At 68.8% G+C, this 57,671-nt stretch carries 51 protein-coding genes, 1 tRNA gene and 2 pseudogenes (2 of these 54 cut by a window edge); 32 read left to right on the top strand and 22 right to left on the bottom strand.

The features are described from left to right. The 4 genes from ACZ56V_RS14905 to ACZ56V_RS14890 all read left to right on the top strand — a co-directional run. Positions 1-275: the 3' end of a cystathionine gamma-lyase gene (locus tag ACZ56V_RS14905; RefSeq protein ID WP_467378710.1), read on the top strand. It extends 904 nt beyond the left edge of the window; the window shows 275 of its 1,179 coding nt (coding positions 905-1,179); the start codon falls outside the window, past its left edge; the stop codon is at positions 273-275. Positions 276-470: 195 nt separating this feature from the next. Beyond that, complete coding sequence (locus ACZ56V_RS14900) at positions 471-1,376, top strand: LysR family transcriptional regulator (RefSeq protein WP_468942416.1); 906 nt, start codon at positions 471-473, stop codon at positions 1,374-1,376. Positions 1,377-1,446: 70 nt separating this feature from the next. Next, a complete protein-coding gene (locus ACZ56V_RS14895; RefSeq protein ID WP_398911363.1) occupies positions 1,447-1,929 on the top strand; it encodes an NUDIX hydrolase in 483 nt (160 codons plus the stop codon). Between the two features lie 78 nt (positions 1,930-2,007). Then, a complete protein-coding gene (locus ACZ56V_RS14890; protein ID WP_398911365.1) occupies positions 2,008-2,874 on the top strand; it encodes a GNAT family N-acetyltransferase in 867 nt (288 codons plus the stop codon). A gap of 37 nt (positions 2,875-2,911) precedes the next feature. Here the strand turns inward: ACZ56V_RS14890 and ACZ56V_RS14885 are convergent, their stop codons facing one another. After that, positions 2,912-3,331 (bottom strand): heme-binding protein, encoded by a 420-nt coding sequence (locus ACZ56V_RS14885; protein WP_398911367.1) that lies wholly within the window; start codon positions 3,329-3,331, stop codon positions 2,912-2,914. Positions 3,332-3,450: 119 nt separating this feature from the next. After that, the gene (locus ACZ56V_RS14880) at positions 3,451-4,662 is read right to left on the bottom strand and encodes an MFS transporter (protein ID WP_468942412.1); all 1,212 of its coding nucleotides are present in this window, start codon (positions 4,660-4,662) and stop codon (positions 3,451-3,453) included. Between the two features lie 140 nt (positions 4,663-4,802). Here ACZ56V_RS14880 and ACZ56V_RS14875 point away from each other — a divergent pair, with 140 nt between their 5' ends. Next, entirely contained in the window at positions 4,803-5,267 is a 465-nt protein-coding gene (locus ACZ56V_RS14875) for a MarR family winged helix-turn-helix transcriptional regulator (RefSeq protein ID WP_468942409.1), read from the top strand. A gap of 20 nt (positions 5,268-5,287) precedes the next feature. Next, a complete protein-coding gene (locus tag ACZ56V_RS14870) occupies positions 5,288-5,740 on the top strand; it encodes a GNAT family N-acetyltransferase (RefSeq protein WP_467378720.1) in 453 nt (150 codons plus the stop codon). Between the two features lie 82 nt (positions 5,741-5,822). Here ACZ56V_RS14870 and ACZ56V_RS14865 read toward each other — a convergent pair whose 3' ends face one another. Together ACZ56V_RS14865 and dnaB are read right to left on the bottom strand one after the other, a co-directional pair. Continuing rightward, positions 5,823-7,208 (bottom strand): serine hydrolase domain-containing protein, encoded by a 1,386-nt coding sequence (locus tag ACZ56V_RS14865; RefSeq protein WP_398911372.1) that lies wholly within the window; start codon positions 7,206-7,208, stop codon positions 5,823-5,825. Between the two features lie 93 nt (positions 7,209-7,301). After that, positions 7,302-8,777, bottom strand: a complete 1,476-nt coding sequence (gene dnaB / locus ACZ56V_RS14860) for a replicative DNA helicase (protein ID WP_468942405.1) — start codon at positions 8,775-8,777, stop codon at positions 7,302-7,304. Between the two features lie 459 nt (positions 8,778-9,236). On the opposite strand from dnaB, the gene ACZ56V_RS14855 reads away from it, so the two are divergent. Further along, positions 9,237-10,574, top strand: a complete 1,338-nt coding sequence (locus tag ACZ56V_RS14855) for an MATE family efflux transporter (protein WP_468942402.1) — start codon at positions 9,237-9,239, stop codon at positions 10,572-10,574. 142 nt (positions 10,575-10,716) lie between these two features. Here the strand turns inward: ACZ56V_RS14855 and rplI are convergent, their stop codons facing one another. The 4 genes from rplI to rpsF all read right to left on the bottom strand — a co-directional run bounded on the left by rplI (position 10,717) and on the right by rpsF (position 12,432). Then, the gene (gene rplI, locus ACZ56V_RS14850; protein WP_052836805.1) at positions 10,717-11,163 is read right to left on the bottom strand and encodes a 50S ribosomal protein L9; all 447 of its coding nucleotides are present in this window, start codon (positions 11,161-11,163) and stop codon (positions 10,717-10,719) included. An 18-nt stretch (positions 11,164-11,181) separates the two neighbouring features. After that, the gene (rpsR, locus tag ACZ56V_RS14845; protein ID WP_003949403.1) at positions 11,182-11,418 is read right to left on the bottom strand and encodes a 30S ribosomal protein S18; all 237 of its coding nucleotides are present in this window, start codon (positions 11,416-11,418) and stop codon (positions 11,182-11,184) included. 46 nt (positions 11,419-11,464) lie between these two features. Further along, positions 11,465-12,061: a single-stranded DNA-binding protein gene (locus ACZ56V_RS14840; protein ID WP_052836804.1), complete on the bottom strand. Its 597-nt coding sequence runs from the start codon at positions 12,059-12,061 to the stop codon at positions 11,465-11,467. An 80-nt stretch (positions 12,062-12,141) separates the two neighbouring features. Next, positions 12,142-12,432 carry a 30S ribosomal protein S6 gene (gene rpsF / locus ACZ56V_RS14835; protein WP_077798159.1) on the bottom strand — a complete coding sequence of 97 codons (291 nt, stop codon included), beginning with the start codon at positions 12,430-12,432 and terminating at the stop codon, positions 12,142-12,144. Between the two features lie 276 nt (positions 12,433-12,708). Here rpsF and ACZ56V_RS14830 point away from each other — a divergent pair, with 276 nt between their 5' ends. From ACZ56V_RS14830 to ACZ56V_RS14820, 3 genes are all read left to right on the top strand, one after another. After that, positions 12,709-13,014, top strand: coding sequence for a hypothetical protein (locus tag ACZ56V_RS14830; RefSeq protein WP_115743109.1), 306 nt, complete (start codon positions 12,709-12,711; stop codon positions 13,012-13,014). A gap of 137 nt (positions 13,015-13,151) precedes the next feature. Next, on the top strand, positions 13,152-14,273 hold the full coding sequence (gene femX, locus ACZ56V_RS14825; RefSeq protein ID WP_468942397.1) for a peptidoglycan bridge formation glycyltransferase FemX: 1,122 nt from the start codon (positions 13,152-13,154) through the stop codon (positions 14,271-14,273). Positions 14,274-14,334: 61 nt separating this feature from the next. Next, entirely contained in the window at positions 14,335-15,366 is a 1,032-nt protein-coding gene (locus tag ACZ56V_RS14820) for an alanine racemase (protein ID WP_104633781.1), read from the top strand. A 75-nt stretch (positions 15,367-15,441) separates the two neighbouring features. On the opposite strand, the gene ACZ56V_RS14815 is transcribed toward ACZ56V_RS14820, so the two are convergent. Together ACZ56V_RS14815 and ACZ56V_RS14810 are read right to left on the bottom strand one after the other, a co-directional pair. After that, positions 15,442-16,950, bottom strand: a complete 1,509-nt coding sequence (locus tag ACZ56V_RS14815; protein ID WP_398911752.1) for a glycosyltransferase family 87 protein — start codon at positions 16,948-16,950, stop codon at positions 15,442-15,444. Positions 16,951-17,075: 125 nt separating this feature from the next. Continuing rightward, positions 17,076-19,460: a transglycosylase domain-containing protein gene (locus ACZ56V_RS14810; protein WP_398911378.1), complete on the bottom strand. Its 2,385-nt coding sequence runs from the start codon at positions 19,458-19,460 to the stop codon at positions 17,076-17,078. Between the two features lie 664 nt (positions 19,461-20,124). Here ACZ56V_RS14810 and ACZ56V_RS14805 point away from each other — a divergent pair. The 4 genes from ACZ56V_RS14805 to ACZ56V_RS14790 all read left to right on the top strand — a co-directional run bounded on the left by ACZ56V_RS14805 (position 20,125) and on the right by ACZ56V_RS14790 (position 23,923). Beyond that, positions 20,125-20,802 (top strand): PadR family transcriptional regulator, encoded by a 678-nt coding sequence (locus ACZ56V_RS14805; protein ID WP_356366758.1) that lies wholly within the window; start codon positions 20,125-20,127, stop codon positions 20,800-20,802. 44 nt (positions 20,803-20,846) lie between these two features. After that, positions 20,847-21,929, top strand: a complete 1,083-nt coding sequence (locus ACZ56V_RS14800) for an inositol-3-phosphate synthase (RefSeq protein WP_356366760.1) — start codon at positions 20,847-20,849, stop codon at positions 21,927-21,929. Positions 21,930-22,008: 79 nt separating this feature from the next. Next, the gene (locus tag ACZ56V_RS14795; RefSeq protein ID WP_468942392.1) at positions 22,009-23,286 is read left to right on the top strand and encodes an MFS transporter; all 1,278 of its coding nucleotides are present in this window, start codon (positions 22,009-22,011) and stop codon (positions 23,284-23,286) included. 106 nt (positions 23,287-23,392) lie between these two features. Next, a complete protein-coding gene (locus tag ACZ56V_RS14790) occupies positions 23,393-23,923 on the top strand; it encodes an LppU/SCO3897 family protein (protein WP_398911382.1) in 531 nt (176 codons plus the stop codon). A 74-nt stretch (positions 23,924-23,997) separates the two neighbouring features. Here ACZ56V_RS14790 and ACZ56V_RS14785 read toward each other — a convergent pair whose 3' ends face one another. Continuing rightward, on the bottom strand, positions 23,998-25,443 hold the full coding sequence (locus tag ACZ56V_RS14785) for a CCA tRNA nucleotidyltransferase (protein WP_398911384.1): 1,446 nt from the start codon (positions 25,441-25,443) through the stop codon (positions 23,998-24,000). Positions 25,444-25,668: 225 nt separating this feature from the next. On the opposite strand from ACZ56V_RS14785, the gene ACZ56V_RS14780 reads away from it, so the two are divergent. From ACZ56V_RS14780 to trxA, 7 genes are all read left to right on the top strand, one after another. Then, on the top strand, positions 25,669-28,083 hold the full coding sequence (locus tag ACZ56V_RS14780; protein ID WP_468942388.1) for a DUF6049 family protein: 2,415 nt from the start codon (positions 25,669-25,671) through the stop codon (positions 28,081-28,083). A 44-nt stretch (positions 28,084-28,127) separates the two neighbouring features. Continuing rightward, the gene (gene murJ / locus ACZ56V_RS14775) at positions 28,128-30,563 is read left to right on the top strand and encodes a murein biosynthesis integral membrane protein MurJ (protein WP_468942385.1); all 2,436 of its coding nucleotides are present in this window, start codon (positions 28,128-28,130) and stop codon (positions 30,561-30,563) included. A gap of 139 nt (positions 30,564-30,702) precedes the next feature. After that, on the top strand, positions 30,703-32,421 hold the full coding sequence (locus ACZ56V_RS14770; protein ID WP_398911390.1) for a protein kinase family protein: 1,719 nt from the start codon (positions 30,703-30,705) through the stop codon (positions 32,419-32,421). A 30-nt stretch (positions 32,422-32,451) separates the two neighbouring features. Continuing rightward, on the top strand, positions 32,452-33,177 hold the full coding sequence (gene sigM, locus ACZ56V_RS14765; protein ID WP_468942381.1) for an RNA polymerase sigma factor SigM: 726 nt from the start codon (positions 32,452-32,454) through the stop codon (positions 33,175-33,177). Beyond that, positions 33,174-34,043 carry an anti-sigma factor family protein gene (locus ACZ56V_RS14760; RefSeq protein WP_467378737.1) on the top strand — a complete coding sequence of 290 codons (870 nt, stop codon included), beginning with the start codon at positions 33,174-33,176 and terminating at the stop codon, positions 34,041-34,043. The genes sigM and ACZ56V_RS14760 overlap by 4 nt, the downstream gene beginning before the upstream one ends. Before the next feature lie 159 nt (positions 34,044-34,202). Next, complete coding sequence (gene trxB / locus ACZ56V_RS14755; protein ID WP_104633793.1) at positions 34,203-35,171, top strand: thioredoxin-disulfide reductase; 969 nt, start codon at positions 34,203-34,205, stop codon at positions 35,169-35,171. Positions 35,172-35,210: 39 nt separating this feature from the next. Further along, positions 35,211-35,543: a thioredoxin gene (gene trxA, locus ACZ56V_RS14750; protein ID WP_003975042.1), complete on the top strand. Its 333-nt coding sequence runs from the start codon at positions 35,211-35,213 to the stop codon at positions 35,541-35,543. 90 nt (positions 35,544-35,633) lie between these two features. Here trxA and ACZ56V_RS14745 read toward each other — a convergent pair whose 3' ends face one another. The 9 genes from ACZ56V_RS14745 to rpmH all read right to left on the bottom strand — a co-directional run bounded on the left by ACZ56V_RS14745 (position 35,634) and on the right by rpmH (position 42,628). After that, positions 35,634-36,251, bottom strand: coding sequence for a GNAT family N-acetyltransferase (locus ACZ56V_RS14745; protein ID WP_467378739.1), 618 nt, complete (start codon positions 36,249-36,251; stop codon positions 35,634-35,636). 343 nt (positions 36,252-36,594) lie between these two features. Beyond that, the gene (locus ACZ56V_RS14740; protein ID WP_468942377.1) at positions 36,595-37,701 is read right to left on the bottom strand and encodes a ParB/RepB/Spo0J family partition protein; all 1,107 of its coding nucleotides are present in this window, start codon (positions 37,699-37,701) and stop codon (positions 36,595-36,597) included. Continuing rightward, entirely contained in the window at positions 37,698-38,771 is a 1,074-nt protein-coding gene (locus ACZ56V_RS14735) for a ParA family protein (RefSeq protein ID WP_161379662.1), read from the bottom strand. Before ACZ56V_RS14735 ends, ACZ56V_RS14740 begins: the two co-directional genes overlap by 4 nt. A gap of 284 nt (positions 38,772-39,055) precedes the next feature. Further along, positions 39,056-39,775, bottom strand: coding sequence for a 16S rRNA (guanine(527)-N(7))-methyltransferase RsmG (gene rsmG / locus ACZ56V_RS14730; protein WP_052836785.1), 720 nt, complete (start codon positions 39,773-39,775; stop codon positions 39,056-39,058). Between the two features lie 124 nt (positions 39,776-39,899). Then, complete coding sequence (locus ACZ56V_RS14725; protein ID WP_104633797.1) at positions 39,900-40,412, bottom strand: Jag family protein; 513 nt, start codon at positions 40,410-40,412, stop codon at positions 39,900-39,902. A gap of 15 nt (positions 40,413-40,427) precedes the next feature. Further along, positions 40,428-41,723 carry a membrane protein insertase YidC gene (gene yidC / locus ACZ56V_RS14720; RefSeq protein ID WP_467378744.1) on the bottom strand — a complete coding sequence of 432 codons (1,296 nt, stop codon included), beginning with the start codon at positions 41,721-41,723 and terminating at the stop codon, positions 40,428-40,430. Positions 41,724-41,726: 3 nt separating this feature from the next. Beyond that, on the bottom strand, positions 41,727-42,101 hold the full coding sequence (gene yidD, locus ACZ56V_RS14715; protein WP_104633799.1) for a membrane protein insertion efficiency factor YidD: 375 nt from the start codon (positions 42,099-42,101) through the stop codon (positions 41,727-41,729). After that, the gene (gene rnpA / locus ACZ56V_RS14710) at positions 42,098-42,469 is read right to left on the bottom strand and encodes a ribonuclease P protein component (protein ID WP_104633800.1); all 372 of its coding nucleotides are present in this window, start codon (positions 42,467-42,469) and stop codon (positions 42,098-42,100) included. Before rnpA ends, yidD begins: the two co-directional genes overlap by 4 nt. 21 nt (positions 42,470-42,490) lie before the next feature. Continuing rightward, positions 42,491-42,628: a 50S ribosomal protein L34 gene (rpmH, locus tag ACZ56V_RS14705; protein ID WP_003975051.1), complete on the bottom strand. Its 138-nt coding sequence runs from the start codon at positions 42,626-42,628 to the stop codon at positions 42,491-42,493. Positions 42,629-43,005: 377 nt separating this feature from the next. Here rpmH and dnaA point away from each other — a divergent pair, with 377 nt between their 5' ends. The 9 genes from dnaA to ACZ56V_RS14660 all read left to right on the top strand — a co-directional run bounded on the left by dnaA (position 43,006) and on the right by ACZ56V_RS14660 (position 55,885). Further along, on the top strand, positions 43,006-44,994 hold the full coding sequence (gene dnaA / locus ACZ56V_RS14700; protein ID WP_467378747.1) for a chromosomal replication initiator protein DnaA: 1,989 nt from the start codon (positions 43,006-43,008) through the stop codon (positions 44,992-44,994). Positions 44,995-45,884: 890 nt separating this feature from the next. Further along, a complete protein-coding gene (gene dnaN, locus ACZ56V_RS14695; RefSeq protein WP_398911754.1) occupies positions 45,885-47,015 on the top strand; it encodes a DNA polymerase III subunit beta in 1,131 nt (376 codons plus the stop codon). A gap of 201 nt (positions 47,016-47,216) precedes the next feature. Further along, on the top strand, positions 47,217-48,092 hold the full coding sequence (gene gnd, locus ACZ56V_RS14690) for a phosphogluconate dehydrogenase (NAD(+)-dependent, decarboxylating) (RefSeq protein WP_467378748.1): 876 nt from the start codon (positions 47,217-47,219) through the stop codon (positions 48,090-48,092). A gap of 32 nt (positions 48,093-48,124) precedes the next feature. Then, positions 48,125-49,246: a DNA replication/repair protein RecF gene (gene recF, locus ACZ56V_RS14685; RefSeq protein ID WP_398911408.1), complete on the top strand. Its 1,122-nt coding sequence runs from the start codon at positions 48,125-48,127 to the stop codon at positions 49,244-49,246. Beyond that, complete coding sequence (locus tag ACZ56V_RS14680; RefSeq protein ID WP_468942368.1) at positions 49,243-49,821, top strand: DciA family protein; 579 nt, start codon at positions 49,243-49,245, stop codon at positions 49,819-49,821. Before recF ends, ACZ56V_RS14680 begins: the two co-directional genes overlap by 4 nt. 434 nt (positions 49,822-50,255) lie before the next feature. Next, positions 50,256-52,316, top strand: a complete 2,061-nt coding sequence (gene gyrB / locus ACZ56V_RS14675) for a DNA topoisomerase (ATP-hydrolyzing) subunit B (protein WP_468942365.1) — start codon at positions 50,256-50,258, stop codon at positions 52,314-52,316. Positions 52,317-52,358: 42 nt separating this feature from the next. Further along, on the top strand, positions 52,359-54,953 hold the full coding sequence (gene gyrA, locus ACZ56V_RS14670; RefSeq protein ID WP_398911413.1) for a DNA gyrase subunit A: 2,595 nt from the start codon (positions 52,359-52,361) through the stop codon (positions 54,951-54,953). An 18-nt stretch (positions 54,954-54,971) separates the two neighbouring features. Then, a complete protein-coding gene (locus tag ACZ56V_RS14665; protein ID WP_198601601.1) occupies positions 54,972-55,697 on the top strand; it encodes a DUF3566 domain-containing protein in 726 nt (241 codons plus the stop codon). A gap of 111 nt (positions 55,698-55,808) precedes the next feature. Further along, positions 55,809-55,885 (top strand) — tRNA-Ile (locus ACZ56V_RS14660). A gap of 55 nt (positions 55,886-55,940) precedes the next feature. Here ACZ56V_RS14660 and ACZ56V_RS14655 read toward each other — a convergent pair. Together ACZ56V_RS14655 and ACZ56V_RS14650 are read right to left on the bottom strand one after the other, a co-directional pair. Next, entirely contained in the window at positions 55,941-57,080 is a 1,140-nt protein-coding gene (locus ACZ56V_RS14655; protein WP_468942361.1) for a tyrosine-type recombinase/integrase, read from the bottom strand. A gap of 2 nt (positions 57,081-57,082) precedes the next feature. Next, positions 57,083-57,187: pseudogene (locus ACZ56V_RS14650) on the bottom strand (SCO3933 family regulatory protein); the annotation flags it as partial. Between ACZ56V_RS14650 and ACZ56V_RS14645 the strand changes: the two are divergent. Further along, positions 57,188-57,331: pseudogene (locus ACZ56V_RS14645) on the top strand (GntR family transcriptional regulator); the annotation flags it as partial. After that, positions 57,328-57,671, top strand: the 5' portion of a protein-coding gene (locus tag ACZ56V_RS14640) for a YdcF family protein (protein ID WP_468942358.1). The gene runs 322 nt beyond the window's last position; 344 of the gene's 666 nt are visible here — the first part of the coding sequence; its start codon is at positions 57,328-57,330; its stop codon lies beyond the right edge, outside the window. The pseudogene ACZ56V_RS14645 and the gene ACZ56V_RS14640, both read left to right, overlap by 4 nt.

Below are 57,671 nucleotides of genomic sequence, written 5' to 3'. Positions count from 1 at the left end.
CGTCCCACAAGATCGCGTCGCAGCAGATGCTGCGCTACGGCTGTGTCGTCTCCTTCACGCTGCCTTCGCGCGCGCGTGCCGATCGCTTCCTGGACGCCCTGCACCTCGTCGAGGGCGCGACGAGCTTCGGCGGGGTGCGGTCCACGGCGGAGCGGCGCGGGCGCTGGGGCGGTGACGCGGTGCCGGAGGGCTTCATCCGGCTCTCGGTCGGCGCGGAGGATCCGGACGACCTGGTGGCGGATCTGCTGCGCGCGCTGGACGAAACGGCGGACTGAACCGGCGCACGGACGGTCCGAGCCTCCCCCCTCGTGGCTCGGACCGTCCTCCGGTTCCGCGCGAAGAACCGCGCGACCAAGGCTAGTTGACTCAGTGTCAGTGTCCAATCACAGGAGCGACAGCGACCTATCGACTTATTTATAGTTGGGCACGGCCGGGAGGCTGGGGAAGAACAGAAGAGGGGACGGGTTTCCGTGGATCTGGCCTTGCTCCGCACCTTCGTCACCGTGCACCGGGCCGGTTCCTTCACTCGCGCGGCCGCTCTGCTCGGCCTCTCCCAGCCCGCTGTCACCTCCCAGATCCGCACGCTGGAGCGTCAGCTCGGCCGCCCGCTGTTCCTCCGACAGGCCCGCGGCGTGACCCCGACGACCATCGGCGACGAACTCGCCCACAAGACCGCACCGCATCTCGACGCGCTGGTGGAGATCACCGAGACGGGGGTGACGGACGACTCCGCCTTGCGCACCCTGCATCTGGCCGGACCGCCCGAGTTCACCGCCGAACGGGCGCTGCCCGCGCTCACCGAACTCACCGGCGAGGACGGCCGGGCCCTCGCTCTGCGCGCCTCGTTCGGGAACGCCGAGGACACTTTGGACGGCTTGGCCGCCGGGCATCACGATCTGGCCATCGGCACGGCTCGCCCTCGCGGCACGCTGCTCACGGCCACACCGCTCTGCGACGAGGTGCACGTCCTGGTCGCGGCGCCTGACTGGGCGGAGCGTGCGGGTGTCGAAAGCCTCCGCGACACCGATGCGTCCGCTCTCCAGCACGTCCCCGTGGTCGAAGTGCACGAGTCACTGCCCTTCGTCGCCCGCTACTGGGCCTCCGTCTTCGACGCCCGGCCATCCGCCCCGGCCGCGGTCGTCGCCCCCGATCTGCGTGCGGTTCTCGCCTGCGCGGTCGCGGGTGCGGGACTCGCCGTCCTGCCCCGCTATCTGTGCGCGGAGGCGCTGGAGCGCGGGGAGGTCGTCACCCTGCACGACCCACCGGTGCCGCCGCTGCGGACGTACTTCCTGGTGGTGCGCACCGGCACGTTGGCGATGTCGCACATCGCCCGGGCCCACGAGTGGCTGCTGCGCGCGGCCGCCGACTGGAACTGAGTCGGCGCATACACGGACCGGGCGCGCCTCACGATGTTTCACGTGGAACCAGCCGGGCCACATTTCTCCCATGACCGTCCGACCCGTGGTCAAGCGCACCGCTCGCGCCGTCCTGCTGGACGACGACCACCTGATCCTGATCAAGCGGACCAAGCCCGGTGTCGATCCGTACTGGGTCACTCCCGGCGGCGGGGTGGAGCCGGACGACACCACCGTCGTGGACGCCCTGCACCGTGAGGTGTACGAGGAACTCGGCGCCAAGATCAGCGACGTGGTGCCCTGCTTCGTGGACACCGTGGAGCACATCGGCGAGGACGCCGAGACGACCGGCGTGAAGGTGCAGCACTTCTTCGTCTGTCACCTGGAATCCATGGACCCGTCCCTGCGGCACGGCCCCGAGGTCGACGAGCCCGCCGGTGAGTACGAGATCGTCAGAGTGCCGTTCACCCGGGTCGGGATCGCCTCCGTCCACCTCGTGCCACTGTCGCTGCGGCATTACTTGGACGGCAACATCGAGGGTGTGCATGCCCTGCACGCCCCCGACCTCGGCTGAACCGACATGGCCGAAAGCCCGCATGTTCCACGGGAAAGAGGTGGACGCGGACGGTCAGGGTCGGACAGCCTGACCTGCGTGCCGACACCTTTCCTCATCTCTGCTCCGATCCGCCGTCTGACGCTCCGCGATCTCACCGCCTGCGCCGACCTGTCCGAGGACCGGGGGTGGCTGCGCGAGGAGCACAAGTGGGGATTCCTCCTCACGGCCGGCAAGGGGTACGGCATCGACGACCCCGGCGGCGGTCTCGTCGCCGCCTGCACCGTCACCGAGTACGGACCGCAGGAGCGCCCCGCACTCGCCGCCATCGGCATGGTGCTGGTGGCCGAGCGGCACGCCCGCCAGGGCGTCGGACGCCGGCTGATGCGCCACGTCGTCTCCGGCCTGGGCACCGTTCCGCTGACCCTGCACGCGACACCGTACGGCCGGCCGCTCTACGAGGAGCTCGGCTTCAAGGTGACGGGCGGGGCGGAGATGGTGCGCGGCCGTTTCATGCCGGGCGGGCAGGAACCGAAGGCCGTCACTCGCGCGGCCACCGCCGAGGACCTCACCACGATCCTCCGGCTCGACGAGGACGTCTTCGGCGCCGACCGCACCCACATCGTCACGCGCCTGCCCGCCTTCGCCGACCAGTTGCGCGTCGCCGAGGAGGACGGCCGGATCATCGGGTACGCCGCGGCCTGGCCGAACATGGACACCCACGTGGTGGGCCCGCTGATCGCCCGTGACACAGAGACGGCCAAGGCCCTGATCGGCTCGCTCGCCGCCCGCACCGACCGACCGCTGCGCACGGACATCGACGTACGGCACAAGGAACTGCTCGCGTGGGTGAAGGAGCGCGGCCTCTCCGAGGTCGCCCCCAACGCGGTCATGACCTACGGGATCACCGAGCTCCCCGGGGACTGGTCCCGGCGCTTCGCGCCGCTGACGGTCGCGGCCGGCTGACGCCCGGACGGTCCGCGCCGTCAGTCTCGGGCGCGGGTCAGGCGAGCGCCCGCACGGCGGCCGAGGCGAAGCCGTGGTCCTGCTCGGGGGCGCCGCCGCCCACCCCGATCGCGCCGATCAGCCGGCCCTCCCGGTGCAGGGGCACGCCGCCCGCGATGAACAGCAGCGGCCGGTCGAGAGCGGTGGGCAGAGTGTGGAAGAGGCCTCCGGGCTGCACCGCGTCGACGAGGTCAGCGGTGGGAGCGTTCAGCTGGAGCGCCGTGTAGGCCTTGCGCGTGCTGGTCTCGCCGGAGATCAGCACGGCGCGGTCGTCGCGCCGGAAGGCGAGCAGGTGGCCCCCGGCGTCGAGGACCGTGACGCTGACGGTGACGCCGGCCGCCTCGGCGGCGCGGTGGGCCGCGGTGACCAGTTCTCCGGCGTCCTGGATCGTCAGCGGGGCGACAGCGGTGGTGCTCATGGGTCTTCTCCTTGGTCGTGCCGAGTGGTGCGGTGCCTCGGTGGTCGCCGAGGCGGTGGGGGCCGGAGGGCACGGAGACGGCTCTGGCTCCATGTCCCACGGGCGCGGAGGTGGGTTGTTCAGTGGCGGACGGCTGCGGCTCGCTGCTCGGCGGGCACGGAACCCGCGACGACCGTGCCGGGAGCACTCCCGCGCCGTTCCAGGGCGGCCGAGAGGACGGCGAGGACCAACGCGGCCGCGGCGAGCACGGCGCCGACCCAGTTGGGGGCGGTGTATCCGAAGCCCGCGGCGATGACAACGCCGCCGAGCCAGGCGGAGAGCGCGTTGCCGAGGTTGAAGGCGCCTATGTTCACCGCGGAGGCCAGTGTTGGGGCACCGTGGGCGTGGTCCAGGACGCGCTTCTGCAGCGGGGGGACGGTGGCGAAGCCCAGGGCCCCGATCAGGACCACGGTCACGGCGGACGCGATCTTGTTGTGTGCGGTGAGGGTGAAGAGGGCCAGTACGACGGACAGGGCGCCCAGGGAGATGTACAGCATGGGCATCAGGGCACGGTCGGCGAACCGGCCGCCGACGAGGTTGCCGCCGACCATGCCGAGGCCGAAGAGGACCAGCAGCCAGGTGACCGAGCCGTCGGCGAAGCCCGCGACATGGGTCATCATCGGCGCGATGTAGGTGATGGCCGCGAAGACCCCGCCGAAGCCGAGGACGGTCATGGCCATCGCGAGCAGGACCTGCACGTTCTTGAACGCGGCCATTTCGTGACGCAGCCGCACGCCTTCGGCCTTGGGCACGTCGGGGACCAGCTTGGCGACTCCGGCCAGGCCGACGACCCCGAGCGCGGCGACGACGGCGAAGGTGACGCGCCAGCCGGCGGACTGCCCGATCAGCGTGCCCAGCGGTACACCGACGACATTGGCGACGGTCAGGCCGGTGAACATCATCGCGATGGCGCCGGCCTTCTTGTGCGGAGCGACCAGACCGGCCGCGACGACCGATCCGATGCCGAAGAAGGCGCCGTGGGCGAGCGAGGCGACCACGCGGCCGATCAGCATGACGGAGAAGGCGGGCGCGAGGGCGGAGACCAGGTTGCCGACGATGAACAGGCCCATCAGCAGCATCAGCATCCGCTTGCGCGGAACCCTGGTGCCGAGCACGGTCATCAGCGGGGCGCCGAACATCACGCCGAGCGCGTATCCGGTCACCAGGTAGCCGGCGGTGGGGATGGAGACCCCGTAGTCGCTCGCGACCTCGGGCAGCAAGCCCATGATCACGAACTCGGTCGTTCCGATCCCGAAGGCCCCGATCGCGAGGGCCAGAAGCGCGAGAGGCATGGAGGGGTACACCTTCCCAGATAATTGCAGGAGCGCTTTACGTTCGTCCACAATAATTGCAGACGCGGGCAATATGCAAGCGACGACAATTGCGGAGCTGGTCTACCCTGGTCTCAGCCGCTCCTGGACGGAGGAACCACATGACAGCGACGGACCCCGCGCTCACCGCCCTCTCCCAGGGCTGGTGCGCCCTTTCCCTGCTGCACGGGAGGATCGAGGCACACATCGAGCGCACTCTGCAGGCCGGGCACGACCTGAGCGTGCGCGAGTACTCCCTGCTCGACGTGCTCAGCCGGCAGCACGACGGCGACGGGGGGCATCTGCAGATGAAGCAGGTCGCCGACGCCGTCGTCCTCAGCCAGAGCGCGACCACCCGGCTGGTCACCCGGCTCGAAGACCGGGGCCTGCTCGAGCGCTACCTGTGCCCCACCGATCGGCGAGGCATCTACACCAACGTCACCGCGACGGGCCTGCAACTGCTGGACGAGGCGCGGCCCACCAATGACGCCGCCCTGCGCGAGGCCCTCGACGAGGCGGCCACCAACCCCGACCTGGCCCCGCTGGTGCGGGCGGTGGAGACCCTGAAGGCGCCGGTGCCCGCCTAGAGCGGTTCTAGAGTGCGGTCATGGGAGATCTCGAAATACGCCCCACCACGGCCGAGGACATCCCGGCGGTCGTCGCGATGCTCGCCGACGACCCGCTGGGCGCACAGCGCGAATCACCGGACGATCTGGGGCCGTACCTGGCCGCGTTCGAACGACTCAGGGCCGATCCGAACCAGCAGCTGGTGGTGGCGGTCCGCGACAACCGTGTCGTCGGCACGCTCCAGCTGACGATCGTCCCGGGACTGTCCCGACGCGGCGCCGTCCGTTCGATCGTCGAAGGGGTACGCATCCACGGCGACGAACGCGGCAGCGGACTGGGCACACAGCTCATCGAATGGGCGATCGACGAATCCCGGCGGCAGGGATGCCACCTGGTACAGCTCACCTCCGACAAGACCCGTACCGATGCTCACCGCTTCTATGAGCGTCTCGGCTTCACGGCCTCGCACACGGGCTTCAAGCTCCAGCTCTGAGGGCAGGGCCCCGTTACCGCCCTCAACGGGCGGAGGCGGCCCTGTTTCACGTGAAACAGGGCCGCTTCCACAGGGGCGGCCGCTAGCCGATCCCCCGCCATCCCTCCGGGTCCACTCCGCCCGGCACAGCGGTGCCCTCCTCGTACGGCTGACGCGTGAAGACGAACGATCCGAGGTCCAGGTGGCTCACGGTTCCGTCCGGACGCCTCACCACACGCAGCGACTCGCCCGCGTAGTACCCCTCCAGTCCCGTCCAGCTGCCGTCACCGTTCAGCCGGAAACGTGAGCGGCGCCCCTGGCCCGACAGCGGTCCCAGGGAGACTCCTCCGTCGGACGTCAACCGCAGGGCGAAGGCGTGTGTCCCCCAGTACCACTGCCCCGCCAACTCCAGTACGGAGGAGTCGACCTCTCGCAGTGGCCGCCACGGTTCGGGGATGCGGGGCTCCGCCTCGGCGACGATGCGCACGAGGTCGGCCCCGACCCCGGCGAGCAGTGGACCGGAGGTGCAGTTGGTCAGGACGACCGCGGCCACGTCGTCCTCCACCCCGATGGTGAGGTTGGCCAGGAAGCCCGGCAGGGAGCCGGAGTGCCCCACGAGCAGCCGCCCGCCCTGGCTCTGGACCTGCAGGCCCAGTCCGTAAGCCGCGCCGTCCACGACGTCCGCGGCCTCGACCGGAGCGGCGGGCGCCCGCATCTCCCGCACGGTCTCCGCCCCGAGCACCCTGTCGTCCCCCTGTGTCAGAAAGACGGCGAACCGCGCCAAGTCCCCCGTGGTGGACCACAGCTGGCCGGCCGGGGCCATCCGCCCGAGGTCCTCGGCGGGCTCCGCCAGCATCACATCGGCCCAGGGATGCACCGCCCAGCCGCCGGCATGCGGGGCACTGGGCCGGGTGGCCGTACGCTCCAGCCCCAGCGGGTCCAGCACTTCCCGCTGCAGCACCTCTTCCCACGGAGCGCCCCGCAGCTTCTCGACCAGTGCGCCGAGCAGGGTGTAGCCGGGGTTGGAGTAGTGGTGGCGGCGGCCCACCGGGTGCAACAGCGGCCGTTCGCCCAGCACATCGGCCAGCTCAGGGCGCATGGAGCCCGGCGTCCGCTCCCACCAGGGCGCCGGTGACTCGGCGGCCAGCCCGCCCGAGTGCGCGAGCAACTCGGCGATCGTGGCCTCCCCCACGCCGGTGCCCGGCAGGTGCTTCTCCAGTGGATCCCCGAGGTCGAGTCGGCCCTCGTCGCGCAACCGAAGGACCAGGACCGCGGTGAACGTCTTGGTGATCGAGCCGATCCGGTACTGCACGTTCTCGTCCGGACCGTGCCCGTCGACCGAGGTCCGCGCACCGTGCCACACGGTCCGCCCGCCCCGGACCACCGCCGCGACGAGCGACGGCGTACGCCCTTCGGCCTGGGCCACGGCGATCCGGTGCGTCAACGCCCGGCGGGTGGCGGGGAGCAGCTCTTCCTGAGGTGTCGTCATGTGCCCAGTCCACCGGCCGGGACACCTCACGTCGAGCCGATTTCCCCGTGGCACCGTTCCGTTCAGGGAGAAGGAAGCACACCTGGCTGGCTGTCAGGTCTGGGCCATGTCCACGAAGCGCGAGTAGTGGCCCTGGAAGGCGACCGTGATGGTCGCCGTCGGGCCGTTACGGTGCTTGGCCACGATCAGGTCCGCCTCGCCCGCGCGCGGCGACTCCTTCTCGTAGGCGTCCTCACGGTGCAGCAGGATGACCATGTCCGCGTCCTGCTCGATCGAGCCGGACTCACGCAGGTCGGAGACCATGGGCTTCTTGTCGGTGCGCTGCTCCGGACCACGGTTGAGCTGGGAGAGCGCGATGACCGGGATCTCCAGCTCCTTCGCCAGGAGCTTGAGGTTACGGGACATGTCGGAGACCTCCTGCTGACGGCTCTCGGCACGCTTCGAACCGCCGGACTGCATCAGCTGGAGGTAGTCGATGACGACCAGCTTGAGGTCGTTGCGCTGTTTGAGACGACGGCACTTGGCGCGGATCTCCATCATCGACAGGTTCGGGGAGTCGTCGATGTAGAGCGGCGCGGCCGACACGTCGGGCATCCGGCGCGCCAGCCGAGTCCAGTCGTCGTCCGTCATCGTGCCCGACCGCATGTGGTGCAGCGCGACGCGGGCCTCGGCGGACAGCAGTCGCATCGCGATCTCGTTGCGTCCCATCTCGAGCGAGAAGATGACGCTTGGCAGGTTGTTCTTGATCGAGGCGGCCCGCGCGAAGTCCAGCGCGAGGGTCGACTTGCCCATCGCGGGACGTGCGGCGATGACGATCATCTGCCCGGGGTGCAGGCCGTTGGTCAGCGAATCGAAGTCCGTGAAGCCCGTCGGCACACCGGTCATCTCGCCGCTGCGCGACCCGATCGCCTCGATCTCGTCGAGCGCGCCCTCCATGATGTCGCCGAGCGGCAGATAGTCCTCGCTGGTGCGCTGCTCGGTGACGGCGTAGATCTCGGCCTGGGCGCGGTTGACGATCTCGTCGACGTCGTCGTCGGCCGCGTATCCCATCTGTGTGATCCGGGTACCGGCCTCCACCAGGCGGCGCAGGACCGCCCGCTCGTGCACGATCTCCGCGTAGTACGCGGCGTTCGCGGCCGTCGGCACGGTCTGGACGAGGGTGTGCAGATACGAGGCGCCGCCGACCTTGTTGATCTCACCGCGCTTGGTGAGTTCGGCGGCGATCGTGATGGGGTCGGCCGGCTCGCCCTTGGCGTAGACGTCGAGGATGGCCTGGTAGACCGTCTCGTGGGCCGGCTTGTAGAAGTCGTGGCCCTTGAGGATCTCGACGACGTCGGCGATGGCGTCCTTGGACAGGAGCATCCCGCCGAGGACGGACTGCTCGGCGTCCAGGTCCTGCGGCGGCACCCGCTCGAACGCGGCACCCCCGCCGTCCCATCCGTTGTCCGGGCCGCGCTCGTGCTGCTCGTCCCGGCTGCGGCCCCCGTCATCGCGGCGGAGGGAAGCAGGCAGACGATCACTGGGGCCGCTGTCGGCCCACGGGTCGTCCAAGGGCTCGGAAATGCTCACCGAGCCACCTCCTCCCGTCCGCCGAGCGGACCTCGCCGTGCCCCTCATTTCTACGGCACGGCACTGACAAATAAGACGCCCAACTCCGGTTCTGGCGCGTCGGTTTTGTGACGGTTCACCGGCCGACGGACGGAGCGGGCGCCGGATAACCGTAGGCCCGCGGGCACCGTCAGCCAATCTGGTTATCCACAGGCCATGTGGACGACTGGCCAGATGCTGTGGAGAACTCCGTCAAACCTGTGCACGAGCCGGTGGACAGCCCTGTGAACAAGCCCGCACCCCAACCCAGGAAGTGCGCCTGAACTGCGCTTTTACCGTCCACCGCCTGTGCAGAAGAAAAACTTGCCCGGTCGGATCAAGATCCTTTCGAACCGTACCCAGAAGTCCACGGGGTGAGAGTGAACGTAAGGGTCGTCCAAGCTTTGCATCTCTTACCTGTGGACGATTAGATTGGTGCTCATGACACAGGCCCCCGCGCGTACCCGGACCGTCCGGCGTCGGCACGATCGAGAGATCGTCGCGCTGGCAGTCCCGGCCTTCGGCGCGCTCGTCGCCGAGCCCCTTTTCGTCATGGCCGACAGTGCCATCGTCGGCCATCTCGGGACCGCTCAGCTCGCCGGACTCGGCATCGCCTCGGCCCTGCTCACCACAGCCGTCAGCGTTTTCGTCTTTCTCGCCTACGCCACCACCGCGGCCGTCTCCCGGCGCGTCGGCGCGGGGGACCTGCAGGCAGCGATCCGCCAGGGAGTGGACGGCATCTGGCTCGCACTGCTGCTCGGCGCCGCCGTCATCGCGGTCGTGCTGCCCACGGCCCCCTCTCTCGTGGAACTCTTCGGCGCCTCCGACACCGCGGCCCCCTATGCCACCACCTATCTGCGGATCTCCGCCCTCGGCATCCCCGCCATGCTCGTCGTGCTCGCCTCGACCGGTGTGCTGAGGGGACTGCAGAACACCCGGACCCCCCTCTATGTGGCCGTGTCCGGCTTCGTCGCCAACGCCGTCCTCAATGTCGTGCTCGTCTACGGCGCCGGGCTCGGCATCGCGGGTTCCGCATGGGGCACCGTCATCGCTCAGTGCGGCATGGCCGCGGTCTATCTGTGGGTGGTCATCCGCGGAGCCCGACGGCACGGCGCCTCCCTGCGCCCGGACGTGGCCGGGATCAGGGCCTCCGCCCAGGCCGGGATGCCGCTGCTCGTGCGCACGCTTTCCTTGCGGGCCATTCTCATGATCGCAACGGCCGTGGCGGCCCGACTCGGCGACGCCGACATCGCCGCGCATCAGATCGTGCTGTCCCTGTGGAGCCTGCTCGCCTTCGCTCTCGACGCCATCGCCATCGCCGGGCAGGCCATCATCGGGCGCTATCTGGGCGCGGACGACGCCCAGGGGGCGCGCGACGCCTGCCGCAGAATGGTGGAGTGGGGCGTCGCTGTCGGGGTCGTACTGGGTCTGCTCGTGGTGCTGTCCCGTCCGGCGTTCCTGCCCCTGTTCACCGGCGACTCCTCGGTCAAGGACGCCGCGCTGCCCGCTCTGGTGATCGTGGCCGTCGCACAGCCGATCTGCGGCGTGGTCTATGTCCTGGACGGTGTCCTCATGGGCGCGGGCGACGGTCCCTACCTTGCCTGGGCCATGCTGCTGACCCTGGTGGTCTTCACTCCCGCGGCGCTTCTCGTCCCGACGCTCGGTGGTGGGCTCACCGCGCTGTGGGCAGCCATGACGCTGATGATGGCGATGCGTCTGGTGACGCTGTGGCTGCGTACCCGATCGGGTCGCTGGATCGTCACGGGCGCGACGCGCTGACCGTTTCACGTGAAACGGCGAAGGGCGACGTTCCACGTGAAACACGGCTGCGAACCAACACGGTCACGAGCACGGCCACAAAAAGGGGCCGCATCCCCGACGGGAGATGCGGCCCCTCTCATCGCTTCAGCGAGAGCAGTGCTCAGGCAGCGACGACCTCGATGCTGACCTTGGCGTCAACCTCGGGGTGCAGACGCACGGACGTCTCGTGGGCGCCCAGGGTCTTGATCGGCGAACCCAGCTCAATGCGACGCTTGTCGACCTCGGGACCACCGGCGGCCTTGATCGCCGAAGCGACGTCGGCCGGGGTGACGGAGCCGAAGAGACGACCGGCGTCGCCGGAGCGGACGGCCAGACGGACCTTCACACCCTCGAGCTGGGCCTTCACCTGGTTGGCCTGCTCGATGGTCTGGATCTCGTGGATCTTGCGAGCACGACGGATCTGCTCGACGTCCTTCTCGCCACCCTTGGTCCAGCGGATCGCGAACTTCCGCGGGATCAGGTAGTTGCGAGCGTAACCGTCCTTGACGTCGACGACGTCGCCCGCGGCACCGAGGCCAGTGACCTCGTGGGTGAGGATGATCTTCATGTTTCGGTCACCCTTCCCTTATCGCGCGGTGGAGGTGTAGGGCAGCAGCGCCATCTCACGGCTGTTCTTCACGGCCGTGGCGACGTCACGCTGGTGCTGGGTGCAGTTGCCGGTCACGCGGCGGGCACGGATCTTGCCGCGGTCGGAAATGAACTTCCGCAGCATGTTCGTGTCCTTGTAGTCCACGTACGTGACCTTGTCCTTGCAGAATGCGCAGACCTTCTTCTTCGGCTTGCGCACAGGCGGCTTAGCCATGATGTTTCTCCTGTGTGATCAAGAAGTGTGGGTAGAGCCCGTGCCCTTAGAAGGGGGGCTCGTCCGAGTAGCCGCCACCGCCGCCGGAGCCACCGCCCCAGCCGCCGCCACCCTGGCCGCCACCGCCCTGCTGGCCACCGGCGGGAGCACCACCGGTCGCCCAGGGGTCGTCGGCCGGAGCGCCGCCGCCCTGCTGGCCGCCACCGGGGCCGCCGCCCCAGCCGCCGCCACCCTGGCCGCCACCGCCGCCGTAACCGCCCTGGCCTCCGCGGCCCTGGCCCGAGGTCTTGGTGACCTTGGCCGTGGCATTGCGGAGGCTGGCGCCGACCTCGTCGACGTCCAGCTCGTAGACCGTGCGCTTGACGCCCTCACGGTCCTCGTAGGACCGCTGCTTCAGCCGGCCCTGCACGATGACGCGCATGCCTCGCTGGAGCGACTCGGCGACGTTCTCCGCCGCCTGGCGCCAGACCGAGCAGGTGAGGAACAGGCTCTCGCCGTCCTTCCACTCGTTCGTCTGGCGGTCGAAGGTGCGGGGAGTCGACGCGACGCGGAACTTCGCGACGGCCGCACCGGACGGGGTGAAGCGCAGCTCGGGGTCGTCGACAAGATTGCCGACGACCGTGATGACGGTCTCGCCTGCCATGGGGAACCTCTCGGCGGGTTTGCTGCTCTGGCTGCTTGGTTGCTGCTACTCGAATCCCGGGATCAGCTGAGCGGGAAGGCTCAGTGCATCTCGGGACGGAGGACCTTGGTCCGGAGGACCGACTCGTTCAGGTTCATCTGGCGGTCGAGCTCCTTGACGACCGCAGGCTCGGCCTGCAGGTCGATGACCGAGTAGATGCCCTCGGGCTTCTTCTTGATCTCGTACGAGAGACGACGACGGCCCCAGGTGTCGACCTTCTCGACCTTTCCGCCGCCATCACGGACGACAGAGAGGAAGTTCTCGATCAGCGGGGAGACAGCGCGCTCCTCGAGATCGGGGTCGAGGATGACCATCACCTCGTAGTGACGCATGTGGAACCCACCTCCTTTGGACTCAACGGCCACGGTCGTTCCGTGGCAGGAGGGTTGCGATGCGTTCGCACCGGCATCAACGAGTAAACCAGGGCCCACTGACAATCGGGCCTCCTCCGAGGAGGCGGCCCGGCCGTGGTCGGCAACAGACACCGGTGCGGAAGGTACAGCGTACCCGGCTGTCGCCCTGCGGTTGAAATCCGGCCCCTAGGGGACACAATCGGTAGTCAGGGAAGTGAGGGCTAAAACACACTGCCCTTCGGCAGGAGGTTCTCCATGGCACAGATCATGCGACCCGCCAGGCCCCGGACCGGCCTGCTGGCCACCGACGGCAAACGACACCCTCTCCAGGACGCGCTCCTGGCCGTGACCGTGGTGCTGGGCGTGCTCGCCCTGGCCACCGCGAGCTTCCGTGGACTGCACGTCCTGACCTCCTGGGCGGGGCTGCTCGGTGTACTGACCGGCGGATACGGTCAGTACGTGTCCGAGACGACACGGGAGCGCTTCGGCCTGGTACTGGGACTCGGCGCCTCCGCACTCGGTCTGTTCTTCGGCATCTACCACGGTGGGCTCGTCGGCTGACCCACGCCGCCGGCCGCCCGCCGGACAAGCCCTTCCGGCCGTACGCCGGACGGGGCGCTCACAGGGCGCAGTAGGCTTCGCGCGAGAGCCGGAGCCCCTGTACCCATGGGGACACACCAGCCCGAGGAGCGCCCCGAATGAGCCTGACCCTGAGGACCATCAGTCGCGAGCAGCATCTGGCGTACGTCCAGAGTCTGCCGGCGGCGAGTCACATGCAGGTCCCGGCATGGGCGGACGTCAAGGCGGAGTGGCGCTCGGAGAACCTCGGCTGGTTCGACGACCGGACCGGTGAGCTGGTCGGTGTGGGTCTCGTCCTCTACCGGCAGCTGCCCAAGATCAAGCGTTACCTCGCCTACCTGCCCGAGGGCCCGGTCATCAACTGGTTCGCGCCGAACCTCCAGGACTGGATGGAGCCGATGCTGGCGCACCTCAAGCAGCAGGGCGCCTTCTCCGTGAAGATGGGTCCGCCGGTGATCATCCGTCGCTGGGACGCGACGTCCATCAAGAAGGGCATCCAGGACCCCGACGTCAAGCGCCTGCGGGACATAGAGGCGGACCACATCGAGCCGCGCGCCTTCGAGGTGGCCGACAAGCTGCGCCGCATGGGCTGGCAGCAGGGCGAGGACGGCGGCGCCGGTTTCGGTGACGTGCAGCCCCGCTACGTCTTCCAGGTGCCACTGGCCAACCGCTCCCTGGAAGACGTCCACAAGAACTTCAACCAGCTGTGGCGCCGCAACATCAAGAAGGCCGAGAAGGCCGGTGTCGAGGTCGTCCAGGGTGGCTACCACGACCTCGAGGAGTGGCAGCGCCTGTACGAGATCACGGCCGTGCGCGACCACTTCCGGCCGCGTCCGCTGTCGTACTTCCAGCGCATGTGGGCGGCCCTCAACAACGAGGACCCCAACCGCATGCGGCTGTACTTCGCCCGGCACAACGGGGTGAACCTGTCGGCGGCGACCATGCTGGTCGTCGGCGGGCACGTCTGGTACTCCTACGGCGCCTCCGACAACATCGGCCGCGAGGTCCGGCCGTCGAACGCCATGCAGTGGGCCATGCTCCGGGACTCCTACGCGCTGGGCGCCACCGTCTACGACCTGCGCGGCATCTCCGACTCGCTGGACGAGAGCGACCACCTCTTCGGCCTGATCCAGTTCAAGGTGGGTACGGGCGGTCAGGCTGCCGAGTACCTCGGCGAGTGGGACTTCCCGCTGAACAAGCTGCTCCACAAGGCGCTCGACATCTACATGTCGCGCCGCTGACCGCACAGCCCATCCCCGATCCGCACCTCTGACAGCCACGAGAAAGGTTCCAGGTCCGGCCATGGCGCTCACGCTCTACGTCGACACCGCGCGCTGGCGGGCGCACCACAAGCACGTGCAGGAGCAGTTCCCCGGGCTGGTCCCGGTCTGCAAGGGCAACGGCTACGGATTCGGCCACGAGCGGCTGGCGGAGGAGGCCACGCGGCTGGGCTCGGACGTGCTGGCCGTCGGCACCACCTACGAGGCCGCTCGCATCAAGGACTTCTTCGGCGGTGACCTGCTGGTCCTGACGCCGTACCGGCGCGGTGAGGAACCCGTACCGCTGCCCGACCGGGTCGTGCGCTCGGTCTCCTCCATCGACGGCGTGTACGGCCTGGTGGGCGCGCGCGTGGTCATCGAGGTGATGTCCTCGATGAAGCGGCACGGCATCAGCGAGCAGGACCTGCCGCAGTTGCACGCCGCCATAGAGAACGTCCGGCTGGAGGGCTTCGCCATCCACCTGCCGCTGGACCGTACCGACGGCTCGGACGCCGTCGAGGAGGTCATCGGCTGGATGGACCGGCTGCGGGCGGCCCGGCTGCCGCTGCACACCATGTTCGTCAGCCATCTCAAGGCCGACGAACTGGCCCGGCTGCAGCAGCAGTTCCCGCAGACCCGCTTCCGCGCCCGGATCGGCACCCGGCTGTGGCTGGGGGACCACGAGGCCACCGAGTACCGCGGTGCGGTCCTGGACGTCACGCGTGTCACCAAGGGCGAGCGTTTCGGCTACCGGCAGCAGAAGGCAGCCTCGGACGGCTTCCTGGTGGTCGTGGCGGGCGGTACGTCGCACGGGGTGGGGCTGGAGGCCCCGAAGGCGCTGCACGGCGTCATGCCGCGCGCCAAGGGTGTCGCCCGGGCCGGCCTCGCCACGGTCAACCGGAATCTCTCGCCGTTCGTCTGGAGCGGCAAGCAGCGCTGGTTCGCCGAGCCACCGCACATGCAGGTGTCGATCCTGTTCGTGCCCTCGGACGCGTCGGAACCCAAGGTGGGTGACGAGCTGGTGGCCCATCTGCGGCACACCACCACCCAGTTCGACCGCATCCTCGATCGCTAGCCGGCGGGCCGTACCCGCGAAAAGGCCGTACACGACGCCTTCGTGATCCTCGTGTACGGCCTTTCACACGTTCACTCAGAGCGACCCGTTCGGCTGACGGCCCTTGCCCCAGTGCACCTGCGGCCCTTCGAAGTGGGCCACGGGCTGCTCGGGCCGAGCCGCGGGGCCCAGGACGAAGACGTCCTCCGCGCCGTCCAGTACACCACCCGACGGGTCGTCGTCGCCCGTCCGCCGGACCGGGTCCCTGTCCGGCATCAGGATGTCGCGCACCACCATGGCGCAGAAGAACAGCGTTCCCAGCAGGTGCAGGCCGATGGCCCAGTGGTAGCCGTCCGTCGGCAGACCCTTGTGAGCGTCGCCGCTGGTCGTGTACGCCAAGTACATCCAGATGCCGAGGAAGTACGCCACCTCGCACGCCTGCCAGATCAGGAAGTCCCGCCACTTCGGCCGGGCCAGCGCGGCCAGCGGCACCAACCAGAGCACGTACTGCGGTGAGTAGACCTTGTTGGTGAGAATGAACGCCGCGACGATCAGGAAGGCGAGCTGGGCGAACCGCGGCCGCCGGGGCGCGGTCAGCGTGAGTGCCGCGACGGCGCCGCAGCACAGCAGCATGAGAAGCGTGGCGAGGGTGTTGACGGTCTCGGTGCTGAGCGGGGTGTCGGAGTTCTGCCCCAGGATCAGCCAGAAGGACCCGAAGTCCACGCCGCGTTCCTGACTGAACGTATAGAACTTCGACCAGCCGTCGAAGGCGTAGAGCATCACCGGCAGGTTCACCACGAGCCAGGCGCCGGCCGCACCTCCCAGCGCTGTTCCGAACGCCCGCCATTTGCCCGCGCGCCAGCACAGCACGAGCAGGGGGCCGAGGATCAGGAAGGGATAGAGCTTGGCTGCCGTGGCCAGGCCCAGCAGCACGCCGAAGGCCAGCGGACGCTCTCGGGACCACATGAGGACGGCGGCGGCCGTCAGGGCGACCGCCAACAGGTCCCAGTTGACGGTGGCCGTCAGCGCGAAGGCAGGGGCCAGAGCGACCAGCAGACCGTCCCAGGGGCGCCGCGTGTGCGTGCGGGTCACGCAGATGGCGATCACAACCGCACAGACCATGAGCATCCCGGCGTTGACCATCCAGTACCACTGCTCCTGGTCCTGGATGGTGCCGCTGCCCGGCGTGAGCCAGGACGCGACCTCCATGAACAGGCCGGTCAGGACGGGGTACTCCAGGTACTCCATGTCGCCGGGGAGCTTGTCGAAGTACGGCACGAGTCCGTCGACGAACCCGCGGCCCTGGTAGAGGTGCGGGATGTCCGAGTAGCACGCGTGCGTGTACTGGGAACTGGCTCCGAAGAACCACGCACCGTTGTAGCAGGGCGCTTTCTGGACCAGTCCTAGGGCGAACATGCCGATCGCTACGAGCGCGATCACCCGCACGGGGGTCCACCAGGAGGTGCCGAGCAGGACGCGTCGGCCCAGCGGACCGCCGATCAGCTCGCTGCCTGCTGCGGCGACCGTGTCCTCCCTGGTCGGCCGCACCCGGTCCGGCTCGTGCACGCTCGCTGGCGTCGATTCTGCACTGGGCATGGGGCACATCCTGCCGTACGCGCCTGGGAACACGCCGGGGCCGCCGCACCCTCAAGGATGCGGCGGCCCCTGTTTCACGTGAAACTTGCGGGTGTTTCACGTGAAACACCCATTATCGGCGACTCCGGAACAAGCTAGCCGTTCGGGCCCAAGATGCTGTTGCCACGGCTGTTTCCGTTGCTGTCGCCGTCTCCCTCCGTCTCGCTGGCCGAGGGTGAAGGCGATTGGCTTCCCTCCGAGCCGCCTGGGCCATTGCCCCCGTTGCCGTTGCCGGCGTTGCTCCCGTCATCGCAGTTCCATTCCCAGACACCGCAGGTCTCGGTCGCAGAAGGAGAAGGACTGGGCCCTGTGTCACTGGGCGACGGCGACGGCGACGGGCTGGTCTCCTCGGTCTCGGAAGCAGAGGGGGAGGGGGAGGGCGTGGGGGTCGGCGACGGGGTGTCGTTGATGACCTCGCCGATGGGCTCCGGCTTCGGGAACTTCTCCACCTTCATGCCCTTGACCGCATCGGACATGTAGTCCTGCCAGATCGTGGACGGGAAGGAGGCACCGTGGATCTTCTTCTCGCCACCGGTTCCGAACATCTCCAGGAACGTGCGGTCCTTGATGGTCTCGTCGTCCGGGTAGCGGTACATGCTGATCGCGGTCGACAGCTGCGGGGTGTAGCCGACGAACCAAGCAGACTTGTTGCCGTCGGTGGTACCCGTCTTGCCGGCCACCTCACGACCGGGCAGCTGGGCGTTGGAGCCCGTTCCCTTCTCGACGACGGTCTTCAGGACATCCGTCACGTTGTCCGCGACCTTCGCCGTGAACGCTTGCTTCTCCTCGACCTTGTGCGTGTAGATCGTGCCGTCCTTGCTCGTCACCTTCGTGACGGAGAACGGCTCGCGCTGCTTGCCGCTGTCCGCGAAGGTGGCGTACGCGCCCGCCATGCGGATGGCGCTCGGGTCCGAGACACCGATGGAGAAGGACGGGTAACCGGAGCCGGCCAGGCTGTCCTCCAGGAGCCCCGCGTCCACGGCGGACTCCTTCACCTTGTCCAGGCCGACGTCCATGCCGAGCTGCACGAAGGCGGAGTTCACCGACTCCCGCATCGCCTCACGGAGGTCGATCTTGTAGTCCGGCGGGTTACCGACGTTGTCCTGACCGTCGTTCTCCTGACGCCACTGCTCGCCCTTCTCGTTCTCCCAGATCGACCCGTCATAGTTATTGATCTTGAGGTCGTTCTTGCCGCTGTAGAGGCTCTTCGGGGAGACGACGGTGCGCTCGTCCTGGGCCTGGACCGGACCGAGGTCCGGGTCGCGCACACCCCACTTCATCGCGGCCGCGAGCACGAACGGCTTGAACGTCGAACCGACCTGGGCACCGGTCACGTCCGCGTTGTTGGTGAAGTGCTTGGTGGCGTCCTCACCGCCGTAGATGGCCTTGATGGCCCCGGTCTGGGTGTCGATCGAGGCGCCGCCGAACTGGACGTCGGTGTCCGTCTTGGGGCGTTTCTTGGGGTCGATCTTCTCCTTGTAGACCTTCTGGACCGCCTTCTCGAGCTCGTCGACCTTCTTCTTCTCGAAGGTCGTGTAGATCGAGTAGCCGCCCTTCTCCAGCTGCTGCTCCGTCACCTCGCCGCTCCTGACCACGGAGGCCTTGGCGAGCCTGACGAGGTAGCCGATCTGACCGCCCAGATTCGCGTTCGACTGCGGGTTCTGCGTGGTGGGGAGCTCGGTGTACTTGGCCCGTTCCGTCTGGCTCAGATGCCCGTACTCCACCATCTTGTCGAGGGTGTCCTGCATCTGGGACAGGGCCCGCTTCTTGTTGGCGTCGGGCGTGGCCGCCGGGTCGATCCCGATCGAACCCGCCGGGTCGTAGTAGGTGGCGCCCTTGAGCACCGCCGACAGGAAGGCGCACTGCCCCGGATTGAGGTCGACGGCGTCGACGTTGAAGTACGCCCGTGCGGCCGCCTGGACGCCGTAGGCGCCGCGGCCGTAGTAGGCGGAGTTCAGGTAGCCCTCGAGGATGTCGTCCTTGGAGACGTCGGTACCGACCTTGATCGAGACGAAGATCTCCTTGACCTTGCGGGAGATCGTCTGCGACTGGTCGTTGAGCATCGCGTTCTTCACGTACTGCTGGGTGATGGTGGAGCCACCCTGCGTCTCACCGCCCTTGGCCATGTTGAACACGGCGCGGGCGATGCCCTTGGGGTCGATGCCGCTGTCGGTGTAGAACGTCTTGTTCTCCTGCGAGATGACGGCGTTGCGCATCGCCTTCGGGATCTGCGAGAGATTGACGTTCTGGCGGTTGCGGTCACCGCCCGTGGCCACCATCTGGGTGTTGTCGGCCCAGTAGTAGACGTTGTTCTGCGCCTTGGCGGAATCGTCGACGACCGGGACGCTCACCATGGCGTACGCAAGGCCGGCGGCACCGACCAGGCAGCCGATGAAGGCGATGCACAGCCCGGAGACGAGCCTCCAGGACGGCACCCAGCGGTGCCACCCGTCCTTGTCGTGACGCGGGTAGTCGATCATCCGCTTCTTGCCGGGCGCCGCGGCGCGTCCTCGCCCAGGCCCTGCCGAGCCGCCGGGTGCCCCTCGCCGGCCACCGCGGCCCGGCTCGGCCGCTCTGCGACGGCCACCCCCGCTCCGCTGTGCCGCGCGCCGGGCCTCGGCTCGGCTCCCGTACGCGCGCTCCTCGTTCTCCGGACCGTACGAGCCGGACGGAGACCCTGTGGCGCCTCGCGGTGCCGCACGGCGGCCGGAGGACGAGCCGGACTGACCGCGTCGGGCCGCGGCACGTCCGCCTCCCTGCGGCTGCGGCGGTTTGCGACGGTGCTCGCTCATCGAACGACTACTCCTCGGGCAGGCGCACCTTTGCGCGCCTGGTAAAGGCGGCTGGTTTCCGGTCCCCCCGAAGTACGGATGCGGCCCCTTCCGCATTCACCCGTACTGCACCGGGGACAGGGACGCCCCCAGACGTCACTCGGTTCCCGGTGGTTTGCATGGCGCACACACTACGCACCGTCAAAACCCCCGCGGCCCGAAGTTCACCTCAAATCAGGCAACTTGCTCGCGATGAAACCCTGATGTGATCCCGTTCACCAGTTCCCCTCTTGTCGCACGCAGAAGCTCGTTCTATCGTGCTGATGTATCGACTCGATACATCAGCGCGGCATAAGGGCGAGAGGAGGCGACGATGAGCCGGAGATCCGGCATCCTCGAGTTCGCCGTACTCGGCCTGCTCCGCGAGTCCCCGATGCACGGCTACGAGCTGCGTAAACGGCTCAACACGTCACTGGGTGTGTTCCGGGCGTTCAGCTACGGGACGCTCTACCCCTGCCTCAAGACGCTGGTCGCCAACGGCTGGTTGATCGAGGAACCGGGGAACGTCGGCGAGGCCGCCGCTTCCCTCACGGGACGCCGCGCCAAGATCGTCTACCGGTTGACGGCCGACGGTAAGGATCATTTCGAGCAGCTCCTCTCACAGACGGGCCCAGACGCCTACGAGGACGAGACCTTCGCCGCTCGCTTCGCGTTCTTCGGGCAGACGTCGCGTGACGTACGCATGCGCGTGCTCGAGGGCCGGCGCAGCCGGCTGGAGGAGCGCCTGGAGAAGATGCGGGCCTCCCTGGCGCGCACCCGGGAGCGACTCGACGACTACACGCTTGAGCTCCAGCGCCACGGAATGGAGTCCGTGGAGCGCGAAGTGCGCTGGCTGAACGAGCTCATCGAGAGCGAGCGGGCGGGGCGGGACCTCAGAGGTTCCGCCGCCGAGGAGACCGCTCAACAGGACACGACATCTGGAGCGACGGGCGGCCTGCCCCGGCCGGGGGACGACCCCCGGCCGGATACGCCCGGCGACACCGCCACGTGAGCGCCCAGTCAGGGCCTCACTCGTACACACAGGGAGCAACCGGAATGGGTTCGGTTCGCGTAGCCATCGTCGGTGTGGGCAACTGCGCCGCATCGCTGGTGCAGGGCGTCGAGTACTACAAGGACGCCGACCCGGCGGCCAAGGTCCCCGGCCTGATGCACGTCCAGTTCGGCGACTACCACGTCAGTGACATCGAGTTCGTCGCCGCCTTCGACGTGGACGCCAAGAAGGTCGGCCTGGACCTCGCGGACGCCATCGGCGCCTCCGAGAACAACACCATCAAGATCTGCGACGTGCCGAACACCGGCATCCAGGTCCAGCGCGGCCACACGCACGACGGTCTCGGCAAGTACTACCGCCAGACCATCGAGGAGTCCGCCGAGGCGCCGGTCGACATCGTGCAGGTCCTCAAGGACAAGCAGGTCGACGTGCTCGTCTGCTACCTGCCCGTCGGTTCCGAGGTCGCGGCGAAGTACTACGCCCAGTGCGCCATCGACGCCAAGGTCGCCTTCGTCAACGCCCTCCCGGTCTTCATCGCCGGCACCAAGGAGTGGGCGGACAAGTTCACCGAGGCCGGCGTCCCGATCGTCGGCGACGACATCAAGTCGCAGGTGGGCGCCACCATCACGCACCGCGTCATGGCGAAGCTGTTCGAGGACCGGGGCGTCGTCCTGGACCGCACGATGCAGCTGAACGTCGGCGGCAACATGGACTTCAAGAACATGCTCGAGCGCGAGCGCCTGGAGTCCAAGAAGATCTCCAAGACGCAGGCGGTCACCTCCCAGATCCCCGACCGCGACCTGGGTGCGGACAACGTCCACATCGGCCCGTCCGACTACGTCGCCTGGCTGGACGACCGCAAGTGGGCGTACGTCCGCCTTGAGGGCCGCGCCTTCGGTGACGTACCGCTGAACCTGGAGTACAAGCTCGAGGTCTGGGACTCCCCGAACTCGGCCGGTGTCATCATCGACGCCCTGCGCGCCGCGAAGATCGCCAAGGACCGCGGCATCGGCGGCCCGATCCTGTCGGCGTCGAGCTACTTCATGAAGTCCCCGCCGGTCCAGTACTTCGACGACGAGGCCCGCGCCAACGTCGAGAAGTTCATCGCGGGCGAGGTCGAGCGCTGAGCAGTCGCTGACCCCGGTCTGCCGAGGGTCCCCGGGTCGCATGACCCGGGGACCTTTCCCGTATGTGAGGCTGTGCCCCATGGCCGTCGTCCGTGACCTGCGCGTCCTGCTGCGTCTGAAGGGGTTTCGGCGCCTGCTCGCCGTTCGTCTGCTCTCCCAGGGAGCCGACGGTGTCTACCAGGTCGCGCTCGCCACCTACGTCGTCTTCTCCCCGGAGAAACAGACCTCGCCCGCCGCGATCGCCTCCGCGATGGCGGTGCTGCTGCTTCCGTACTCCCTGGTGGGTCCCTTCGCCGGGGTCCTCCTCGACCGCTGGCGCCGCCGCCAGGTCTTCCTCTACGGCAACCTGCTGCGCGCCGTGCTGGCCTCGGTGACCGCGGTGCTGATGATCGCCTCCGTCCCCGACTGGCTCTTCTACGTCTCGGCCCTCTGCGTCACGGCCGTCAACCGCTTCGTCCTCGCGGGCCTGTCCGCCGCGCTGCCCCGGGTGGTCGACGCCGAACGCCTGGTGATCGCCAACTCGCTCTCCCCGACGGCCGGCACCCTGGCCGCCACCGCGGGCGGCGGCCTCGCCTTCGTCGTGCGCCTCGTGGTCTCGGACTCCGACGCCGCCGTGGTGCTGCTCGGCGCCGTCCTCTACCTGTGCGGAGCACTGGCGTCGCTGCGGATCGCCGTGGACCTGCTGGGTCCCGACCCGGCACGCGTACCGCCCAGGCTGACCTCGGCGCTCACCGGCACGGCCCGCGACCTGGTGGCGGGCGTGCGTCACCTCGCCGCACCCGCCCGCCGGGAGGCGGGCTGGGCGCTCGCGGGCATGACGCTGATGCGGTTCTGCTACGGCGCCCTGCTGGTCATGCTGCTGATGCTGTGCCGGTACTCCCTGACCTCGGAGACGGAGGAGGGGCTCGCCCTGCTGGGGCTGGCGCTGGGGGTGTCCGGAGCGGGCTTCTTCGCGGCTGCGGTGGTCACCCCCTGGGCGGCGGGACGGCTGGGGCCCGGTCTCTGGATGGCCGCGTGCGCGACGGTCGCCACCGTGCTGGTACCGGCGCTGGGCCTGCCGTTCGCCACGGCGCCCCTGCTCGCCGCCGCGTTCGTGCTGGGTCTGACCACACAGGGAGCGAAGATCGCGACCGACACGGTCGTGCAGTCCTCGGTCGACGACACCTTCCGCGGACGGATCTTCTCCGTCTACGACGTGCTGTTCAACGTGGCCTTCGTCGGCGCGGCCGGGGTGGCCGCCCTCATGCTGCCGCCCGACGGCCGGTCGGTACCGCTGGTCATGACGGTCTCCGTGATCTACGGAGTGGTTTCGGCAGCTATGGCCCGGTTTGAGAGCCGACGAGTGTCACATCAGTGACACAGAGCCTCACCGGACTACAGAGTTGTCAGTGGGACCCGGTAGCTTACGTGCGTCTTATCTCGCGGCATGTCCGCGACACGCACCTATTTCAGGGGGACCCCCAGTGACCACCCAGCCGCCGCCTCAGGGCAACCCGTTCGCGCAGAACCCGCCGCAGGCTCCGCAGCAGCCTCAGGGGCAGAACCCCTACGCCCAGGGGCAGCAGCCGGGCTTCCCGCAGCAGGCCGGCCAGCCCGGTCAGCCCGGCTTTCCGCAGCAGGGTGCGCCGTACGCCCCCGTGCCGCCGCAGCCGGCCCGCCGCAAGCCGAGCTTCAAGACGATCAAGAACATCGTCATCGCGGTGGTCGTCGTGGGTGTCGCGGTCGGCGGCTACATCGCCAGTCGGGACGACGCCGACACGGCCGCGGTTGGCGATTGCATGCAGCGCGGCAGCACCAGCGACACCAATCCGGACCTTGAGGTCGTGGACTGCGGGGACGCGAAGGCCAAGTACGTGGTGCTGGCCAAGATTGAAGGATCCTTCTCGGCCCTCACTGCTGAGAGCAAGTGCTCGGAAGCGGCCAAAGACTTCCAGTACTCGTACACCGAAAGTGGCAGCGGCAGCGACTTCCTGCTCTGCCTGAAGGACAAGTAGGGCACGGTCTCCCATCACGAAGGGGCGATGTTTCACGTGAAACATCGCCCCTTCGTCTGTCCGTCACCTCCGGGTCACGACTCCTGATCGGCCCACCATTCCTTCAGCGCCGCCACCGCCGCGTCATGCGTCATCGGCCCGTTCTCCAGACGAAGCTCCAGCAGGTGCTTGTACGCCTGCCCGACGGCTGGTCCAGGGCGGATGCCGAGGATCTCCATGATCTGGTTGCCGTCCAGGTCAGGGCGGATCGAGTCCAGCTCCTCCTGCTGCTGAAGCTGCGCGATCCGTTCCTCCAGACCGTCGTACGCACGGGAGAGGGCCGCAGCCTTGCGCTTGTTGCGCGTCGTGCAGTCCGACCGCGTCAGCTTGTGGAGACGGTCGAGCAGCGGTCCCGCGTCCCGGACATAGCGGCGGACCGCGGAGTCCGTCCACTCACCCGTGCCGTAGCCGTGGAAGCGCAGATGCAGCTCGACCAGGCGTGAGACGTCCTTCACCAGCTCGTTGGAGTACTTGAGCGCGATCATGCGCTTCTTCGTCATCTTCGCCCCGACCACCTCGTGGTGGTGGAACGAAACCCTGCCGTCCTTCTCGAAGCGGCGAGTGCGCGGCTTGCCGATGTCGTGCAGCAGGGCGGCCAGGCGGAGGGTCAGGTCGGGCCCCTCGCTCTCCAGGGCCATCGCCTGCTCCAGGACGATGAGTGTGTGGTCGTAGACGTCCTTGTGCCGGTGGTGCTCGTCACGCTCCAGACGCAGGGCCGGCAGCTCGGGCAGGATCCGCGCGGCGAGGCCCGTCTCCACCAGCAGGCTCAGGCCCTTGCGCGGGTGGGAGGAGAGGATGAGCTTGTTCAGCTCCTCACGGACCCGCTCGGCGGAGACGATGTCGATGCGCTCGGCCATGTCGTGCATGGCCTTGACGACCTCCGGCGCCACCTCGAAGTCGAGCTGCGCGGCGAAGCGCGCGGCCCGCATCATCCGGAGCGGGTCGTCCGAGAACGAGTCCTCGGGGGTCCCGGGAGTACGCAGGACGCGGGACGCGAGGTCGTCGAGGCCGCCGTACGGGTCGATGAACGCCTTCTCCGGGAGCGCGACGGCCATCGCGTTCACCGTGAAGTCACGCCGGACGAGGTCCTCCTCGATGGAGTCGCCGTAGGACACCTCGGGCTTCCGCGAGGTCCGGTCGTACGCCTCCGACCGGTAGGTGGTCACCTCGATCTGCCAGCCGTCCTTCTGTCCCCCGACCGTGCCGAAGGCGATCCCGACCTCCCAGACCGCGTCCGCCCAGGGACGCATGATCTTCAGTACGTCCTGGGGGCGGGCGTCGGTCGTGAAGTCCAGGTCGTTGCCGAGCCGCCCGAGCAAGGCGTCCCGGACCGAACCGCCGACCAGGGCGAGCGAGAACCCGGCCTCCTGGAAGCGGCGGGCGAGATCGTCGGCGACAGGGGAGATCCGCAGCGGCTCACTCACCGTGCGGTGCTGCTCCTGGCTCAGGGCGCTGGGGCTGACTTCGTTGGCGTTCGGCACAACAGGACAGGGTACGTGGCCCGCGCGGAGACAGCCGCCCCCATAAAGCGCGCAACGAATCCCCCGCTTCCGTACCGCTCCCTTTATAGGCGCACATAGCGGGAAGCCCGGCCCCGCCGCGGATCTTGTGGCGTACTCCGCGGCACTTCCCCTCGCCGCACATCGTTACCATGCGTGGACGCACATTCCGACGACCACTGATCACGACGAGGGACGGGCGAGCGCGTGGCCGAGGCGGCAGACTTCCAGGGGACCAGTGCCTCACCTGCCCGCCGGTGGCTGCGGCGCACCACGGCACTGCTCGCCGGGGCGCCGCTGCTGGCCGGCCTGGTCCAGCTGCCCGCCGCCGGCTCGGCGCACGCCGAGGAGGCGACAGCCGCCCTGGCCGACTCCGAGTCGGGCTCGGTGGCCGTGGCCGTCGACTCGCTCACCCCCTCCGCGCCCACGGACGGGGACACGGTCACCGTGTCGGGCACCGTGACCAACCACGGCAAGCGGACCGTCACCGACGCCCATGTGGGCCTGCGCGTGGGCCCGCCGGTCGACACCCGCTCCTCGGTCGACGCGATCGCCAAGAACAGCGACAACCTCCAGGGGTCCATCTCCCCGGAGATCGACAACAAGTACACCGAGAAGTTCTCCGAGCTCACCCCCGGTGTCGCCGAACACTTCAACATCTCCGTACCGGTCGACGACCTGAATCTCGGCAACGACGGTGTCTACGAATTCGCCGTCTCGCTGTCCGGTGAGACCTCCGCGCAGCCGTGGGAGCAGATCCTCGGCATCCAGCGGACCTTCCTGCCGTGGCAGCCCGACGAGGCCGACACCAGGACCAAGACCACGGCGCTGTGGCCGCTCGTCTCGACGACACACATGGCCGCCGAAACGGGACCGAACGAGGAGCAGACCCCGGTCTTCCTCAACAACGACCTGGCGAAGGAGATCTCCCCCGGCGGCCGTCTGAACCAGATGGTGACGCTGGGCAAGGACCTCGACATCACCTGGGTGGTCGACCCGGACCTGCTGGCGTCCGTCGACGCGATGACGGGCAGCTACCGCGTCCGGAACGGCGACAAGACCACCGCCGGCACCCACCAGACGGTCGCCAAGCAGTGGCTTGCCGACCTGCAGGACGCCGTGGCCGACAAGGAGGTCGTCGCCCTCCCCTTCGCCGACCCCGACCTGGCGTCCCTGGCCCACAACGGCACGGACGTCACCGGCTCGCTGAGTCAGCTCAAGGACGCGACGGACGTCGTCGACAACACGGTCGAGCCGATCCTCCATGTGAAGCCCAGCACCGACTTCGCCTGGCCCGTGGACGGCGCCGTCGACCGGTCGATCGTCAAGGTCGCCACCTCGGCGGGTGCCGACAAGGTGATCGCGCGCAGCGACAGCCTCCAGGAGGCCAACGGCCTGTCCTACACACCGTCCGCCGCCCGCCCCATCGGCGGCGGCACCACGGCCGTCGTCGCGGACGCCCGGATGTCCACGGCCTTCGAGGGCGACCTGACGAGCGCGTCCGCCTCCACGCTCGCCGTGCAGCGCTTCCTCGCCCAGAGCCTCGGCCTGGGGCTCCAGACCGACAAGCAGCGCAGCGTCGTCGTCGCCCCGCAGCGCATGCCCTCCGGCAGCCAGGCCCGCGCGATGGCCGAGGCGCTGCGGGCCCTCCAGAGCGGCACCTGGTCCCAGTCCCAGAAGCTGGCGGCGGCCTCCGCGGCCAAGCCTGACCCGGACGCCACCACCGCGGTTCCGGGGACCTCCTCCTACCCGTCGGCGCTGCGCAAGAAGGAGCTGCCCCGGTCGGCCTTCGTGGAGAGCGCGCGGACGCAGGACGCGCTGGACAGCTTCAAGGTCGTGCTCTCGGACCCGTCCCGGGTGGTGACCCCCTTCGGACGGGCCCTCAACCGGGAGATGTCCGTGTCCTGGCGCGGCCGGGCCGCCGAGGCGAAGTCGTTCCGCGCCGGGGTGAAGTCGTACCTCGACGGGCTGGCAGGCCGGGTCAGGCTGATCGACAAGTCGGAGACGAAGCTCTCCGGCCGCAGCGCCACGATCCCGGTCACGGTGCAGAACAACCTCGTGCAGGACGTCGGCCCCTTGGTCCTGCGGCTCACCTCGACGAATCCGACGCGCCTCGAGATCGACGGCGCGGACTACGAGGAGCAGCCGATCTCGGTCTCCGGCGGCCACAGCCAGTCGGTGAAGTTCACCACGTCGGCCAAGGCCAACGGCCGGGCGACGGTGATCGCCCAGCTGTACACGAAGGACGGGCGGCCGTACGGCGAGGCGGTGACCTTCGACGTGAAGGTCACCGAGATCACGGCCACCGTGATGCTCGTCATCGGCGGCGGCGTCCTGCTGCTCGTCCTCGCCGGGTTCCGGATGTACACGCAGCGCAAGCGTGCCGCGGCCCGCGCCGCCGAGAGGGACGAGAAGAGTGAGGAGGGCGACTCCGAGGAGCCGGAGGCGTCGGAGAACTCCGAGAACGGCCCGGAGAACCCGGAGGGCCACGAAGGACGTCTCACGGAGGAATCCGCGGCACCGGCCCCGGCAGGCGACCCGGAGCAGCCGAGTGACCCGACACCGGACACCGCAGCGGAAAGCACCGACCCGTCCGGCACGGGTGAGAGAGTGGACCGTTGAGGATGTCGTGGCCGGTCGGCCCGGGACGATGAGGTGGGGTAACCATGAACGCGCCGTACGACGGTGACCGCGGTCAGGCCGTGGACGGCTCGGGTCACCCCCAGGGCCCGCCGCCGGACCCCGGACAGACGCCGCCGCAGCAGCCGGACATGTACCTCCAGGACGCCTACGACCAGGACCCCTACCGGGCGCAGGACCTCTCCGCCCAGGACCCGGTCTCCGAGGCGCTCTACGACCGCGCCGCGCACCCCCCTCCGCCCCCGGGCACCTACCCGCCGCCGCAGCCGCTGTACTCCCAGCCCTCCCAGTCGCCCTACGCCCCCGACCCCCGTGTCTGGGCCCCGACCCCGGCCCCCGAACCGGAGGGGCCGACGCAGTACCTGCCGTACGGCGACGACCCTCGGACCACCCAGTTCGTGGGCGTCGACGACCTGGTCGGCCAGGCCGGTGACCAGCGTCACGAGCCGGACGCCTTCGCGCACCTCTTCCGCGATCAGCAGCAGGGCGGCGGCCACCCCTCGTACGACGACCAGGCGGCCGTGCCCACCCCGGCCCCGGAGCCGGGGCCGTACGGCGGTGCGGCGGGGCCAGGGCAGTACGGCACGACGCCGACCCCGGGACCGTACGGCGGGCAGCAGGGGCCCGGCCCGTACGGGAACGCTCCGGCGCACGGACAGTACGGCGGTCCCGCCGCGGCGCAGGGACAGTACGGGAGCCCCGCGGCGCACGGACAGCACGCGGCGCCCGCGCCCGGCCAGTACGCGGTGGCACCCACGCCCGAGGCAGCCGAGGCACCCCTTCAGGAGCCCGAGCCCGCCCCTGCGGCCGCCCCGGCCGCGCCCAAGAAGGGCGGGCGCGCGGGGGGCCTGCTGAAGTCGAGCGCCGTGATGGCGGCGGGCACGATGGTGTCGCGGCTGACCGGGTTCGTCCGGTCGGCGCTGATCGTGTCGGCGCTGGGTGTCGGCCTGCTGGGCGACACGTTCCAGGTCGCCTACCAGCTGCCCACGATGATCTACATCCTCACCGTTGGCGGCGGCCTCAACTCGGTCTTCGTTCCCCAGCTCGTCCGGGCCATGAAGGACGACGACGACGGTGGCGAGGCCTACGCCAACCGCCTCCTGACCCTCGTCATGGTGGCGCTCGGCGCGCTGACGGTGATCACGGTCTTCGCCGCACCCCTGCTGATCCGGCTCCTGTCCAACCCCGTCGCCAGTGACCCGGCCGCCAACGAGGTCGGCATCACCTTCGTCCGCTACTTCCTGCCGTCCATCTTCTTCATGGGGCTGCACGTGGTGATGGGGCAGGTCCTCAACGCCCGCGGCAGGTTCGGCGCGATGATGTGGACCCCGGTCCTGAACAACATCGTCATCATCGTGACCCTCGGGATGTTCATCTGGGTCTACGGCACCGCGGAAAGCTCGGGGATGAAGGTGACGAGCATCCCGCCGGAGGGCGAGCGTCTGCTCGGCATCGGGGTGCTGCTCGGGCTCATCGTGCAGTCCCTGGCCATGATCCCGTACCTGCGGGAGACGGGTTTCCGGCTCCGGCCGCGGTTCGACTGGAGGGGGCACGGGCTTGGCAAGGCCGTCACCCTCGCCAAGTGGACGGTCCTGTTCGTTCTGGCCAACCAAGCGGGCGCCATGATCGTCATCCAGCTCTCCACCGCGGCGGGCAAGGCATCGCCCGTCGACGGCACCGGTTTCGCGGCCTACGCCAACGCACAGCTGATCTGGGGACTGCCGCAGGCCATCATCACCGTCTCGCTGATGGCCGCCCTGCTGCCCCGCATCTCCCGCTCGGCATCCGAGGAGGACGGGGGAGCGGTCCGGGACGACATCTCCCAGGGCCTGCGCACGACAGCCGTGGCGATCGTTCCCGTCTCCTTCGGTTTCGTCGCGCTCGGCATCCCGATGTGCACGCTCATGTTCGGATCCTCGGGCACCAGCGAAGCCACCAACATGGGCTACATGCTGATGGCCTTCGGCCTCGGTCTCATCCCGTACTCCGTGCAGTACGTCGTCCTGCGCGCCTTCTACGCCTACGAGGACACCCGGACGCCCTTCTACAACACCGTCATCGTGGCCGTGGTCAACGCCGCCGCCTCGGGCCTGTGTTACCTCCTGCTGCCCTCCCGCTGGGCCGTCGTCGGCATGGCGGCCAGCTACGGCCTGGCCTACGTGATCGGCGTGGGTATCGCCTGGCGCAGGCTGCGCAAGAGGCTCGGCGGGGACTTGGACGGCGCCCGGGTGCTGCGGACCTACGCCCGGCTGTGCATCGCCTCCGTCCCGGCCGCCCTGCTCAGTGGCGCCGCCTGCTACGCGATCAGCCGCGAGCTCGGCCAGGGCGTCGTGGGTTCGTTCGCCGCGCTGCTGGCCGGCGGAGTGCTCCTGTTCGGTGTCTTCTTCGTCGCCGCCCGCCGCATGCGCATCGAGGAAGTCAACTCTCTGGTCGGCATGGTGCGCGGACGCCTGGGACGCTGAGGGCCGGGGTAGGCGCACAACCATCGTCCGCCGCCGTGTGTCGTGCATAGCGGCGGACTGTGGGCACAATTGGGTTCGGCGTCGGACGCGCGGATCGGGAGTCGGCCGACGCGCACGGAATGGGGAGGCAGGAACGACGGTGGCGGAACGGAGCACAGCTGCCGTCGACGTGGCAGACAACAGCGGCGATGAGCCGCTGACCGCACAGGCGGACCAGTCCACGGCCGACGGGGTGGCCAACAACCGGGAGCGGGACACGGACAGCGACGAGGCACAGGGGAACCCCACGAGCGAGGAATCCGCCAAGGCCTCGCCTCCCGAACTGCACAGCGGGCACAAGCTCGCCAGACGCTACCGCCTCGAAGAGTGCGTCACCCGTCTGGACGGCTTCAGCAGCTGGCGGGCCGTCGACGAGAAGCTGCGCCGCGCCGTCGGAGTCCACCTCCTCCCGGCGGACCACGCGCGAGCCCGGTCCGTACTGGCGGCGGCACGCTCGTCCGCCCTGCTCGGCGACCCCCGCTTCGTCCAGGTACTGGACGCCGTCGAGGACAACGACCTCGTCTACGTCGTGCACGAGTGGCTCCCCGATGCCACCGAGCTGACCGCGCTCCTCGCCTCCGGGCCGCTGGAGGTGTACGACGCCTACCAGATGGTCAGTCAGGTGGCGTCGGCCATGGCGGCCGCCCACCGCGAGGGCCTCGCCCATCTGCGCCTGAACCCCAATGCGGTGCTGCGTACGTCGACGGGCCAGTGGCGGATCCGCGGACTCGCCGTCAACGCCGCACTGCGCGGCATCAGTTCCGACACTCCGCAGCGCACCGACACCGAGGCCATCGGCGCCCTGCTGTATGCCACCCTCACCCAGCGCTGGCCGTACGAGAGCGACGCGTACGGTCTGGCGGGTCTGCCCAAGGACATCGGGCTGATCCCGCCGGACCAGGTGCGGGCCGGTGTCCACCGCGGCCTGTCCGAACTGGCGATGCGGGCGCTCGCCAACGACGGCGCCACCGCTTCCCGTCACGAGTCCCCGTGCACCACGCCGGAGGAACTGGTGAAGGCGATCGGCGAGATGCCGCGGATCCGCCCGCCGGAGCCGGCGTACACCGCCCCGCCCCAGTACCAGCGCACGGCCTACCAGCAGGGCCCCTACGGCCGTCCGGCACCGCACCCCGGTGTCACCCAGCCCGTGCCGACGCCGCCGCCCCCACTGCAGAGCCGTACCGGCAAGGCTCTCAAGTGGAGCGTGTCGGCCCTGCTGATCGCCGCACTCGGCCTCGGCAGCTGGCAGCTCGCGGACGCCCTCATGGAACGGGGCGGCAAGGCCGACGACCCGAACCAGACCCAGACGGTGGACGGCGGCGACAAGAACAGCGAGCAGACCAGTCCGGTCAAGCCGATCAGCGTCCAGGGAGCCCAGGAGTACGTCGCCAGCGGCAGCGCCCAGGCGCCGCAGGACGTGACCAACACCTACGACGCCGACGCCTCCACCTTCTGGCGCACGAAGAAGTACAACGAAGGGCCGAAGCTCGCGCCGTACAAGCCCGGAGTCGGCATCGTCTACGACCTCGGCTCGCCGCAGGACGTCTCGACGGCGTCGATAGGGCTCCGGTACACAGGTGATCACACGACCGTGCACTTCTATGCCACCGATTCGCTGTCGCCCTCGACCGGAGTCGACGGCATGACGGAGATCGCCAGTGCCACCACGACCGGCTCCTCGCTCACGGCGAAGGCGTCGAAGCCCGTCAAGACGCGGTACGTCCTGCTGTGGATGACCGACGTCCCGAACGCGCCGTCCGACGGCTACAGCGGTGCCGGCTACAAGCAGGCGATCACCGACGTGACCTTCAAGGGCTGAGGGTCCGCCGAGGAAAGGGGGAGGAGGCCGATGGCAGATGACACCGCATACGACGGCATCGGCGATCAAGCCCTCCTCGCCCGCCACGTCGAGGGCGACCCCGACGCCTTCGGTGAGCTCGTGCGGCGTCACCGCGACCGTCTCTGGGCCGTGGCCCTGCGGACACTGGGGGATCGCGAGGAGGCCGCTGACGCCGTCCAGGACGCGCTCGTCTCCGCCTACCGGGCCGCGCACACCTTCCGCGGACAGGCGGCCGTCACGACCTGGCTGCACCGGATCACGGTGAACGCCTGTCTGGACCGAGCCCGCAAGGCCGCCTCCCGGAAGACCGCGCCCGTCGATGACACCGAGCGCCTGGAGCAGCTTCTGGAGCCGCACGAGTCGGCCTCCGCTCCCGCCGAACGCAATGATCTGCACCGCCAGCTACTGGAGGCCCTGGACACCCTGCCGGTCGACCAGCGGGCCGCTCTCGTGCTCGTCGACATGCAGGGCTACCCCGTCGCGGAGGCCGCACGTGTCCTCGCCGTACCGGCCGGAACGATCAAGAGCCGATGCGCCCGGGGCAGAGCCCGGCTGCTGCCACTGCTCACCCACCTGCGCCCGGACGGCAGCGGCGAGGGCGGGAAGCGCGGCTCGGAACGGAACCGGACGCAGGGGGCATCCGTCCCACCGGCAGCAGGACCGTCGGAAGCAACGCCGTCGGACGCAGGGCCGAGCGATTCAACCGCAGTGAAGGGCGGAGGTGGACGAGCATGACGTCGTCGACGACAGACATGACCGGGCACCCTGACGTCGCGGAGATCGCCGACCTCGCCGAAGGCATCCTGCCGACCGCACAGACCGCCGACGTACGACAGCACCTGGAGAACTGCGCACTCTGCGCGGACGTCTACGCCTCGCTGGAGGAGATTCAGGGTTTGCTCGGCACCCTGCCGTCCCCCGACCGCATGCCGGATGACGTGGCCGCCCGCATCGACGCCGCCCTGGCAGCCGAGACTCCGCCGGACGTCCCCGACGGTGCGCGTGTTTCACGTGAAACATCGGCACCGGTCGACCGACCCGCCGGGCACGCCCGCTCTTCCTCCACCGGCCCCGGCCGCAAGGACCGCCGCCGGGGCGGGCGGCGACGGATCGCTGTACTCGGTGCCGTGGCCGCCGCTGCCGCCATCGGAATCGGCTCGGTCGTCGTGTCCTCCCTCACCGGGGAGAACCCTTCCGGCAACACCGCCCATGAGCAGCAGACCGCAGTCGCGGACACCTTCTCCGAGGGCCGGCTCAAGGACAAGGTCACCAGCCTCATCGCGGACGGGGGCACCCAGAACGGGTCCCGTACACCGCGCAGCTTCGGCATGGAGTCCGAGAACGGTGGCGAGACCACCGAGAACCATGTCTTCAAGCAGCCGACCGTTCCCGAGTGCATCCAGAAGGGGATCGGCCGCGACGACGCGGCGATCGCCACGGAGCCGGGTGTCTACCAGGGCAAGGAAGCACTGCTGGTGGTACTGCCCGACGTCGCCCACGACACCCGGGTCACCGCCTACCTCGTCGAGGCGACGTGTGTGGATCAGCCCGCGGTCGGCAAGGCCAAGATCCTTCTGAAGCACTCCTACGCACGTCCGTAGCGCTCGGACGTTCCACCTCGCCACGTGGCCCGGTCCTGGCGCCGTGTGCCCGGGCACAGCGGGAATGCGCGCCCCGTAGGATCCGTTAGGTGGGGTGAGAGTTCCGAGTGCAGCTCCACCCGGCCCTGAAGACGCAGTCCAGAGACGAGGAATGAAGCCGTGAGCGACGTCCGAAACGTGATCATCATCGGCTCCGGGCCCGCCGGCTACACGGCGGCGCTCTACACCGCGCGAGCGTCACTGAAGCCGCTGGTGTTCGAGGGTGCCGTCACCGCGGGCGGAGCGCTGATGAACACCACCGAGGTGGAGAACTTCCCCGGCTTCCAGGACGGCATCATGGGCCCCGAGCTCATGGACAACATGCGGGCCCAGGCGGAGCGCTTCGGTGCCGAGCTGATCCCGGACGACGTCGTGGCCGTCGACCTCAGCGGTGAGATCAAGACCGTCACCGACACAGCGGGAACGGTCCACCGGGCCAAGGCCGTCATCGTCACCACCGGTTCTCAGCACCGCAAGCTCGGCCTGCCGAACGAGGACGCACTGTCGGGTCGCGGTGTCTCCTGGTGCGCGACCTGTGACGGCTTCTTCTTCAAGGACCAGGACATCGCCGTGATCGGCGGCGGTGACACCGCGATGGAGGAGGCCACGTTCCTCTCCCGCTTCGCGAAGTCCGTGACGATCGTCCACCGCCGGGACACCCTGCGCGCCTCCAAGGCGATGCAGGAGCGTGCCTTCGCCGACCCGAAGATCACGTTCGTCTGGGACAGCGAGGTCGCCGAGGTCCAGGGCGAGCAGAAGCTGGCGGGTCTGAAGCTGCGCAACGTCAAGACCGGCGAACTCTCTGATCTTCCGGTGACCGGCCTGTTCATCGCGATCGGCCACGACCCGCGCACCGAGCTCTTCAAGGGCCAGCTCGACCTGGACCCGGAGGGCTATCTGAAGGTCGACGCGCCCTCGACCCGCACCAACCTGACGGGTGTCTTCGGGGCCGGTGACGTGGTTGACCACACCTACCGACAGGCGATCACCGCCGCGGGCACCGGCTGTTCCGCTGCTCTCGACGCCGAGCGCTACCTCGCCGCCCTCAGCGACGAGGACAAGGCGGAGCCCGAGAAGACCGCCGTCTGACCACCCCATCCCCCGCACCAACCAGTTAAGGAGCCCGCCGTGGCCGGCACCCTGAAGCATGTGACCGACGACTCCTTCGAGCAGGACGTCCTCAAGAACGACAAGCCCGTCCTGGTGGACTTCTGGGCCGCCTGGTGCGGTCCGTGCCGCCAGATCGCGCCGTCCCTCGAAGCGATTGCCGCCGAGTACGGCGACAAGATCGAGATCGTCAAGCTGAACATCGACGAGAACCCGGGTACGGCTGCCAAGTACGGCGTCATGTCCATCCCGACCCTGAACGTCTACCAGGGCGGCGAGGTCGCCAAGACCATCGTCGGTGCGAAGCCGAAGGCCGCGATCGTCCGCGACCTCGAGGACTTCATCGCCGACTGACGATCGACGACTGACGTTTCACGTGAAACACGAATGGGCCGACCCGAACGGGTCGGCCCATTTGGATTACTGCCCTCCCTGGTGCCGTCCTTACAGCGGACGCAACGCCGGTTCCTTCTGAACGGCGCCGAGCAGGCGGTCCAGCGCCATCTCCACGTCTTCCTTCCAGGACAGCGTGGACCGCAGATCCAGCCGCAGTCGCGGATGCCGGGCATGCGGCCGGACCGTCTTGAAACCCACCGCCAGGAGATGGTCCGCCGGCAGGACACAGGCAGGCTCCTCCCAGCGGGCGTCCCCGAACGCCTCGATCGCTTTGAAGCCACGGCGCAGGAGGTCCTTGGCGACCGTCTGAACCATCACCCGGCCCAGACCCTGGCCCTGGTACCCCGGCATCACGAACGCCGTCATCATCTGGACCGCGTCGGGGGAGACCGGACTGGTGGGGAAAGCCGCCGAGCGCGGTACATACGCGGGTGGAGCGTAGAGAACGAAGCCCACAGGGACGTCATCGACGTAGACCACCCGGCCGCAGGAGCCCCAGTCCAGCAGAACGGCGGAGATCCAGGATTCCTTCTCCAGGACCGGCGTGCCAGCCTTTACCGCGGCCTCGCCACTGACGGGGTCCAGTTCCCAGAAGACGCACGAGCGACAGCGTTGGGGAAGGTCCTGAAGGTTGTCCAGCGTGAGCGGTACGAGCCGGCGCCCCATGAAGGCTGTTCCTCGCTTCCTTCCCCTGCCGCGTCGCGGGCGGCTGTCAGAGCGCTCCGTTCCCTGAGCAGGCTGCCGATGAACCCACCGACCGCGCCCAGCCCCAAGCCCGCGCTCACCAGTTCGGTACGGCTCATCGTTCGCATGGCCCCTGCCTTCCTCTCAGAGGTACTGCCAGGTGACAACGCCATCTCGATCGCATCGTATCCACGATGCGGTGGCCCCGACACCGAGGCAAAGCAAAGGGCGGGCCGTGTTCCGGTATGCACCGGACACGGGCCGCCCTTGAGGCTGTCGAAGCGCTCTTGAGCGCTCCGTCTACCAGAACATCAGGACCCGGACATCAGGGCTCGACGTCCCCGTCCTCGTCCTCCCCCTCCAGAAGCCCCTTCTGCAGAACCGGGCCTTCACCGGGGGCGAGACTACCGAGGATCCGCTCAAGGTCCTCCATGGAAGCGAACTCGACGGTGATCTTGCCCTTCTTCTGTCCCAGGTCGACCTTCACACGCGTCTCAAAGCGGTCCGAGAGCCGCGTCGCCAGGTCAGAGAGCGCCGGGGACACCAGAGAGCCGGCCCTCGGGCCCTTGGCCCGCTGCGGCTTCTGCGGCCGTGAACCCATCAGGGTCACGATCTCCTCGACCGACCGCACCGAGAGCCCTTCGGCCACGATGCGATGCGCCAGCCGGTCCTGCTCCTCCGGGTCGTCCACGGACAGCAAGGCTCGCGCATGCCCCGCGGAGAGCACGCCCGCCGCCACCCGGTTCTGCACCTTCGGGGAGAGTTTCAGCAGACGCAGCGTGTTGGACACCTGCGGGCGGGAGCGACCGATGCGGTCAGCCAGCTGGTCGTGCGTGCAGTTGAAGTCCTTCAGCAGCTGGTCGTAGGCGAACGCCTCCTCCAGGGGGTTCAGCTGAGCGCGGTGCAGGTTTTCCAGGAGTGCGTCCAGGAGGAGCTTCTCGTCCTCCGTCGCCCGCACGATCGCCGGGATGGCGTCCAGCTCCAGCTCGCGGCAGGCACGGAAGCGGCGCTCACCCATGATGAGCTCATAGCGCCCGGGCTCCGTCGGCCGTACGACAACCGGCTGGAGGAGGCCGACCTCCCTGATGGAAGTGACGAGCTCAGCCAGTGCGTCGTCGTCAAAGTCCTTGCGCGGCTGCTTCGGGTTCGGCGTGATGGCGTCGAGGGGAACCTCCGCGAAGTGCGCCCCCATGGGCGGCCGGAGTCCCTCCGCGCCCGGCGGTGCGATCGGCTCTTCTGTTTCACGTGAAACATGCGGCAGCGTGGCCACCTTCGCCGCGGCCACTCCGCGCTCGCTCGGCAGCAGCGGCATCGTCCCGGGGGACGCGGAGGCCGCGGTACCCAACGCCGCCGAGGCAACCGACTTCTCGGTCGGGGCGTTGGGGATCAGTGCGCCCAGACCACGGCCCAACCCCCTCCGTCGCTCACTCACTGGATCCCCTCCACCATGCTCGGATCATTCTGGGCGCCGAGGTGAGCGTGGGTCGCGTCGTAGTTGACGCCCACGCCCTTCAGCGCGATCTCACGGGCCGCCTCCAGATAGGAGAGGGCTCCACTTGATCCTGGATCGTAGGTCAGTACCGTCTGCCCGTAGCTCGGGGCCTCGGAGATACGGACCGAGCGAGGAATGCTCGTCCGCAGCACCTCCTCGCCGAAGTGACTGCGCACCTCATCAGCGACCTGCGACGCGAGCCGCGTCCGCCCGTCGTACATGGTGAGGAGAATCGTCGACACATGCAGCGTGGGATTGAGATGTCCACGTACCAGGTCGACGTTGCGCAGCAGCTGTCCCAGTCCTTCCAGGGCGTAGTACTCGCACTGGATCGGGATCAGCACCTCCTGGCCCGCAACGAGAGCATTGACGGTCAGCAGGCCCAGGGAGGGCGGGCAGTCGATGAGGATGTAGTCCAGCGGCTGCTCATACGCCGTGATCGCCCGCTGGAGACGGCTCTCGCGTGCGACGAGAGAGACCAGTTCGATCTCCGCACCGGCGAGATCGATCGTGGCGGGCGCACAGAACAGGCCCTCGACATCGGGGACCGGCTGGACCACTTCCGAGAGCGGTCGGCTCTCGACCAGCACGTCGTAGATGGAGGGGACATCGGCGTGATGGTCGATGCCCAGCGCGGTGGAGGCGTTGCCCTGCGGGTCGAGGTCGACGACCAGGACTCTCGCGCCGTGCAGGGCGAGTGACGCGGCAAGATTGACGGTCGTCGTCGTCTTGCCCACACCGCCCTTCTGGTTGGCCACGACCATGACCCGGGTCTGCTCGGGTCGCGGCAGCCCCTCGCCGGCGCGGCCCAGAGCCTCGACGGCGAGTTGGGCAGCACGACCGATCGGAGTGTCGTCCATCGGAGGCGGTGTTTCACGTGAAACATCCGCTCCCATCGACTCGGTACGGGGACCGGGGACCGGATCGGTCATCGGTCCCGCGATATTGGCGTCGGACCGCAAGGATTCACTCTCCTCGACTTCAGGCTCGCAATGAACAGAGCCTCCCATGCCTTCGGGGTCATGAACCAGTGAGGCCTGGTCTTCTGTGGAGAAATCCACCTCTGTGGACAACTCCGTACCCTCTCCGAGCGACCCGAGAGGCTTTCGATCGCGGGGGTCGGCCGCGGCGCGGCCGCGACTGATGATGCCGTGCAGCAGTGAGCGACGTTTCACGTGAAACACGATGCACAGCAGCCGATGCCGAACTGCCGCGACACTCCGGCATGCGTAGGCAGGGCAGCTTGTGTGGAGTACGGCGGACCATCACGGCAGCCATGAACCGCCTCGGGCCGCTATCCGCGACGTCGGCGCGTCCGTCCGGTCCGGGCGGCCTTGGCCCGCTTGGCGGCGAAGCGCACGCCGCCGGGGCTCTCGCCGACCTCGACCCGTACCACGGTGGACATCGGGTCCACGACGCCCTCTCCGACGTGAAGGATGGACGTCTCCTCCGCACCGAGCTTGCTCAGCGCCGCGGTCGCCGCCTTCAGCTCCTCCTCGGCCGTGTCGCCCTTGAGGGCGAGCATCTCGCCGTACGGGCGCAGCAGCGGGATCCCCCAGGTGGCGAGGCGGTCCAAGGGAGCAACGGCGCGTGCGGTCACCACGTGCACCGGCGGCAGCTTGCCCATGACCTCCTCGGCCCGGCCCCGCACGACGGTCACATGGTCCAGGCCCAGCAGCTCCACGACCTCGGTCAGGAAGTTCGTGCGGCGCAGCAGCGGCTCGAGCAGGGTGATCTTCAGGTCCTCGCGTACCAGTGCCAGCGGGATCCCGGGCAGGCCGGCGCCCGAGCCGACGTCGCACACCGTCACTCCCTCGGGCACGACCTCGGAGAGCACCGCGCAGTTCAGCAGGTGCCGCTCCCAGAGCCGGGGCACTTCACGCGGGCCGATCAGGCCGCGCTTCACCCCCGCCTCGGCGAGCAGTTCCGCGTAGCGGACCGCGTCCGCGTAGCGATCACCGAACACATCACGTGCCTGCTCGGGTACAGGGGGGAGTTCCGCTGCCTCCGACACGGGGACCGTCCTTCCGTACGGCACCGACGCACCGGGCGTCGGTACCAGAACCACCAGAACTATCAGGCTGACAAAATTCGGCCCCGCCTGCGCAACAGACGGGGCCGGAGAACGAGAGAACCGATCAGGCGGGAAGTACGACGACGAAGCGCTCCGGCTCCTCGCCCTCGGACTCGCTGCGCAGTCCGGCGGCCTTGACCGCGTCGTGCACGACCTTGCGCTCGAAGGGCGACATCGGCTTCAGCCGCACGGACTCGCCGCTGCTCCTGACCTCGGCCGCGGCCTTGGCGCCCAGCTCGGACAGCTCGGCGCGCTTGTCGGCCCGGTAACCCGCGATGTCGAGCATCAGCCGGCTGCGGTCGCCGGTCTCCCGGTGCACGGCGAGGCGGGTGAGCTCCTGCAGAGCCTCCAACACCTCACCGTCCCGGCCGACCAGCTTCTGCAGGTCCCTGCTCTGGCTGTCGCTGATGATCGAGACGGAGGCACGGTCGGCCTCGACGTCCATGTCGATGTCGCCGTCGAGGTCGGCGATGTCGAGCAGACCCTCCAGGTAGTCCGCGGCGATCTCGCCCTCCTGCTCGAGGCGGGTGAGGGTGTCTGCACCCTCGGCAGCGGCGGAGGTGGTGCCTTCCGTCACGGGATGGACTCCTTCTTACTTCTTCGACGGGGACTTGGGCCGCTGCGGGCCCTTGCGCTGTCCGGACTGGGCCTTGCTGCGGCCACCGCCGCCGGACTTCTGAGCCGGCTTCTTGGCACCGGCGGCAGGCTTGGCGTCCTGCTTGCCGACCGGTTCGGCGTCCTGCGGCTCGTCCGACTTGGTCAGCGACGTCTTCGGCTCGGCCTCACCGGCGGGCTTGGCCTGGCGCTGCGACTTGCTCTGCCTCTTGGGCTGCTGGCGCTTGGGCTGAGCCGTGGTCGTCACGGTCGAGCCGTCCGCGCTCTGAGCGGCCACGGCGGCGTCGTTCTTCACCACGGTGCCGTCGGCCTGGGCGGCCATGCCCGCCTTGTTCAGACCGTTGATGAACTTGCGCTCGGCCTCGTTGCGGTCCCGGCCCTTGGCGACGATGGCCTTCACGATGGCCTTCTGGCCCCGGCCGCGGATCTTGCCGTGCTCGGTGACGCTCTTGTGCAGCCGCTCCAGGTAGGAGGCCTGCGCCTTGGAACCCGGCGTCGGGTTGTTGCGGATGACGTACATCTGCTGGCCCATGGTCCACACGTTGGTGGTCAGCCAGTAGACGAGGACACCGACGGGGAAGTTGATACCGAAGACGGCGAACATGACCGGGAAGACGTACATCAGCATCTTCTGCTGCTGCATGAACGGCGTCTTCACCGTGGTGTCGACGTTCTTGGTCATCAGCTGGCGCTGGGTGAAGAACTGCGACGCCGACATCAGCACGATCATGACCGCGGTGATGACCCGGACGTCCGTCAGCGAGGCACCGAGGGATTCCACCTTGGACGCGCCGTCGGTGAACTTCGCGGCCAGCGGGGCCCCGAAGATGTGCGCCTTCTGGGCGCTCTCCAGCAGAGGCTGGTTGATCTTGCCGATGGTGTCGCCGGACGCGATGCCGTTGAGCACGTGGTACAGGGCGAAGAAGAACGGGGACTGCGCCAGGATGGGAAGGCACGAGGAGAGCGGGTTGGTACCCGTCTCCTTGTACAGCTTCATCATCTCTTCGGACTGACGCTGCTTGTCGTTCTTGTAGCGCTCCTGGATCTTCTTCATCTCCGGCTGGAGCGTCTGCATCCCACGCGTCGCCTTGATCTGCTTCACGAAGAGCGGGATCAGGCAGATACGGATGAGGATCACCAGGGACACGATGGACAGGCCCCAGGCCCATCCGGTGTCAGGTCCGAAGATCGCCCCGTACACCGTGTGGAACTGGACGATGACCCAGGAGACGGGCCAGGTGATAAAGCTGAAGAGGCTGGCAATCGTGTCCACTAATCATGCTCCTTGGGCATGGGGCGAGGTCTCTGCGGCCGGGCCCGAAGGACGGGACGGGCTCGGATGAGCAGGTCCTCCTTCGGTGGCCGGTTCGGCGGCGGAGGTCCCGCCCTTGCGTGCCCGCCAGGCGGCACGCAGCATTTCGTGCCACCGCGGGCGCTTGCGCGGCGGAACATGGTCCACGCCGCCCGGCGACCACGGATTGCACCTCAGGATGCGCCAGGCGGTGAGCGCGGTGCCCTTGACGGCTCCGTGCCGGTCAATGGCCGTGTAGCCGTAGTGGGAACACGACGGGTAGTACTTGCACACCGGCCCCAGCAGCGGACTGATCGTCCACTGGTAGAGCTTGATCAGAGCCAGCAACGGGTACTTCATCGCGCGCCCCCTCCCAGCAGCCGCTCCAGGGCGGCGTCCAGGTCTCGGGCCAGCTGTGCATGGTCGGCGTCACCCGCACCGGGCAGCGCTCGTACGACTACCAGGCTACCGGGGGGCAACAGGTCGATCCGGTCGCGCATCAGATGGCGAAGCCTGCGCTTCACCTTGTTGCGCACGACCGCACCGCCCACGGCTTTGCTCACGACGAAACCCGCACGTGTCCGGGGAGCGCTCTCCCCAGGCGCGTGCGGGTCCGTGGCACCGCTTCGAAGGTGGACGACGAGGGCCGGGCGGCCGGCCCGGCGTCCCCGTCGTACCGCGGTCGCGAAGTCCTCACGCCGCCTCAGCCGGTTCTCGGTGGGCAGCACGATGACATGACCTGACCGGGCTCAGGCGGACAGACGGGCGCGACCCTTGCTGCGGCGGGTCGCGAGGATCGCGCGGCCGGCACGGGTACGCATACGCAGCCGGAAACCGTGGGTCTTCGCACGGCGACGGTTGTTCGGCTGGAAGGTGCGCTTGCTCACTCGGGGGCTCCAGAAAGATTCGGGTGTTGGCGGGGTGCCGTCCTGGCTGTCACCGTGCGCCCACGAGTAGCTCGCGTTACGCCCGAGTGCACCGCTTTTCGATCACCTTGGACGTGACCTGTGCCCATCGGAGGCAGGCGGCAGCAGCCATCGACAACTCGACCTGGTTACGGTACGTGCGACTGCGCCATTCGGTCAAACCAGCGGTGACCGGGAGACACTTGTCCACAGGCTGGGGACAACAACTTGAACCCTACCCGTCGCGCTGACTACCGTGACTGGACTCCGATTCGTTCCCTTATCCCTGCCCCACCCGAGTTTCATCCCGACCCGTCCCCGAATCACACCTTCGAGGGACTCGTGAGAGAGCGTGCCCTGTGGCTGACGTACCTGCCGATCTTGCCGCAGTGTGGCCACGCGTATTGGAGCAACTTCTCGGAGAGGGCCGCGGGCAGGGCGTCGAGTCGAAGGACGAGCACTGGATCCGGCGCTGCCAGCCGCTCGCGCTGGTCGCCGACACCGCCCTGCTCGCCGTACCGAACGAATTTGCGAAGGGCGTACTGGAGGGCCGTCTCGCCCCGATCGTCAGCGAGACCCTCAGCCGCGAGTGCGGGCGCCCGATCCGCATCGCGATCACCGTCGACGACACCGCGGGCGAACCCGCCGGCCCCGCTCCGCAGGCGCCCCAAGCCCCGCCCTCCCGCCCCCAGCCCCGCTACGAGGAGCCGGAGCTCCCCGCCCCTCCCGGACAGGGCGGCGGCCGCGAGGAGTACCGCGACGAGTACGAGGGGTACGGCCGCCACCGCGCCGACCCTCTCCCCACCGCCCGGCCCGCCTACCCGCAGGAGTACCAGCGCCCCGAGCCCGGCTCCTGGCCCCGCCCCGCGCAGCAGGACGACTACGGCTGGCAGCAGCAGCGCCTCGGCTTCCCGGAACGGGACCCCTACGCCTCCCCGTCGCAGGAGCCGTACGGCCAGGAGCCGCCGCCGTACTCCCACGAGTCCCACACCCCGTACCAGCAGGACTACCGGCAGCAGCCCCCGGAACGCTCCTCGTACGACACCCAGCGCGGCGAGTACGAGCAGTCCCGGAACGACTACGACAAGCCCCGCGGCGACTACGAACAGTCCCGGGGCGAGTACGACAGTCCGCGCGGGGACTACGACCAGCAGCGCGGCGACTACGAGAAGCGCGGCCCGCGCCGTGAGCTGCCCGATCCCCCGCCCGGGTCCGGGCACGTCCACCGCGGCGGCCCGGTCGGCCCCGGACCCGCCACCGGGGCGCCCGGACCGCTGGCCGCCCAGCCCGCGCCGGCGACCGGCCCCGGCGAGCCGACCGCCCGCCTGAACCCGAAGTACCTCTTCGACACCTTCGTCATCGGCGCCTCCAACCGCTTCGCCCACGCGGCGGCCGTCGCCGTCGCCGAGGCACCCGCGAAGGCCTACAACCCCCTGTTCATCTACGGGGAGTCGGGACTCGGCAAGACCCACCTGCTGCACGCCATCGGGCACTACGCGCGCAGCCTCTACCCGGGCACGCGCGTGCGCTACGTCAGCTCGGAGGAGTTCACCAACGAGTTCATCAACTCCATCCGCGACGGCAAGGGCGACAGCTTCCGCAAGCGCTACCGCGAGATGGACATCCTGCTCGTCGACGACATCCAGTTCCTCGCGGACAAGGAGTCGACGCAGGAGGAGTTCTTCCACACCTTCAACACCCTCCACAACGCCAACAAGCAGATCGTGCTCTCCAGCGACCGGCCGCCCAAGCAGCTGGTGACCCTGGAGGACCGGCTCCGCAACCGCTTCGAGTGGGGCCTGATCACCGACGTCCAGCCGCCGGAGCTGGAGACGCGTATCGCGATCCTGCGCAAGAAGGCGGTCCAGGAGCAGCTCAACGCCCCGCCGGAGGTGCTGGAGTTCATCGCCTCGCGGATCTCCCGCAACATCCGCGAGCTGGAGGGCGCGCTGATCCGGGTGACGGCGTTCGCGTCGCTCAACCGGCAGCCGGTGGACCTGGGACTCACCGAGATCGTCCTCAAGGACCTGATCCCCGGCGGAGAGGACTCGGCGCCCGAGATCACGTCCACGGCTATCATGGGCGCGACCGCGGACTACTTCGGTCTCACGATCGAGGACCTGTGCGGCACCTCGCGCGGGCGGGCGCTCGTGACGGCCCGGCAGATCGCCATGTACCTGTGCCGCGAGCTGACGGACCTCTCGCTGCCGAAGATCGGCGCGCTGTTCGGCGGCCGGGACCACACCACGGTGATGCACGCCGACCGGAAGATCCGCAATCTGATGGCCGAGCGGCGCTCGATCTACAACCAGGTGACCGAGCTGACCAACCGCATCAAGAACGGCTGACGACCGCCGGGCACCCCCACGAAGGCGCCTCCGGGACCCCCGGGGGCGCCTTTCGCGTGTCTCCCGCGCGTCCTCGCGTCTCCACCGGCTCGTACGGCTGTCCTGGCCGCTGTTCGAATACCTGCGGGGTTACGGGCGTCCTCCACAGATTGGGCCAGTTTTTTCCGTCCACACCTTGGGGACTGGGAAGTTGTCCCGATCCTGTCCACAGGCCAGGCTGTTGAGGGATCATCAGGGCAGGTCAGCTCCCTGTGGATTCGTGGACGAACGATCTCCACAGGCTGTGGACGAAGAAATGATCCACAGGCTGTGCATCCGGTTGTCCACGGGCAACCCACAGGATGGACGGGGTTGTCCCCAGCGATCCCCGGCTTCTCCACATGCCTGTCCACTGTTCGGCAACGTGACGCGCCCTGTCACCGCGTCGAGTGAAAGGCGTCACACCGAGCTGTCTGGTTGGGCTGTGGGAAACGTGGGTAAAGCTGGGGACGGCGCTGGGGAGAAGTCGCCTCTCCCTGTGCACGGCGTGTGCAGAACTTTCTGTTCTCCACAGAAGGGCCCGGTTGTCCACCGGCTCCGCCCACAGGCCCGGTGGACAAAATTCCCGGCCTGACCTGGGCAAACGAGGTTATCCACGGTATCCACAGGCCCTACTACTACTGACGACTAGAGAGAGTGCGGAATTCGTTTCGAAGCGGGTCCTGTGCACAACTCGCCCTCTCGAGCCCGACCGCCCCTCGTCACGACTTGACCCCGAACGGCACCTACTGTCAGTGGGGTGCGTCAGACTGGTCCCCGGTGTTCTGCCCCTCACAGCGGCGGACGACACCGGTCAGACGACGAAGGCGAAGCAGGGCGAGCAGCGCCGGCAACAGCAGGAGGCGGCAACAGTGAAGATCCGGGTGGAACGCGACGTACTCGCGGAGGCAGTGGCCTGGGCGGCTCGCAGCCTCCCGGCCCGTCCGCCGGCGCCGGTCCTCGCGGGCCTGCTGCTGAAGGCCGAGGAGGGGCAGCTGAGCCTGTCCAGCTTCGACTACGAGGTCTCGGCGCGGGTGTCGGTCGAGGCGGAGATCGAGGAGGAGGGCACGGTCCTCGTCTCGGGCCGGCTGCTCGCGGACATCTCCCGCGCCCTCCCCAACCGGCCGGTGGAGATTTCCACAGACGGTGTACGGGCGACGGTGGTCTGCGGCTCCTCGCGGTTCACCCTCCACACCCTGCCGGTGGAGGAGTACCCGGCGCTGCCGCAGATGCCGGAGGCGACGGGCACGGTCCCCGGCGAGGTCTTCGCCTCGGCCGTGCAGCAGGTGGCCATCGCCGCAGGCCGTGACGACACGCTGCCCGTCCTGACCGGTGTGCGCATCGAGATCGAGGGCGACTCGGTGACGCTGGCCTCCACCGACCGCTACCGCTTCGCGGTCCGCGAGTTCATGTGGAAGCCGGAGAACCCGGACATCTCAGCGGTCGCCCTGGTGCCCGCCAAGACGCTCCAGGACACCGCCAAGGCGCTGACCAGCGGTGACCAGGTGATCCTGGCGCTTTCCGGGTCGGGCGCGGGCGAGGGTCTGATCGGTTTCGAGGGTGCGGGCCGCCGGACGACGACGCGTCTGCTGGAGGGCGACCTCCCGAAGTACAAGACGCTCTTCCCGACGGAGTTCAACAGCGTCGCGGTGATCGAGACCGCTCCCTTCGTGGAGGCCGTCAAGCGCGTGGCCCTGGTCGCCGAGCGCAACACCCCGGTGCGGCTCAGCTTCGAGCAGGGCGTGCTCATCCTGGAGGCCGGCTCCAGTGACGACGCACAGGCTGTGGAAAGGGTCGACGCCCAGCTGGAGGGCGACGACATCTCGATCGCCTTCAACCCGACCTTCCTGCTGGACGGCCTGAGCGCGATCGACTCCCCGGTCGCCCAGCTGTCCTTCACGACGTCCACGAAGCCGGCCCTGCTCAGCGGCAAGCCCGCGGTGGACGCCGAGGCGGACGAGGCCTACAAGTACCTGATCATGCCGGTGCGGCTGAGCGGCTGAGCAAGGCCGTCGCACCGTTGGCCGCTGTCCACAGGGTGGGGACGAACCCGCAGGTGAGGGCGTACGTCTGAGCGCGTATGCCCACAGCTGTGCACGGGCGTGCGGGTTTAGGCTCGACGCGGGTACGAAAGTGCCGCGGCACGCATCCGGCGGGTTCGGAGGTGCCGCCTTGCCACCTCGCACACCTAAGGAACGCAACTGATGGAGCTCGGTCTCGTCGGCCTCGGCAAGATGGGCGGCAACATGCGCGAGCGGATCCGCCGCGCGGGCCACACCGTCGTCGGATACGACCGCAATCCGGACCTCGCCGACGTCCACAGCCTGGAAGAGCTTGTGGGCAAGCTCAGCGCACCGCGCGTGGTGTGGGTGATGGTCCCGGCAGGCGAGGCCACCCAGGCCACCGTCGACCGGCTCGGCGAGCTGCTGGAGCCCGGCGACATCGTCGTGGACGGCGGCAACTCCCGCTGGACGGACGACGAGAAGCACGCCGAGGAGCTGGCGGCCAAGGGCATAGGCTTCGTCGACTGCGGCGTCTCCGGCGGCGTCTGGGGCCTGGAGAACGGTTACGCGCTGATGTACGGCGGCGACGCCGAGAACGTCGCCAAGGTGCAGCCGGTCTTCGACGCCCTCAAGCCGGAGGGCGACTTCGGTGCCGTGCACGCCGGAAGGGTGGGCGCGGGCCACTTCGCGAAGATGGTCCACAACGGCATCGAGTACGCCATGATGCAGGCCTACGCCGAGGGCTGGGAGCTGCTGGAGAAGGTCGACTCCGTGGACAACGTCCGCGAGGTCTTCCGCTCCTGGCAGGAGGGCACGGTGATCCGCTCCTGGCTCCTCGACCTGGCGGTCAACGCGCTCGACGACGACGAGCACCTGGACGGGCTCCGGGGTTATGCACAGGACTCCGGTGAGGGACGCTGGACTGTGGAGGCGGCGATCGACAACGCGGTGCCGCTGCCCGCGATCACGGCCTCCCTCTTCGCGCGGTTCGCGTCCCGGCAGGACGACTCGCCGCAGATGAAGATGATCGCCGCGCTGCGGAACCAGTTCGGCGGCCACGCGGTCGAGAAGAAGTAGGCATCACCAGTTGGGGAGGTCGGCGAACGACCATGCACGTCACGCATCTGTCGCTGGCCGACTTCCGTTCGTACGCCCGGGTCGAGGTGCCCCTGGACCCGGGCGTCACCGCTTTCGTCGGCCCGAACGGGCAGGGCAAGACCAACCTGGTCGAGGCGGTCGGCTACCTGGCCACCCTCGGCAGCCACCGGGTCTCCTCCGACGCCCCCCTGGTGCGCATGGGCGCCGAGCGGGCCGTGATCCGGGCCCAGGTCCGGCAGGGCGAGCGGCAGCAGCTGATCGAGCTGGAGCTGAACCCGGGCCGGGCCAACCGCGCCCGCATCAACCGGTCCACGCAGGTCAGACCACGTGACGTGCTCGGCATCGTGCGCACCGTGCTGTTCGCGCCGGAGGACCTCGCGCTGGTCAAGGGCGACCCCGGCGAGCGGCGCCGTTTCCTGGACGAGCTGATCACCGCCCGCTCCCCGCGGATGGCGGGGGTGCGCTCCGACTACGACCGGGTCCTCAAGCAGCGCAACACCCTGCTGAAGTCGGCCGCGCTCGCCCGCCGGCACGGCGGCCGCACGATGGACCTGTCCACGCTCGACGTCTGGGACCAGCACCTCGCGCGCGCGGGCGCCGAGCTGCTCGCCCAGCGGCTGGACCTGATCGCGGCCGTGCAGCCGCTGGCCGACAAGGCGTACGAGCAGCTGGCCCCGGGCGGTGGGCCCGTCGCCCTGGAGTACAAGCCGTCGGCACCCGGTGAGGCTCACACGCGTGAGGACCTGTACGAGCAGCTGACGGCGGCGCTCGCCGAGGCGCGCAAGCAGGAGATCGAGCGGGGCGTCACGCTGGTCGGTCCGCACCGGGACGACCTGCTGCTCAAGCTCGGCTCGCTGCCCGCCAAGGGCTACGCCTCCCACGGCGAGTCGTGGTCGTACGCGCTGGCGCTGCGGCTGGCGTCGTTCGACCTGTTGCGGGCGGAGGGCAACGAGCCGGTGCTGGTGCTGGACGACGTCTTCGCCGAGCTGGACGCGCGGCGCCGGGAGCGGCTGGCCGAGCTGGTCGCGCCCGGGGAGCAGGTGCTGGTGACGGCCGCCGTCGACGACGACGTACCGCATGTGCTGGCGGGGGCGCGGTTCACGGTGGCGGAGGGGACGGTGGAGCGCGTATGAGCGCCGACGAGCCGACCCCCGGGGGTCCTCCCGGCGACCCCGGCAAAGCCCCCGGGAAAGGCGGCCAGGAGCCGTCCGGTGTCGACCTCGCGCGTGTGGCGCTCAGGGCGGCCCGGGAAGCGGCACGCGCGCGTGGGGACGCGGCCCAGCAGAAGAAGCAGGCGCGTCGCGGGGGTCTGCGCTCCGGGGCGCGGGCCGACGGCCGTGACCCCATGGCGCTGGGTTCCGCGATCAACCGGCTGATCACCGAGCGCGGCTGGGAGACGCCGGCCGCGGTGGGCGGGGTGATGGGCCGCTGGCCGCAGATCGTCGGTGAGGACGTGGCGAAGCACTGTGAGCCGGAGCGGTACGACGAGGACGAGCGGGTGCTGGTCGTGCGCTGCGACTCAACGGCGTGGGCGACGAACCTGCGGCTGCTCGCGCCGACGCTGGTGGCCCGGCTCAATGAGGACCTGGGGCACGGGTCGGTGCGGATGATCAAGGTTCTCGGACCCGGTGGTCCGGGTGGTCCGGGCCGGCGCTACGGGCCGTTGCGGGCGCCCGGCAGCCAGGGCCCGGGCGACACCTACGGGTGATCTGCGGGCGGTCTGGCACCCCGTCAGAGATGCGTGATGTACCTCACAAAAATGCGCGCCGCCGGTCGGAGTGAACCGACGGGGCGCGCTGCGCCGTACCCCCGTGCGGGGCCTCGGAGCGGGATCTGACTCCCAAGTAGCAAAGGGTTGACGCCTCGAAGCGCTGAGTGCCGTTGTGAGCCTCTTGAGGCCCCCATCCGCATATCGGGAGTCGGACGAGCAGCGTTCAGGGCGGCACATGCGGACTCAGGTACCGGCAAACCCCCATCAGTGTCAGTGGTACCGGTAGAATGAGAGAGAATCCCGCCCCGACTGTGGGGACCGTCCGGGACTAGCTGAGCAACGCTGATCAAGGCTTACCAACGCAACATGCCGCAGCCGCTCCGGCAACCTGCCGACGAGCCCGGCTCGTGCTGTGCCAGAAAGGGCGCTTCGTGGCCGATTCCGGCAACCCCAACGAGAACAACCCGTCCATTGACACCGGCGTGAACGACGCGGTGAGCACCTCGCACGGCGATGCCTCCGCGTCGTACGACGCCAGTGCCATCACCGTCCTCGAGGGTCTGGACGCGGTCCGCAAGCGACCCGGTATGTACATCGGTTCGACCGGTGAGCGGGGCCTGCACCACCTGGTGCAGGAGGTCGTGGACAACTCCGTCGACGAGGCGCTGGCCGGTCACGCGGACACGATCGACGTGACGATCCTCGCCGACGGCGGTGTCCGGGTCGTCGACAACGGCCGTGGCATCCCGGTGGGCATCGTCCCCTCCGAGGGGAAGCCCGCCGTCGAGGTCGTGCTGACCGTGCTGCACGCGGGCGGCAAGTTCGGCGGCGGCGGCTACGCGGTCTCCGGCGGTCTGCACGGGGTGGGTGTCTCCGTCGTCAACGCCCTCTCCACGCGGGTCGCGGTGGAGGTCAAGACCGACGGCTACCGCTGGACGCAGGAGTACAAGCTGGGCGTCCCCACGGCGGCGCTCGCACGGCACGAGGCCACCGAGGAGACCGGCACGACGGTCACCTTCTGGGCCGACGGCGACATCTTCGAGACCACCGACTACTCCTTCGAGACGCTCTCCCGGCGCTTCCAGGAGATGGCCTTCCTCAACAAGGGCCTGAGGATCAACCTCACCGACGAGCGCGAGTCGGCGAAGGCCACCGCCGGCGCGGACGAGGCGGGCGAGGACGAGAAGCACGAGGACAAGAGCGTCTCGTACCACTACGAGGGCGGCATCGTCGACTTCGTGACGTACCTCAACTCCCGCAAGGGAGAGCTGGTGCACCCCACGGTGATCGACCTGGAGGCCGAGGACAAGGACAAGAGCCTGTCCCTCGAGGTCGCCATGCAGTGGAACGGCGGCTACACGGAGGGCGTGTACTCCTTCGCCAACATCATCCACACGCACGAGGGCGGCACGCACGAGGAGGGCTTCCGCGCGGCGCTCACCTCGCTGATCAACAAGTACGCGCGCGACAAGAAGCTGCTGCGCGAGAAGGACGACAACCTCACGGGTGACGACATCCGCGAGGGTCTGACCGCGATCATCTCGGTGAAGCTGGCCGAGCCCCAGTTCGAGGGCCAGACCAAGACGAAGCTGGGCAACACCGAGGTGAAGACCTTCGTCCAGAAGGTCGTCTACGAGCATCTGACGGACTGGCTGGACCGCAACCCCAACGAGGCCGCGGACATCATCCGCAAGGGCATCCAGGCCGCCCACGCGCGCGTGGCGGCCCGCAAGGCCCGTGACCTGACGCGCCGTAAGGGTCTGCTGGAGTCGGCGTCGCTGCCGGGCAAGCTGTCCGACTGCCAGTCGAACGACCCGACCAAGTGCGAGATCTTCATCGTCGAGGGCGACTCCGCCGGCGGTTCGGCCAAGTCCGGCCGCAACCCGCAGTACCAGGCGATCCTCCCGATCCGCGGCAAGATCCTCAACGTCGAGAAGGCGCGCATCGACCGGATCCTGCAGAACCAGGAGATCCAGGCGATGATCTCCGCGTTCGGCACCGGTGTGCACGAGGACTTCGACATCGAGAAGCTCCGCTACCACAAGATCATCCTGATGGCGGACGCCGACGTCGACGGCCAGCACATCAACACCCTGCTGCTGACCTTCCTGTTCCGCTTCATGCGGCCGCTGGTCGAGTCCGGGCACGTGTACCTGTCCCGTCCCCCGCTGTACAAGATCAAGTGGGGTCGGGACGACTTCGAGTACGCCTACTCCGACCGCGAGCGCGACGCGCTGATCGAGATGGGCCGCAACGCGGGCAAGCGCATCCGCGAGGACTCCGTGCAGCGCTTCAAGGGCCTCGGCGAGATGAACGCCGAGGAACTGCGCATCACGACCATGGACCAGGAGCACCGGGTGCTCGGCCAGGTCACGCTCGACGACGCCGCGCAGGCCGACGACCTGTTCTCGGTGCTGATGGGCGAGGACGTCGAGGCCCGGCGCGCGTTCATCCAGCGCAACGCCAAGGACGTCCGCTTCCTCGACATCTGAGTCGGTCTCAGCTGACCGCACCAGGAAGGACCTTCACCAGCAATGACCGACGAGAACACTCCTGTGACCACGCCCGAGGGTGACGCCCTGGCGATGCGTGTCGAGCCCGTGGGGCTCGAGACGGAGATGCAGCGCTCGTACCTCGACTACGCGATGTCCGTCATCGTCTCGCGCGCGCTGCCCGACGTCCGTGACGGCCTCAAGCCCGTGCACCGCCGGGTGCTGTACGCCATGTACGACGGCGGCTACCGCCCCGAGCGCGGCTTCTACAAGTGCGCGCGCGTCGTCGGCGACGTCATGGGCAACTACCACCCGCACGGCGACAGCTCCATCTACGACGCGCTGGTCCGCCTCGCCCAGCCGTGGTCGATGCGGATGCCGCTCGTCGACTCCAACGGCAACTTCGGCTCGCCGGGCAACGACCCGGCGGCGGCCATGCGGTACACCGAGTGCAAGATGGCGCCGCTGTCGATGGAGATGGTCCGCGACATCGACGAGGAGACCGTCGACTTCACGGACAACTACGACGGCCGCTCCCAGGAGCCGACCGTCCTGCCGGCCCGTTTCCCGAACCTGCTGATCAACGGCTCGGCGGGCATCGCGGTTGGCATGGCGACCAACATCCCGCCGCACAACCTGCGCGAGGTCGCGGCCGGCGCCCAGTGGTACCTGGAGAACTACGAGGCCTCGCACGAGGAGCTGCTCGACGCGCTGATCGAGCGCATCAAGGGCCCCGACTTCCCGACCGGCGCCCTGGTGGTGGGCCGCAAGGGCATCGAGGAGGCCTACCGCACCGGGCGCGGCTCGATCACCATGCGCGCGGTCGTCGAGGTCGAGGAGATCCAGAACCGCCAGTGCCTGGTGGTCACGGAGCTGCCCTACCAGACCAACCCCGACAACCTGGCGCAGAAGATCGCCGACCTGGTGAAGGACGGCAAGATCGGCGGCATCGCGGACGTCCGCGACGAGACGTCCTCGCGCACCGGCCAGCGTCTGGTGATCGTGCTCAAGCGGGACGCGGTCGCCAAGGTCGTCCTGAACAACCTGTACAAGCACACCGACCTGCAGTCGAACTTCGGCGCCAACATGCTGGCCCTGGTCGACGGCGTGCCGCGCACCCTGTCCCTGGACGCGTTCATCCGGCACTGGGTGAACCACCAGATCGAGGTCATCGTCCGCCGTACGCGCTTCAGGCTGCGCAAGGCGGAGGAGCGGGCCCACATCCTGCGCGGTCTGCTCAAGGCGCTGGACGCCATCGACGAGGTCATCGCGCTGATCCGGCGCAGTGACACCGTCGAGGTCGCGCGCGGGGGCCTGATGGACCTCCTGGAGATCGACGAGATCCAGGCCAACGCCATCCTGGAGATGCAGCTGCGCCGCCTGGCGGCCCTGGAGCGGCAGAAGATCGTCCGCGAGCACGACGAGCTCCAGGCGAAGATCACCGAGTACAACGAGATCCTCGCCTCCCCCGTCCGCCAGCGCGGGATCGTCAGCGAGGAACTGGCCGCGCTCGTCGAGAAGTACGGCGACGATCGCAAGACGAAGCTGATCCCGTACGAGGGCGACATGTCCATCGAGGACCTGATCGCCGAGGAGGACATCGTCGTCACGGTCACGCGGGGCGGCTACATCAAGCGCACCAAGACCGACGACTACCGGGCGCAGAAGCGCGGCGGGAAGGGCGTGCGCGGCGCGAAGCTCAAGGAAGACGACATCGTCAACCACTTCTTCGTGTCCACCACGCACCACTGGCTGCTGTTCTTCACCAACAAGGGCCGCGTCTACCGCGCCAAGGCCTACGAGCTGCCGGACGCCGGCCGGGACGCGCGCGGCCAGCACGTGGCGAACCTGCTGGCCTTCCAGCCGGACGAGACGATCGCCCAGATCCGCGCGATCCGCGACTACGAGGCGGTTCCGTACCTGGTCCTGGCCACCAAGGCCGGTCTGGTGAAGAAGACGCCGCTGAAGGACTACGACTCGCCGCGCTCCGGCGGTGTCATCGCCATCAACCTGCGCGAGCAGGCGGACGGAAGCGACGACGAGCTGATCGGGGCCGAACTCGTCTCGGCCGAGGACGATCTGCTGCTGATCAGCAAGAAGGCGCAGTCGATCAGGTTCACCGCGTCGGACGACACACTGCGTCCGATGGGGCGTGCCACCTCGGGCGTCAAGGGCATGAGTTTCCGCGAAGGGGACGAGCTGCTCTCGATGAATGTTGTTCGAGCCGGTACGTTCGTGTTCACTGCCACCGACGGCGGTTACGCGAAGCGGACCTCCGTCGACGAGTACCGCGTCCAGGGTCGCGGCGGCCTCGGCATCAAGGCCGCCAAGATCGTCGAGGACCGCGGGTCGCTCGTGGGCGCGCTGGTGGTCGAGGAGCACGACGAGATCCTCGCCATCACACTCTCGGGCGGTGTGATTCGTACGCGAGTCAACGGGGTCAGGGAGACCGGCCGTGACACCATGGGCGTTCAACTGATCAATCTGGGCAAGCGCGATGCCGTCGTCGGCATCGCACGCAACGCCGAGGCGGGACGCGAGGCGGAGGAGGTCGACGGCGATGTGGCCGTCGACGAGACCGCCGAGGATGCCGCGACCACCGGCACGGACGAGGGTGAGGCGCCCTCGGCCGAGTAGCACGAGGAGAGAGACATCGTGAGCGGAGCCACGGGCGCCGGATCGGCCGGTACCCCCACGGGTACGGAAACGGGCGGCGGCGGCCGTGGCTCCGCCGCGCGTGCGACGGATTCGCACACGACTCAACTGCGCAAGATCGACGACGGAGCGACCGACTCGCACTCGGGGAGCTCGTCCACAACGCATGGATCCCAGGGGGGAACTGTGACGGACACCCGAGGCCAGCAGACTCAGCAGGCTGCCTCGCCGCTGCCGGGAGAACGGCAGCCCCAGCAGCCCGGCGGGCCCTACCACCCGCCGCAGGCCTACCAGACCCACGGCGGCAACACGGCGGCCGTGCGCCGCCCGCGCACCGGCGCACGCACCACGCCCCGGGTGCGCAAGGCGCGCCTGCGCGTGTCGAAGGCCGACCCGTGGTCGGTGATGAAGGTCAGCTTCCTGCTCTCCATCGCCCTCGGCATCTGCACCATCGTCGCGTCCGCCGTGCTGTGGATGGTCATGGACGCCATGGGCGTCTTCTCGACGGTCGGCGGCACGATCGCCGAGGCCACCGGGTCCAACGAGTCCAACGGCTTCGACCTGCAGTCCTTCCTGTCGCTGCCCAACGTGCTGATGTTCGCGACGGTCATCGCGGTCATCGACGTCGTCCTCGCGACGGCCCTGGCCACCCTCGGCGCGTTCATCTACAACCTGTCCGCCGGCTTCGTCGGCGGCGTGGAGCTGACGCTCGCCGAGGACGAGTGATCCGGGAGCCGACCGTGCTCGTCGGCCGCGCGACAACCGATTTTGGGACTGCCCGCCTCGTGCGCTAATCTTCAGGAGTCAGCGCGCGGGACATACACCGCAGAGCGCGGCGGGGCTATAGCTCAGTTGGTTAGAGCGCATCCCTGATAAGGATGAGGCCACAGGTTCAAATCCTGTTAGCCCCACCAGCACGAAGACCCCCAGTCGGCAACGGCTGGGGGTCTTTGACATCCACGGCTGACATCAACCGATGAGTGGATCTTCGAGAAGCTCGGCGAGCATGCCCACCGCTTCGCGCTCACTGTCGCCGACCACGTGCGTGTACACGTCCATGGTCATGCTGATCTGGCTGTGCCGGAGGATCGCCTGTGCGACCTTGGGATGCACCTTCAGGAAGGCCAGCAGGGTCCCGCAGGTGTGCCGGGCCAGGCGGACCGTGAGCCGGCGGACGCCGGCGCGCTTGACGAGCCGATCGAAGGTTCGGGGGAACCCCACCGGGTCGATCATGCCGCCGTGCTCCGAGGAGAAGATCAGGTCATGGTCCGGCTCTTGCGACCAGTGCTCACCGGCGATCTTCCGTTCCAGCGCTTGCAGCTCCCGGCGCTCATCCAGAACCCGGGTGCAGAACTCGGGGAGCGGGAGTACGGCCTGTGAGGACTCCGTCTTGAGGTCCTTGAGGACCAGGCCGACCCCCTTGACGCGCTGCACCTGCTTGACCGGGGTGAAGCGACCGGCCTCGAAGTCGATGTCCTGCCAGCGCAGCCCCAGCACCTCGCTACGGCGGAGCCCGAGGACCAGGACGAGGACGCAGGCCGCGTAGAGCCGGTGGGCGCGCACGGAGCGCAGGAAGGCGATCGCCTCACGGGCGTTCCACGCCGTGCCCCTGTCCTTGCTGACCTTGGGCATGTCGACCAGGAGAGCGACGTTCCGTGTGATCAGCTCCTCGCGCATGGCCCGGTTGAGGGCGTTGCGGAGCACCCGCAGGACCTCGAAGCGGGCCGAGGCGCCGACCTTCTCCCGGGTCAGCGTGGCCATGAACGCCCGGATCTGCGCCGGGGTGAGCTTGACCAGCGGCTTCTTGCCGAGGTGAGGCAGCAGGTAGAGCCGCACCTTGGACTCGTACTTCACGTACGTGTTGTGCTCGCGCTCCGGGGCGACGATGTGCTCCAGCCAGTAGGCCAGCCACTCGCCGAGGGTCCAGGACCGCGAGGGAACGGGGATGCCGTTGCGCTCCTGGTCCTGGAGCTTGCCCAGCTTCTCGTTCGTGAGCGGCAGGCCCACCGTCGACCAGTACACGCGCGGCGCCCGGTGCTTGGCGTAGCCGAGACCGCCGGCACCCGCCAGGGCGCCCGTGGCCTCCAGTAGCAGAGTCAGGTCGCTCATAATCAGGCCGCCGAGGTGATCGCGACCGCGCGGAACGAGATTCCGTGGCGCTTCTGGCCGTTGAACTCGTTCTCCCAGTCACGGGCCTTGAGGCCGACGCCCCGCACCTGGTCGAGCTGCACCGCACCACCTACACGGCGGACGGCACCGTGGTGGAGTTCGCCATCGGTGTGCACGCTGCGTCACGCTTCGCCTGGGAGTACGACTTCGAGGTACCGGACTCGGCGAAGGACAGGGAAGACCAGCAGTGATCTCTACGCAGAACTGGGCCGACACGCGACGTCTGTGGGAGTACCACCAGATGGGCCACACGCCCCGGCCCTGTTCTGTCGCGATCGGACTCGGCAGTCACGACCTGGGCGTCGCCGACACGGCAGCCGAGCTGTACGAGCGCGGCATGGCTCCGCTGATCGTGTTCACCGGCGCGACCAGCCCCACGACGCGGGAGCGCATGCCGCGAGGTGAGGCGGTCCACTACCGGGAGCGGGCGCTTGAGCTTGGGGTACCCAGCTCAGCGATTCTGGTGGAGCCGCGGGCGAGGAACACGGGGGACAACATCCGCTTCTCGCGGGAGCTGTTGGAGGAGGCCGG

It is taken from the genome of Streptomyces sp. NPDC034099, assembly GCF_055575415.1.
This window is presented reverse-complemented; position numbering and strand designations above follow the sequence as displayed.

What these genes read in the sequence shown, in the direction of transcription:
- ACZ56V_RS14895 (WP_398911363.1), top strand. Translation starts at nt 1,447, where the DNA reads ATGACCGTCCGACCCGTGGTCAAGCGCACCGCTCGCGCCGTCCTGCTG.
- ACZ56V_RS14885 (WP_398911367.1), bottom strand. Translation starts at nt 3,331, where the DNA reads ATGAGCACCACCGCTGTCGCCCCGCTGACGATCCAGGACGCCGGAGAA.
- ACZ56V_RS14880 (WP_468942412.1), bottom strand. Translation starts at nt 4,662, where the DNA reads ATGCCTCTCGCGCTTCTGGCCCTCGCGATCGGGGCCTTCGGGATCGGA.
- ACZ56V_RS14875 (WP_468942409.1), top strand. Translation starts at nt 4,803, where the DNA reads ATGACAGCGACGGACCCCGCGCTCACCGCCCTCTCCCAGGGCTGGTGC.
- ACZ56V_RS14870 (WP_467378720.1), top strand. Translation starts at nt 5,288, where the DNA reads ATGGGAGATCTCGAAATACGCCCCACCACGGCCGAGGACATCCCGGCG.
- ACZ56V_RS14865 (WP_398911372.1), bottom strand. Translation starts at nt 7,208, where the DNA reads ATGACGACACCTCAGGAAGAGCTGCTCCCCGCCACCCGCCGGGCGTTG.
- ACZ56V_RS14855 (WP_468942402.1), top strand. Translation starts at nt 9,237, where the DNA reads ATGACACAGGCCCCCGCGCGTACCCGGACCGTCCGGCGTCGGCACGAT.
- rplI (WP_052836805.1), bottom strand. Translation starts at nt 11,163, where the DNA reads ATGAAGATCATCCTCACCCACGAGGTCACTGGCCTCGGTGCCGCGGGC.
- rpsR (WP_003949403.1), bottom strand. Translation starts at nt 11,418, where the DNA reads ATGGCTAAGCCGCCTGTGCGCAAGCCGAAGAAGAAGGTCTGCGCATTC.
- ACZ56V_RS14840 (WP_052836804.1), bottom strand. Translation starts at nt 12,061, where the DNA reads ATGGCAGGCGAGACCGTCATCACGGTCGTCGGCAATCTTGTCGACGAC.
- rpsF (WP_077798159.1), bottom strand. Translation starts at nt 12,432, where the DNA reads ATGCGTCACTACGAGGTGATGGTCATCCTCGACCCCGATCTCGAGGAG.
- ACZ56V_RS14830 (WP_115743109.1), top strand. Translation starts at nt 12,709, where the DNA reads ATGGCACAGATCATGCGACCCGCCAGGCCCCGGACCGGCCTGCTGGCC.
- femX (WP_468942397.1), top strand. Translation starts at nt 13,152, where the DNA reads ATGAGCCTGACCCTGAGGACCATCAGTCGCGAGCAGCATCTGGCGTAC.
- ACZ56V_RS14820 (WP_104633781.1), top strand. Translation starts at nt 14,335, where the DNA reads ATGGCGCTCACGCTCTACGTCGACACCGCGCGCTGGCGGGCGCACCAC.
- ACZ56V_RS14815 (WP_398911752.1), bottom strand. Translation starts at nt 16,950, where the DNA reads ATGTGCCCCATGCCCAGTGCAGAATCGACGCCAGCGAGCGTGCACGAG.
- ACZ56V_RS14810 (WP_398911378.1), bottom strand. Translation starts at nt 19,460, where the DNA reads ATGATCGACTACCCGCGTCACGACAAGGACGGGTGGCACCGCTGGGTG.
- ACZ56V_RS14805 (WP_356366758.1), top strand. Translation starts at nt 20,125, where the DNA reads ATGAGCCGGAGATCCGGCATCCTCGAGTTCGCCGTACTCGGCCTGCTC.
- ACZ56V_RS14800 (WP_356366760.1), top strand. Translation starts at nt 20,847, where the DNA reads ATGGGTTCGGTTCGCGTAGCCATCGTCGGTGTGGGCAACTGCGCCGCA.
- ACZ56V_RS14795 (WP_468942392.1), top strand. Translation starts at nt 22,009, where the DNA reads ATGGCCGTCGTCCGTGACCTGCGCGTCCTGCTGCGTCTGAAGGGGTTT.
- murJ (WP_468942385.1), top strand. Translation starts at nt 28,128, where the DNA reads ATGAACGCGCCGTACGACGGTGACCGCGGTCAGGCCGTGGACGGCTCG.
- sigM (WP_468942381.1), top strand. Translation starts at nt 32,452, where the DNA reads ATGGCAGATGACACCGCATACGACGGCATCGGCGATCAAGCCCTCCTC.
- ACZ56V_RS14760 (WP_467378737.1), top strand. Translation starts at nt 33,174, where the DNA reads ATGACGTCGTCGACGACAGACATGACCGGGCACCCTGACGTCGCGGAG.
- ACZ56V_RS14745 (WP_467378739.1), bottom strand. Translation starts at nt 36,251, where the DNA reads ATGGGGCGCCGGCTCGTACCGCTCACGCTGGACAACCTTCAGGACCTT.
- ACZ56V_RS14735 (WP_161379662.1), bottom strand. Translation starts at nt 38,771, where the DNA reads ATGGGAGGCTCTGTTCATTGCGAGCCTGAAGTCGAGGAGAGTGAATCC.
- yidD (WP_104633799.1), bottom strand. Translation starts at nt 42,101, where the DNA reads ATGAAGTACCCGTTGCTGGCTCTGATCAAGCTCTACCAGTGGACGATC.
- gnd (WP_467378748.1), top strand. Translation starts at nt 47,217, where the DNA reads ATGGAGCTCGGTCTCGTCGGCCTCGGCAAGATGGGCGGCAACATGCGC.
- recF (WP_398911408.1), top strand. Translation starts at nt 48,125, where the DNA reads ATGCACGTCACGCATCTGTCGCTGGCCGACTTCCGTTCGTACGCCCGG.
- ACZ56V_RS14680 (WP_468942368.1), top strand. Translation starts at nt 49,243, where the DNA reads ATGAGCGCCGACGAGCCGACCCCCGGGGGTCCTCCCGGCGACCCCGGC.
- gyrA (WP_398911413.1), top strand. Translation starts at nt 52,359, where the DNA reads ATGACCGACGAGAACACTCCTGTGACCACGCCCGAGGGTGACGCCCTG.
- ACZ56V_RS14655 (WP_468942361.1), bottom strand. Translation starts at nt 57,080, where the DNA reads ATGAGCGACCTGACTCTGCTACTGGAGGCCACGGGCGCCCTGGCGGGT.